The organism is Fibrobacter sp. UWB12, assembly GCF_900142485.1.
Classification (GTDB): domain Bacteria; phylum Fibrobacterota; class Fibrobacteria; order Fibrobacterales; family Fibrobacteraceae; genus Fibrobacter.
Window position 1 is genome coordinate 1 of sequence record NZ_FRAZ01000010.1, and the last position, 53,914, is coordinate 53,914.

Below are 53,914 nucleotides of genomic sequence, written 5' to 3' on the forward strand. Positions count from 1 at the left end.
GTCGTTCGCTTGAACGACAAGGTCGAACGTATCGGTCTCGGTGAAACCACCGAATACGTCATCACCGGTGTTGAAATGTTCCGTAAGCTCCTCGACGACGCTCAGGCCGGCGACAACGTTGGTCTCTTGCTCCGTGGCGCTGAAAAGAAGGACATCGTCCGTGGCATGGTTCTCGCCGCTCCGAAGTCCGTTACTCCGCACACCGAATTCAAGGCTGAAATCTACGTTCTCACGAAGGACGAAGGTGGCCGCCACACGCCGTTCATGAACGGCTACCGTCCTCAGTTCTACTTCCGCACCACCGACGTTACCGGCACGATTCAGCTCCCGGAAGGCGTCGAAATGGTTACTCCGGGTGATACCGTCACGATTCACGTGAACCTCATCGCTCCGATCGCCATGGAAAAGCAGCTCCGCTTCGCTATCCGCGAAGGTGGACGTACTGTTGGTGCTGGCTCTGTTACCGAAATCATCAAGTAAGGAATAATCATGGCTGGTGAACGCATCCGTATTCGCTTGAAGAGCTTCGATCATCGTATGATCGACCGCTCTGCTCAAGATATCGTGAATACAGCTAAGAACACTGGGGCTCGTATTGCAGGCCCCATCCCTCTCCCGACGAAGATCCAGAAGTATACGGTGCTCCGCTCTCCGCATATTGACAAGACTTCTCGTGAACAGTTCGAATCCCGTACGCACAAGCGTCTTATCGACATCCTTGATGCTACGCCGCAAACTGTAGATTCCCTCATGAAACTTGACTTGCCGGCAGGCGTTGAAGTCGAAATTAAGGTCTAATAACAATGAACGGTATTCTCGCAAAGAAATTGGGAATGACCCAAGTGTTCACGGAACAGGGCGAATGCGTCCCTGTCACGGTTCTCGAAGCCGGTCCGTGCGTGGTCGTTTGCCATAAGACAGAAGAGAAGGACGGCTACACTGCTGTCCAGATCGGCTTTGGTCTCAAGAAGGAACAGCGCGCCAATAAGGCAGAAGTCGGCCATTTCAAGAAGGCTGACGTGGCTGTTCGTGAACACCTCGCTGAATTTGATGTCGCTGATCTCGAATCCTGGCCGGTTGGCAAGGAATTCGGCGCTGCCGACTTCGCTGATGCAAAGACTGTGAACGTCTCTGGCATCTCCAAGGGTCATGGTTTCTCTGGCACTATCAAGCGCCACGGTTTCCATAGCGGTCCTCGTTCCCATGGTACGCACAATATGCGCGAACCGGGTGGTACGTCCGCTCACTCCTATCCGGGTCGTGTTTTCCCGGGTAAGCGTATGGCTGGTCAATACGGCAACAAGAAAGTGACCGTGAAGCACCTCCAGGTCGTCAAAGTTGATGGCGACCGCAACCTGATCTTCGTCCGTGGCGCTGTCCCGGGCCCGAAGAACAGCATTATCGTGGTGAGGAAAGACTAATGGCTAGTGCAAAGCTTTTCGCCGCTACTGGCGATTTTAAGAATGATATCCAGCTCCCGGCTCTCTTCGACCAGGAAGTCAACAAGGTCTGCATGTACCTCCACATCAAGGCTATCCTGAACAACAATCGTCAGGGTACTGCTCAGACTAAGTCCAAGGGCGAAGTCAGCGGCGGTGGCCAGAAGCCGTGGAAGCAGAAGGGTACGGGTCGCGCTCGTTCCGGCCAGAACACCTCTGCAGTTTGGGTTCGTGGTGCCAAGGCTCACGGTCCGAAGTCTCATGACTACTTCGAAAAGGTTAACAAGAAGGTCAAGAAGATCGCATTCCACTCCGCTCTCGCCTCCAAGGCAAGCGAAGGTAAGGTCTCCGTGTTCGAAGCTCTCAGCTTCGCCGCTCCGAAGACTAAGGATCTCCTCGCAGTTCTTTCCAAGTCTGGTATCGAACAGCGTAACGTCCTCTTCATCGTTAGCGAAAAGGATCAGAACCTTTATCTTTCTTCCAACAACATTCCTTGGTGCCGCTGCGCTCGCGTAGCTGACGTCAACACTTACGATGTTGTTCGCGCAAATAACGTTGTCATCTCTCAGGCTGCTCTTGCAGAACTTGAAGGAGGCCGCTAATGAAAGAAATTCGTGAAATCCTCGTTGCTCCGCACGTTACCGAAGAAACCATGAAGAACATGGTCAATCCGCGTAACGACGTGCACAAGTACGTATTCAAGGTTGCCTTGGACGCTAGCAAGGAAGACATCAAGTACGCTATCGAAAAGCGCTTTGACGTCAAGGTCGCTAAGGTCAATACTTTGATCAACCGCGGCAAGATCAAGCGCGTCCGTATGGTCGCTGGCAAGAAACCGAACTGGAAGAAGGCCTACATCACGTTGAAGGCCGGGCAAAAGATTGCCGAGTTTGAAGGAGTATAACCATGGGTCTGAAATCTTATCGCCCGATTACCCCGACACTGCGTTACAAGCAGCTTGGTGACCGCAAGGAAATCACCGCTGCCAAGCCGTACAAGCCGCTTACCGAAGGTATCAAGCGCAGCTCCGGCCGTAACAATGCTGGTGAAATTACCTCCCGTCGTCGTGGTGGTGGTCACAAGAAACTGTATCGTATCATCGACTTCAAGCGTCAGTTTGCCGGTCTCTCCTGCACTGTCGAAACAATCGAATACGATCCGAACCGTACAGCTCGCATCGCTCTCGTCAAGTACGAAAACGGCAAGCGTGCATACATCATCGCTCCGGCCGAAATCAAGGTTGGCGATGTGCTGAAAGCTGGTGAAGGTGCTGAATTCCGCGTAGGTAACGCAATTCCTCTCCGCGACATTCCGCTCAACACCATTATCCACAACATCGAAATGAAGCCGGGCAAGGGTGCTCAGATTGCTCGTTCCGCTGGTGCCGGTGCAGAACTGGTTGCCAAGGACGGCAAGCTCTGCCAGGTCAAGCTTCCGAGTGGCGAAGTTCGCTACATCCCGGAAGAATGCCTCGCTACCGTTGGTCAGGTTTCCAATATCGATCACATGAATGAATCCTCGGGTTCTGCAGGCCGCTCTCGCTGGCTCGGCAAGCGCCCGGCCGTCCGTGGTGTCGTTATGAACCCGGTCGACCACCCCCTTGGTGGTGGTGAAGGTCGTACCTCTGGTGGTCGTCATCCGTGCTCTCCTTGGGGTAAGAACTCTAAGGGTGCTAAAACTCGTAACAACAAGCGTACTGATAAGTTCATCGTACGTCATCGTCAGAAGAGGGCCTAATTCATGTCTAGATCCCTTAAGAAAGGTGCGTTCGTGGATTCCCACGTTCTCAGCAAGGCCCAGGCGATGGCCGGTTCCGACAAGAAACAGGCTATCAAGACCTGGTCCCGTCGTTCCACAATCGTCCCGGATATGGTCGGACTCACTTTCTCCGTCTATAACGGCAAGCAGTTCCTTCCGGTTTATGTCACCGAAAACATGGTTGGCCATAAGCTCGGCGAATTCGCTCTGACCCGTACTTTCCGCGGTCACCGCAAGACTGAAACTGCTGGAGGCAAGAAATAATGCAAGCTGTTGCTAAAGTTAAAAACGTCCGTTACGGCGTTCGCAAGCTCCGTCGCGTAGTTGACCTCGTTCGTGGCAAGTCCGTCAGCGAAGCCTTCGCGATGCTCTCCATCCTCCGTACGCAGACCAAGGGTGCTCCGCTGGTTGAAAATGCTCTCAAGTCCGCTGTTGCTAACTTGAAGCAGAAGTCCGCCGCTCCGGTTTCCGCCGAAGAAATCGTGATCAAGACCATCACCGCTGATGGTGGTACGATCATGAAGCGTATTCACCCGCGTTCCCAGGGCCGTGCTTTCCGTATCGAAAAGCCGCTCTCCCACATCACCGTCGTTGTCGCAGACAAGGAGAATTAATAATGGGTCACAAAACTCATCCTAATGGTCTTCGTCTTGGCGTTATCCGCGGTTGGGAATCCAAGTGGTATGCCGAAGACAAGTTTGCCGATCTTCTCTATGAAGATATCGTGCTCCGTCGCTACTTGATGAAGCGTTTCGAACATGCCTCCCTTTCCAAGGTCGGCATCGAACGTACCGTCAAGAAGGTGAACGTTAACCTCTATACCGCTCGCCCGGGTATCGTTATCGGTAAAAAGGGCGAAGAATTGGAACGTTTGAAGGGCGAACTCCAGTTCCTCACCGGTAAAGAAATCTATATTGCAGTCCACGAAATCAAGCGTCCGGAAACTGATGCCAAGCTCGTGGCTGAAAACATTGCTCGCCAGCTCGAAAAGCGTATTTCTTTCCGCCGTGCCATGAAGCGCGCTATCCAGTCCGCTATGCGCATGGGCGTTGAAGGAATCAAGGTGCAGTGCGGTGGCCGTCTCGGCGGTGCTGAAATTGCACGCGTTGAAAAGTATGCTGAAGGCCGCGTGCCTCTGCACACTCTTCGTGCTGACATCGACTACGCAACTGCCATCGCTAAGACCGTTTATGGTGCCATCGGTATCAAGGTGTGGATCATGCACGGTGAAAAGATTGGTAAGGACGTCATGAACGACAACAAGAGAGAGAAGTAATTATGCTGAGTCCGAAAAGAACATTGCATCGTAAGCAAATGAAAGGGCGCATGAAGGGCGTCGCCTCTCGTGGCAACTATATCGCCTTTGGCGAATTCGGTATCCAGGCTCTTGAAAAGTGCTGGCTCACCGCTCGTCAGATCGAAGCTGCTCGTATCGCCATGACTCGTAAGATCAAGCGTGGTGGCCGCGTTTGGATCCGCGTCTTCCCCGATAAGCCGATTACCCGTCACCCTGCAGAAGCCCGTATGGGTAAGGGTAAGGGCGCAGTCGAATTCTGGGCAGCCGTAATCCTCCCGGGTCGCATCCTTTTTGAAATGGGTGGTGTTGAACGTGAACTTGCCATGGAAGCTCTCCATGTCGCAATTCAGAAGCTCCCCCTTAAGTGCAAAATCATCGAAGAATCGGAGATCTAATGAAAGCACGTGAATTGAAAGAACTGGGCGTTGACCAGCTCAAGGAAAAACTGGCTCAGTTGAATCTCGATTTGTTCAATTACCGCATGACTGCGAAGCTCGGTAATTTGGAAAAACCCTCTGTGATTCAAGCTGCCCGCAAGGACATCGCCAGAATCAAGACCATCCTCAGCGAAAAGGCCAAGGCATAAGCCGGCAGGAGCAGGAAATGGAAAGAAACCTTCGTAAAGTCAAGCAGGGTATCGTCTCTTCCGACAAGATGGACAAGACGATTACGGTTGTGGTCGAAAACCGCAAGCGTCACCCGATGTACAACAAGATCATGACTACGACCAGCAAGCTCAAGGCTCACGATGAAAAGAATGAAGCCGAAGAAGGCGACTTGGTTGAAATCATGGAAACTCGTCCCCTCTCTGCAACGAAGCGCTGGCGCCTCGTCCGCATTGTGGAAAAGAAGAAGTAAACTCCTGGAGTAAGGCGAATATGATTCAAGAAGAAACCAGACTCGTCGTGGCCGATAACAGTGGTGCCAAGGAAGTCGCCTGCATCCGTGTTTTGGGTGGCACAAACCGTCGCTATGCTAGCATCGGTGATGTCATCAAGGTAGCCGTTAAGGACGCTATCCCCCAGAGCAAGGTGAAGAAGGGTTCCGTGGCCGACGCCGTTGTCGTCCGCACAGCAAAAGAAATCGCACGTCCGGACGGAACGTTCATTCGTTTCTCCGACAACGCAGTGGTTCTCATCAACAAGGATGGCGAACCGCGTGGAACCCGTATTTTTGGACCGGTGGCTCGTGAGCTCCGTGACAAGAAGTACATGAAGATCATCTCCCTCGCACCTGAGGTTCTCTAATGGCTAACATCAAGAAGAATGATATCGTCAAGGTGATTTCCGGTGCTAATAAAAAGACCGGCACCGTGATCAGTGTCAAGGGCGACAAGGTGACCGTTTCGGGTGTTAACGTCCGCAAGCGTCACGAAAAGCCGTCCCAGACCAATCAGACTGGTGGCATCGTTGAAAAGGAAATGCCGATTCACATTTCCAACGTGATGCTTCTCGAAGGCAACACTCCCGTTCGTACCCGCATCGTTCGCGAAAAGGGTAAGAAGGGCGTTCGTACCAGTGTTAAAACTGGAAAGGCTGTGTAAGGTAACGTAATGAACCAGATGAAGCAATTCTATCTCGAAAAGGTCGTTCCGGCCTTGCAGCAAAAGTTTGCCTACAAGAACGTGATGCAGATTCCGCGTCTCGAAAAGATCGTGCTCAACATGGGCGTGGGCGCCGCTTCCCAGAACCGCAAGATTCTCGACGAAGCTGCTGACACTCTCACTGCTATCACCGGTCAGAAGGCTATTGTCACTAACGCTAAGAAGGCTGTCGCTAACTTCCACCTCCGTGAAGGTATCGGCATCGGTGCTAAGGTCACCCTTCATGGCGACAACATGTGGGACTTCCTCTATCGTTTCATCAACATCGACCTTCCGCGTGTCCGTGACTTCCGTGGTCTCGCACGCCGTGGCTTTGATGGCATGGGTAACTTCACCCTCGGCATCAAGGAACAGACGATCTTCGTTGAAATCGATATTGACAAGATTTCCCGTACTTTCGGTATGGACATCTCCTTCGTCACCTCCGCTAAGACGGACGATGAAGGTCGCGCCCTTCTCGAAGAACTTGGACTCCCCTTCAGGAAGTAAGGTAATACCATGGCAAGCAGAAGAATGATTGAAAAATGCAAGCGTACTCCGAAGTATACCGTTCGTGGGTACAACCGTTGCAAGCGTTGCGGTAGGCCGCACGCCTTTATGCGCCGCTTTGGCCTTTGCCGTATTTGCTTCCGCGAAATGGCACTCGCCGGCGAAATCCCCGGTATCACAAAGTCGTCTTGGTAAGGAGAGTATACTCATGGCAATGACAGATCCTATCGCCGATATGCTCACCCGTATCCGCAATGCCTCTACGGCAAAGCTCCCCGTGGTGGACATTCCTGCCAGCAATCTGAAGCGTGATATTGCACGTGTGTTGCAGGAAAAAGGTTTCATTAAAAAGTTCGTCGTCGTTGATGACGGTAAGCAGGGCATCCTCAAGGTCCTCCTCCGTTACACGAAGGGCGAATCCGCAATCCAGGGCCTTCAGCGCGTTTCTACGCCGGGTCTTCGTCACTACGTTGACGTGGCCAAGCTTCCGCGCGTTCGCAATGGCCTCGGCTATGCAATCATCTCCACATCTAAAGGTGTCATGACTGACCACGAAGCCCGCGAACAGAAGGTGGGTGGCGAAGTCATCGCAAAGGTATGGTAAAGATGTCCCGTATCGGTAAAGCTATTATCACTATCCCGGCTGGCGTTAAAGTCGCCGTCAATGGTCAGAACATCAAGGTTGAAGGCCCGAAGGGTAAGCTCGAAACTAACGTTCACGAACTCATTTCCATCAATCTCGATGGCGATAAGCTCTCCTTCACCCGCCCGAACGATGAAAAGTTCACCCGCGCTATGCACGGCACCACTCGCGCTCTCGTCAATAACATGGTCGAAGGCGTCACCAAGGGTTTCCAGAAGACTCTCGAAATCGTTGGCGTGGGCTACCGCGTAGAACAGAAGGGTAAGGATTTGAACCTCGTCCTCGGTTTCTCTCATCCGGTGATCTTCAAGGCTCCGGAAGGCGTTGAACTGAAGGCTGTTGATCCGCTGAAGATTACGATCTCCGGCATCGACAAGCAGAAGGTCGGCCAAGCTGCAGCAGAAATTCGCAAGTACCGCAAGCCTGAACCGTATAAGGGCAAGGGCATCAAGTACGCTGGCGAAATTGTCCGTCGCAAGCAAGGTAAGAAGACAGGTAAATAAGGGTAAACTATGACTGCAATTGCTAAAAAAAGAATCCAGTCCAGAATCGCACGCCACGAACGCGTACGTAAGTCTGTTGTCGGAACTGCAGAATGCCCTCGTTTGGCTGTTCGCCGTTCCTTGTCTCACATGGTCGCCCAGATTTTTGATGACGAAAACAACAAGTCTGTCGCTCAGGTCACCACAGCTTCCAAGGAATTCCAGGGCAAGTTTGGTGAAATGACGAAGACCGAACAGGCTAAGCAGCTCGGTCTCCAGATTGCTGAAGTCGCCAAGTCCAAGGGCGTTGAATCCGTGGTCTTTGACCGCGGCGGTTACATCTATCACGGTCGCGTTCAGGCTCTCGCTGAGGGAGCTCGTGAAGGCGGACTCAAATTCTAGTGAGGTACACTTTGGAACGCGAAGCTCAAGTTTCTGAATTTGAAGACAAGGTTGTACACATCAACCGTTGCGCTAAGACCGTTAAGGGCGGCCGTCGCATGTCCTTCTCCGCTCTCGTTGTCGTTGGCAACAAGAACGGCAAGGTCGGTGTCGGTCTCGGCAAGGCTAAGGAAGTTTCCGAAGCTATCCGTAAGGGTACCGAAGCCGCTCAGAGAAACATCGTGGAAGTCCAGCTCCTCGATGGCACCATCCCGCACGACATCGAAGTGAAGAGCGGTTCTACCCGCATCCTCCTCATGCCGGCTGCTCCGGGTACTGGTGTTATCGCCGGTGCTGCTGCCCGTGCTGTTCTCGAACTCGCCGGTGTCCGCAACATCCTCACGAAGATTCACGGTTCTTCTAATCCGAGCACTGTCGTAAGTGCTTGCTTGGAAGGCCTGCTTTCTCAGAAGAACAAACAGGACTGCGCCAAGTTGCGTGGTTTTGAAGCCTAAGGAGTAATACCTAATGAAGAAAGTTCGTATTACTTTGATCAAGGGTATCGTCCGTCGCCTTCCGGTGCACCGCGCTAACGTGGCTGCACTCGGCCTCCGCAAGATCGGACAAACTGTTGAACACAATTTGACCCCGTCCATCCAGGGCATGATCAATGCCGTGAAGGACATGGTCAAGGTCGAGGAGATCTAAGATGGAACTCAATACTCTCAATCCTGGCAAGGCTGCCAAGGGCAAGAGCCGCAAGCGCATTGGTCGTGGTCCGGGCTCTGGCTGGGGCACTACTGCCGGTCGTGGTCAGAAGGGTGCTGGTGCTCGTAAGAGCGCTAAGGCCGGTCGCGTCGCTTTCGAAGGCGGCCAGATGCCGATTCACCGTCGTATCCCGAAGCGCGGCTTCAAGCACGCTGGTGTTGAATTCCAGATCGTGAACCTGAAGAAGCTCGCCGCTGTCAGCGCTGTTGAATTTGACGCCAAGGTCCTTTTCGACCTCGGCTTCATCAAGAGCGTCGAACTGCCGGTCAAGGTCCTCGCTTTTGGTTCTATCGACAAGGCTATCAACGTAAAGGTTAACGCTATCAGCGAAAAGGCAAAGTCTGCTATTGAAGCTGCTGGCGGCAAAGTTGAGATCATCTAATGGAAGCACTCAAGAAAGCCATCGATGCGTTCGTCAATGCGTTTAAGATTCCGGATCTGCGCAAGAAGATTCTCTTCACGCTCGGTCTCCTGATCGTCTACCGTATTGGCGCTCACATCTCCATCCCCGGAGTAAACGCTGCGGTTCTCGCAGAATACTTCAAAAATTCGAATAACTTGTTTGGCCTGTACGACTCGTTTACCGGCGGTGCATTTGCGAAAGCAACTGTATTTGCCCTCGGTATCATGCCGTACATCAGCGCAAGCATCATCATCCAGTTAATGGGTTCGGTGATTCCTGCCATCCAGATGCTCCAGAAAGAGGGTCAGGAAGGTCGCGCAAAGCTGAATCAGTATACCCGATACTTCACGGTAGTTCTTTCTGCCTTGCAGGGATGGGGCATTTCTATGTGGCTTTCTAACCTCAAGGTGACGACAGCCGCTGGTACGGGAATCTCGGTTCTCTCCGATAACTTCTCGTCCGGACTCGGTAATTTCGGCTTTCGTCTCCTTGCTACGTTAACCTTCACCGTAGGTACCATCTTCTTGATGTACCTTGGCGAGCAGATTACCTCGCACGGTGTGGGTAACGGTATTTCTCTTATAATTTTCGCCGGTATCGTCGGTGGCCTTCCGAGAGCCATCTTAGCCGAATGGGAAATGTTTAGCGAAGGCATCCAGCCCCTTGCGATTGAGGTCTTTATCTTGGCCATCGTGGTTGTGATTGTCGGGTTTATCGTTTTCGTCGAGCAGGCGACCCGTCGCATTCCACTCCAAAGTCCTCGCAGGACCGTCGGAAACAAGGTCTTGGGTGGTCAGGCTAGCTATTTGCCTTTCAAGGTGAACACCGCTAACGTGATTCCCGTGATCTTCGCAAGCTGCATCATGTTCATTCCAGCAATGGTTGCATCTTGGTTCCCGAACGTATCTGCGATGCAGGCTTTTGCTTCTGCATTTATTCCGGGTCACATCTCCTACAGCGTAGTAGATGCACTCCTCATCATATTCTTCACCTACTTCTACACGGCAATCCAGTACAACCCGAACGACATTGCCGAAAATCTCAAGAGGTCTGGTGGGTTTATTCCGGGAGTCCGTCCGGGTAAGCAGACAGCAGAATACATTGACCATGTTTTGACCAGAATTTCATTGCCAGGGTCCCTCTACCTCGCTTTAATCAGCGTTGTTCCCCTGCACTTGAAAGACGCTCTCAATATGAGTTTCTATATTGGGGGTACCTCGGTCCTAATCGTGGTAGGTGTTGCTCTGGATACTCTTCGTCAGCTCGAAGCCCAGTTGCATACCAAAAACTATGAAGGTTTCTTGAAACGTGGCCGCATTCGCGGCAGGATGGCATCCTAGTGGCTAAAGAAGAAGGTATACAAGTAGAAGGCGTTGTGTTGGAAGCTCTTCCCAACGCTTTCTTCCGTGTTCAACTTGGAAATGGTCACGAAATCCTGGCCCATGTTTCAGGAAAAATGCGCCGGCATTTTATTAGAATTTTGCCGGACGACAAAGTGTTGGTCGAGATTTCCCCGTACGATTTAAATCGCGGGCGAATTACTTACCGTTACAAGTAATAGGTATTACAAAAGAAGGTCAAACCTATGAAAATCAAAGCCTCCATCAAACCCAGATGTGAAAACTGCAAGATCATCCGTCGCAAGGGTGTATTGCGCATCATCTGTTCGAAGAACCCCCGTCACAAGCAGAAGCAGGGATAAGGAGATCGTATGGCACGTATCGCTGGTGTCGATTTACCGAAAAACAAGACTGTTGAATACGGTCTGACGGCAATCTATGGTGTCGGTCTGTTCACCGCTAACAAGGTCTGTGCTCAGCTGGGCATTGACAAGAACAAGAAGTGTGACGACCTGACTGAAGAAGAACAAGGTAAGATTCGTCATCTTTTGGAAGATGAATACTCTGTGGAAGGTCAGCTCCGCGCAGAAGTTACCTTGAACATCAAGCGTTTGCAGGATATTGGCTGCTATCGCGGCATCCGCCACCGCAAGGGCCTCCCGGTCCGCGGTCAGCGTTCCCGCACCAACGCCCGCACACGTAAGGGCCCCAAGAAGACTGTGGCTAACAAGAAGAAGTAAGGAGTATCATCGTGGCTGAAGAAGAAATCAAGGAAACTGCTGCTGCCGCTGCTGAAGCTCCGGCTGCTGCTGAAGAAGTCAAGGTTAAGAAGGGCAAGAAGCGTATTGACATCCAGGGTATCGCCTGCGTGTTCGCTTCCTTCAACAATACAATCGTTTCTATCACCGACGCTCGCGGCAACGTGGTCGCTTGGGGTTCTCCGGGTAACTCCGGTTTCAAGGGCTCCCGCAAGAGCACGCCGTTTGCAGCCCAGCTTGCCGCTGAAACCGCTGCCCACAAGGCATTCGATCTCGGCATGCGCAAGGTGGACGTTCGCGTTAAGGGTGCTGGTGGCGGCCGTGAATCTGCCGTCCGCGCTCTCAAGAATGCGGGCCTCGAAGTTCTCTCTATTCGAGACGTGACGGGCATCCCGCACAATGGTTGCCGTCCTAAAAAGAAGAGAAGAATTTAATCCAAAGAGGTATCGCCAATGATGTGGAAATCACTTCAGATGCCGCGCAGCTTCCAGAAAGTGGAAACCGGCGAAGATGGCCGCTACGCCAAGTTTGTCGTAGAAGCCTTGGAACGTGGCTGGGGTATCACCCTCGGTAACGCTCTCCGTCGCGTTCTCCTCTCCTCTCTGCAGGGTGCGGCTATTGTCTCCGTGAAAATCGAAGGCGTTGACAAGGAATTTTCGACGATTCCGGGTGTGAAGGAAGATGTCACTGACATTATCCTCAACCTCAAGAGCATCCGTGTAAAGCTCCTGTCTGATCACGACGAAACCCTTCACCTGGACATGTCCGGTGATGGCGAAGTCACGGCCAAGGACTTTATGGACAATCCAAATGTCACTATCCTGACTCCGGATGTTCACATTGCGACATTGAACGGTAACGCTTCGTTGTCGATGGACGTGAAGATCTCCTGCGGTCGTGGTTATGTTGTTGCCGACGAACTCAAGGACAAGGACGCTCCGATTGGCGTTATCGCCATGGATGCGAACTTCAACCCGGTTCAGAAAGTCGCAATGCACATCAGCGATACCCGCGTTGGTCAGAAGACGGACTACAACCGTCTGGAACTTGAAATTACAACAGACGGTTCCATTGACCCGGAAGACGCTCTTGCATATGCTGCAAAGCTTCTTGTGGATCACTTGGAAATCTTCATCAACTTCGAAGGCGATCTCGAATCTCCTGAAGAACTCGAAATGGATGAAGAACGTCAGCGTATCGCTAACCTCCTCCGTATGCGCGTGGACGATCTGGAACTTTCCGTTCGCTCCAGCAACTGCCTCCGTATGGCAAATATCCATACTATTGGCGAGCTTGTTCGCAACAAGGAAAACGATATGCTCAAATACAAGAACTTCGGTAGGAAGTCCTTGGTTGAACTTAACGAGGTGTTGACGTCGATGGGCCTTTCGTTTGGCATGGACGTCGATGATTACTTGAAGGATTAAACATGAGACACGGTGTAAAAAACAAGAAACTGGGTGTTAACGCCCAACACAAGCGTGCCATCCTCCGCGCCCTCACTACTTCCATCATCGGTAAGGGCATGGAATCGGATCAGAACAAGCGCTATGTGCGTACCACTCTCCACAAGGCAAAGCTTGTCCGTGGTGCTGTCGAACGCATGATTACCTACGCAAAGAAGGGTGACCTTTCTGCACGTCGTGAAGCTGCTCGCTTCATTATGGACCCGAAGGTTCTCCAGGATTTGTTCAACACGATCGGTCCGCGTTATGCTAACCGCAACGGTGGTTACACTCGCGTGCTGAAGCTCGGCCCGAACCGCGCTGGTGACGCTGCTGAAATGGCTTTGATCGGTCTCGTCGAAGACGAAATCGTTGCAAAGGCCAAGAAGGCTGCTCCGGCTGCTAAGGCTGATGCTGCTGTTGACATGGTCGAAGGCGAAGGCAAGTCCGCTAACTAAGATCAAAAACGGTCAACCGCTTTTAAAAAGGGACTCGGTTAATGCTGAGTGCCCTTTTTTTTTGTATTATTATACTACCTATGCGTTCTTTTTTTGTCTATCTGTTTTTGGCGTGTGTGTGTGCATTCGCTTCTGATTCCATGTTCGGAAATTCTGCGTCTGCAAGAAGTCTCGTTCTTGGTGAAGGTTCATCTACACGTGGTGCAGCATCCCTGACTCCGATGTACGCCGAAATGGCGGTGGACTCTAGCTATGTGCTTGGTCCTGGCGACTTTCTGGACCTGATGCTCGAGGACAAGTATCTTTCTATCCAGATATACCCGGATGGAAGCGTGGCTATCGAAGAATGTGGTGCCGTCAATGTGGGCGGAAAGACATTCGGCGAAGCGCAGAAGCTTATTTTGGATCTTGTTGCCAAGCGTTACAAGCGTGAATATTGCTTTGTTCAGCTTGCTGCCCTCAAGAAGTTCCGCGTGAACGCTATGGGCGCTGTAGGGCTTGTTGGCCAGCATATTGTGGAACCCCAGACAAGGCTTAGTTTGTTCATCCGCTCTATCGGAAATCCGCTTCCGAATGCAAATACCCAGGATGTCCAGGTGATTCGCGGCAAGGATACGATTCATGTGGATTATACCGCGATGACCACGAATGGCGACTTTAACAATGACATTATGCTGGAACAGGGCGACAAGGTGTTTATTCCTTTTGTTCCGATGGGCGATAACGTGAGCTTGATGTTCCCTGGGTACAGGACTAGTGTTGCTTATAGCCCGGAAAGGACCCTTGCGGATTACTTTGACCTTGCCGGTGCAAACAGGATGCATAATTACGGCTACAAGGCAGTGTGCGTGCGTGAACCGGATAAGGAACCGCGCTGGATTACACTTGCCGACATGAAGACGACTACGGTCGCGCCTAATACGGAAGTCGAGTTTTTTGTGAAGGAACTTTTCGTGTATATCGGTGGTGCCGTGAACTATATCGGGCGTTACGCTTACAACCCGACATGGCATGCGATTGATTACATTGCTTCGGGCGGTGTCAATACAAATACAGGTTCGTGGGACCAGGTCAAGGTTTGGCGTGGTGAAAAGCCCAAGGCTATTTCGGTTAACGTAGCGACTGACCCGATTTTGCCGGGAGACTATATCGAAATTCCCAAGAGCCATTACGAATCGTTCAAGGACTTTACGTTGTTCATGGCATCTCTCTTGAGCGTGATTTCGTCTGCATTCATCATTTACGTCACCTACAACAAGTAATTTATGGAAAAGCAAGATTCTATCGGTTTTGTTGAAATCTGCTTGCGGATTCTGAATAACGACTTGAAGCATTTCAAGTTTGTTGCTGCGTTTGTACTTATCCCGACCATTGTCGCTTTTGTCATGGTCATGTGGGTCGTGAAACCTAAGTATGCGGCTTCGGCAATTGTGACGCCTCCTGCATCGACGCAGCCTATGGCGGGTGCGCTTAGCGGGCTTATGGGTGGTTCGGGTATGAGTTCGCTTCTCGGTTTATCTATGGATAACGAAGATGTGAACGCCGTGTGGACGATTCTCAATTCATGGGAATTGCATGACCAGGTGATTGCGAAGTATGACCTTGCGAAACACTACAAGTTCAAGAGTAAGTTCCATGCTGACTTGCTGAAGGAGTTCCGCAAGAACTTTGGCCTTGAGATGAACAAGGAAGACATGCTTTCCATCTATTTTAAGGACACGGATGCAAAGCTTGCGGTCGATGTCGTGAACTTTATGCTCGTAAAGGCTGATTCGGCATTCAATGCGTTCAAGACGAAGCAGGCCCGCCAGTCTAGGGAATATTTCCAGTCAAGGTTGGATTCTTGCGAACATGTGCTTGACTCCTTAATTGCCAATTTTGTCGATTTCCAGGTGAAGAACAATGTTTATGAACCGAGTGTGCAACTCGAGGCTACGATCAAGTACTTGAGCGAATTGCAGGCCATGCGCGAAGAAGTCGGCATTGAGATGAATTTTGAAAAGCTCGACCGCGGCGAAAACAGCAAGCGTTACCAGGAACTTTTGAAGCGTTCCAAGGGTGTGAATTCTGCTCTTGGCGGAGCGCTCAAGGGTAAGCACAGCAACATCGGTCTTTTGGAACTCAAGAGATCTCCGGAACTTTATTCGGAATACCTGAGACGCGAAGCGGAAATTCGCATTCAGGAAGCAATGTACAAGGTGCTGCGCCAGCAGAGCGAGCAGATGCGCTTGGAAGAAGCAAAGATGCTCACGAACTTGCATGTACTTGAACCGCCTTGGGAAAACGACAAGAAGATTTCTCCGAAGCGCGGGCTTATCCTTGTGTTCACGGTGTTCTTCTCGTTTTTCTTGGCAACGCTTCTCTGTAACTTTGTCGAATACATGCGTTCGGAAAGTCGCACGAATGGCCGTACTGCAGCCGAGTGGGATTTTTTCGTCAAGAAAGTCTGCTTTTGGCATAAATAGTTTTTGGAGCGTCTGGGCATGATGGAGATGCTGTTTGCTTATCCAGAGTCGAGCGTGATGTTTGCGCTTGCCATCGTTGCCCTGGTGCTTATCTCCATTTTCAAGGAAGATTTTTTCCGTCCGTCGACTCTGTACTTCTTGGTGCAGATGGTGATGCTTGGCGTCTCGTATTTACAGTTCCTGCCGATGATGTCGGATTTCTATTATTCGACGTGGCTCGTGTGGGGCGGCGGCATGTTCTGCTTTTTGGTCGGTTGCTATGTGACGGATTTTGCGTGGAAATCGGCTGGTGGACCTCCGTTGCAGAAAAAGCTTGAAGTTCACGGCGAGTACAATTGGGTCTGTCATTTCTTCTTGAGTTTTTCAGCGTTCGCATATTTCTTTGTAGGTGTGCTTGGCGTGATTTCTGTGACCGGGAACCTTGTGCTATTGACGGATAATCCGTCGCAGTGGCTCACGGGTAAGGATAACGACGTGCTCAAGTACGCAGACTTCTTTACGTCGGGTGCGATGGTGGTCGGGCTTTTTGCAGTGGCGTCGTTCAAGTCCATGAACCCGGTGCGCTGGGTACGCTACGCGTCGCGCTTTATGGTGCTGTTCACAATTCTTCTTTCGTTTGCGACGTACCCGAGCCGCGGTATCAACATGCTCTGCCTTGGCATGTTCATGATTTTGTTCAACTACTTGCGCGGGCGGTTTTCGTGGCGCTCGCTTGCGGTGGTGACTGTATTTGTTGTCATCTTTTTTGTGGGGGTTGCATCGCTCAAGGGGCAATATGGGAACTCCGACATTACCGATAGCAAGATTGCAAAGGAAGTGGCGCTGCTCCCGTACAAGTATGTGGCGAACAACTACTGGAATCTGGATTACGCGTTCAACCGCATGAGCGATATCCCTGAACATGATTGGACGTACGGTATCGATGCGTTCTTTGGCGTGACACACTTGATGCACATTGGCGATGGTTTGCAGCAGAGCTTTGGATGGGATACTCCGTTTAACGAGAGTATCGTGAAATACCCGGGCCTCAACACGATTCCTTATTTGTGGGACGCCTACAAGGATTTTGGGCTGCCCGGAATATTCTTGTTGCCGTTCTTCTTTGGCGTGCTCTTTACGTTCTGTTACCACAAGATGGCTGTGGCGAAAAATCCGTTTATGCTGTTGCTCTCGGCAACGTTCATGATGTGGATTATCCTGTGGAACTTTACGACCGGTTATAAACAAAGTATGTATTGGGTGTGGATGTCGTTCTTTTTCTTTGTCTGTACTGTCAGCAGCGGCCGCACTATTTTGCCGGCAGACCCTGAAGTCGTGGGTAACGAGGTAGACACAAAATCGACAAGCACTGAATGTGAAGTAGCGGTAAGCAGAACGTAGAGCTTATGAGCTTTTTTATAGATGTTTTGACAGACCTATTGTCTATGCTGCTCAATTGGCGGCATTTTGTGATATTGTTATTTATCGTTGCTTTAGGCTACTGTATTTATGAATTTTTGTTGCCGTTGTTTGGCTAGGCCTGATGCTTGCCTTACCAGCGGATTCTGCTGTTGCGGATAAAGTACCCAAATAAAATTGCAGTAATCACCAAATCGCCGGTGAGGGCGAAAAGCGGAATCATGGCGTTTTCGAGGTAAATCCCTGCAAGCCCGCAAGCGATGACGTTCGAAGCTCCGCCGATGCTCACCATGATGGCGTAGGCGCGTGTGGCGTGCTCTTTGAGGAGTGTCGAGATGAGCGTAGTGCGTGCAGCCTGGAAAATGAGCGAGAACGAAAGTATCTGTAAAATACTTGCGCTTGTTTGTAGCGTAGTTTCGGTCCACGGGGCGGCAAAGAAGAGAATCTTTAAAATCCACGATGGAAGTAGCCACAGGGGCGAAGAGCAAATTGCGATGAACAGCGTGAATACCGCGATGTCTTTGAGGTGAAGGTCTTTGTCGTGCGAGGCGTGGAGTGTGATGAGGTTTGACGAGATGAAGTGCACCATGATGCCCGAGCAGAGCACGAGAATCTTATGCCCGAAATTGTAGCAGCCGAGGAATTCGGCACTGGCGAACTTGTCGGCGACATAGAGGCCGATGGGCAAGTAGGCGAATGCGGCAAAGCTCGAAATGGCATACGGAATGCCGGCCTTGATCATGAGTGCGATAAAGCGGAACGTACGGCGCGTGATTTTCAGGAGATGCGCGTGGAATGCCTGCGTGACGCCGTAGAAGAATGCGGGGAGGGCGGCAAGGACCATTGCAAGCGCAATCAGTTCAATGCGTTCTGCTTTGAAGTAGAGCAGCGTGATGCCCATGACCGCGGAATACGAAATCGTGTGCAGGAGTTTCGAGACAAAGAGGCGTTTCCAGAATTTTCCGCAGATGAAGTACCAGTCGAAAAATGCATGCTGGAACACGAGCCCAAATGTGAAAATCAGTTCGCCGTAAAAAATCGGATGGTTGTAGCGGAACGTGAACGCGAATGCGATCATGAGGAGAGCTGCTGCCACGGCTGAAAAAAGCCGCAGTTGCAGGATGCTCCTGAAAAGCGTTCCTTTCGTGGCACGGCTCCCGAAAAAAGCGAGGATGAGGGTGGTCATGCCGAAGTCGGCGATGGCGCAAAAGACGGAATAGTCCGTTTGGAGGAGTCCAAAGTGTCCGTACGAAGCTGTACCAAGGTTCCGTGCAATGAAATTCTGTACAAAAAATGAAATTCCTTGAATAAGGAGGTTTACAAATGCGATAAATACGCCGATTTTGATATTGCGGAACGCCTGAAACATTGATGTAAAGATAAAAAAGAACTTAGTTACTATATTTCGAGCCATGGGTAAATTGCAAGGTCAAAGTTCTTTCTTCGTTCCGGGTCCGCCGGCTATGCCGGGGGAGGCTCACAAGCCGCTGGTCGAGTTTTTGCTCCGCGAGGTTCGCGGGGAAACGGTGCTCGATCTCGGTGGTGGCAGAGGCGCTTACTCGCTCGAATTGAAGAAGGCTGGCTTTGATACGACGGTTGCCGATATCAACGAGGAATCGCTTGCTGTTGCCGACAAGAATGGGCTCAAGACAAAATTGCTTGAACCGGGTGAGCCGCTTCAGGAAAATCTGGCCGATACGGTCATGATGATTGAGGTTCTGGAACATGTTCCGCATCCGGTGGAGTTCTTGAAGGCTGCAATCGGGGCTGCAAAAAAGCGTGTGCTTTTTTCGCTCCCGTGCACGAACGATTTTGACACTTTGTTTGAAAGCGGACTCACGTATGCGCATATCGCAGTATCGGACCACCTGTCGCATTTTTCGTACGATGAAATGAAGCTGCTTTTGGATGGCCTCGGTGTGGAGTATAGCCTTACGATGGGCGACTACTTGTTCCCGGGGGCGGGCATCAAGCTTTTACGCAACTGCTTTACGGGTCCGCTCGGATTCCTCCTGATGCTCCCGTTCCGCGTGCTCAACAAGCTGGGCCTTATTCCGAAGCGTTACCCGTCCCGTTTTTACGGTGTTATAGAAAAAAGGTGATTCTTGGCTGTTGCAAAAGGCTATTTACGGAAAAAAACAGAATAACTTTTTGCAATTTTTTGTATCTTTGGTCTTGAAATCGCGAGAGTGGCGGAATTGGCAGACGCGCCAGACTTAGGATCTGGTACTTCGGTGTGTGGGTTCGACTCCCACCCCTCGCAGTTCTTTTTTTATCACCTTTTTAACAACCGTATACCGGAGTCTATATGTCCGCTGAAATCAAAGAAACAAGCGCAACCGTGCGCACCCTTGAAATTACAATCCCGCAGGGTGATCTCAAGGTTCCGTTCGAAAAGAAGCTTTCTCAGTACAAGAAGCAGGTCGCCTTGAAGGGCTTCCGCCAGGGTCAAGTGCCGAAGTCCATGATCTTGAAGCAGTTCGGACCTTCCATCCGTCACGAAGCTGTCGATGATATCGTGAACTCTATCGTTCAGGAAACGCTCAAGGGCGCAAATATCATTCCGGTTGGCAAGATGGTCGTGAAGGAATTCAACGACGACGAAAAGAGCGACATCACACTGAAGGTCGAAGTCGAAGTTGATCCGGAAATCGATATCAAGGGTTACGCAGACACGGGTATCACCGTTCCGGCTACTGCCGTTCACGAAGAAGAAGTCCAGGCTGAATTCGACCGCCTCATGCAGATGTGGAGCAAGGACGAACACGTTGACCGCGAAGCCAAGAAGGGTGACGTTGTTGTTGGTGACTATATCGAAGTTGTTATCGACGGTGAAAAGCAGGAACTTCCGGAAAACAAGGAATTCCGCTCTCTCCTCGGTGAATCCGCTTCTCCGGGATTCGACGAAGGCCTCATGGGTTCTAAGGCCGGCGACAAGAAGGAAATCAACTTCAAGTATCCGGATGACCACAAGGACGAACGCTACCGCGGCAAGACCGCTCAGTTCAACGTCGAAATCAAGGACGTTCGCGAAATCGTTCCGCCGACTTTGGACGAAGAATTCTGCAAGCAGATTGGCGTGAAGGACGAAGCTGACTTGAGAAACAACCTCGCCGAAAGCCTCGCTGCCCAGAAGAAGGACGCTGCAAAGAACAAGTCCATCAACGAAGCTATCGACAAGCTCATCGAAGCTAACCCGTTCGAAGTGCCGAAGGCTCGTATTTACGACCTCATCAAGTGGACGCTCAACCGCAATGCCCAGAGCGAAAAGGACGTTGTGGAACCGACCGAAGAACAGATAAATGAACTCTCCGGCGAAGCTATCCGCGAAATCAAGAAGCACCGCATTCTCGAATTCGTTGCCACGAAGGAAAAGATCAAGCCGACGCAGGCTCTCGTTGACGAACGCCTCCAGCAGATGGCTAACGCTTACCACGTGGAATTCGAAAACTTGAAGAACCACTTCCGTCAGTCTGGCCGTATCAACCAGCTGCGCGACGAACTTCGCTTCCAGATGGCCGCTGACTTCATCGTCGGTATCCGTCCGGCTGCTGAAGAAACAAAGTAATAAGAGGAATAAATGCTCATCCCTACCGTCATTGAAACTACCGGGCGCGGCGAACGCGCTTACGATATCTATTCCAGACTTCTCAAGGAACGTATCATCTTTTTGGGCACTCCGATTAACGACGAAGTGGCAAATAATGTCATGGCCCAGTTGATTTTCCTAGAATACGAGAATCCGGAAAAGGATATCACGCTGTATATTAACAGCCCGGGCGGTTACGTGTCGGCAGGGCTTGCCATTTATGATACCATGCAGCATGTTCGTCCGAATATCGCGACCATCTGCATTGGTAGTTGTGCTTCGATGGCCGCCGTGCTCCTTGCTGCAGGTACGAAGGGCAAGCGTTATGCGCTCCCGCATTCCCGCATCATGTTGCACCAGCCGTCGGGTGCTGCTACCGGTCAATCTACAGATATTCAGATTACCGCAAAGGAAATTATCCGTACAAAGGATACCCTTACCGAAATTGTCGCTAAGCACACCGGCAGGGCTGTCGACGAAGTCCGCGAAAAGACGGACCGCGACTTTTACATGGGCCCCGAAGAAGCAAAGGCTTTTGGTGTTATCGACGAAATTTTTGTGCCGCGTAAAGAGGGTATTTAATGTATCGTAGTGGGAAAAACCACCCGGCGGTGAGTTGCAGTTTTTGCGGAAAGCCGGCAGAACAGGTCGAAAAGATGATTACCGGTGCCGGTGCGTATATTTGCAGCGATTGCATACGCATGTGCAGCCGTATCTTGGAAGAAGACCTTGCACGTACGAAACAGGAACAGGAAGCTAAGGAAATTTCCTCGAAGCCGCTTCCGCTCCCGACCGAAATTAAGGCGCACCTGGACGATTTTGTCATTGGACAGGACCGTGCAAAGATGGCGCTTTCTGTTGCCGTTTACAACCATTACAAGCGTCTTCGCTACAAGCAGACTCATAAGTCCAAGGACGATGTCGATGTTGAAAAGTCGAACTTGCTCTTGGTTGGCCCGACCGGTTCGGGAAAGACCTTGTTGGCTCAGACGATGGCCCGTTTTTTGGACGTGCCGTTCACGATTGCCGATGCTACCGTTTTGACTGAAGCAGGCTATGTGGGCGAAGACGTCGACAGCATCATCGTGCGCTTGTTGCAGGCTGCCGATTACGATGTGGCAAAGGCTGAACGCGGCATTATCTTTATCGATGAAATCGACAAGATTGCGCGTAAGACTGCTAACCCTTCCATTACCCGCGACGTGAGCGGTGAAGGTGTGCAGCAGGGCCTCTTGAAGCTTTTGGAAGGTACGGTTGCGTCGGTTCCGCCGAAGGGTGGCCGTAAGCATCCGGAACAGCCGCTTGTGCAGGTGAACACGAGAAACATCTTGTTCATTTGCGGTGGCGCCTTTGAAACCTTGGACAAGATTATTTCCCAGCGCGTGAACCAGGGTGGTATGGGCTTTGGTGCCGAAATCCACACGGCTAGCGAAAACAGCTTGAGCGAACTCTTTAAGCAGCTCGAACCGGAAGACTTGATCAAGTTCGGTCTTATCCCAGAAATTGTCGGTCGTTTGCCGATTGCTGTTGCGCTCGAAGAACTCGACGAAAATGCTCTCATGAACATTTTGACTCAGCCGAAGAATGCGCTTGTCAAGCAGTACAAGAGCTTGTTCGCTATGGACAACATCAAGCTCGAATTCGAAGACGAAGCCCTCAAGGAAATTGTCCGCGAGACGATGACCCGCAAGACGGGTGCCCGTGGGCTGCGTTCCGTGATGGAGCGTGTATTGCAGCAGGCTATGTTCAAGATGCCGGGTTCTGGTGAAAAAACGTTTACCGTAACAGTTGAGATGGTAAAGGAAAGCCTTTATTCTAAACCTACCTCGGGTGGCGGGGCTTCCAAGAAATCAAAGACTAGCGTCGCCTAGACAACCTCATTACCTCGCAACTTTGCGAGGTTTACTAATTTTATAATATGGCTTTTGACTTTAATAAAACGTATCCGTTGCTCCCGCTGAGGGATGCTGTTGTTTTTCCGCTGACGACGAGACGCATTTTGGTAGGTCGCGAGATGTCTCTTCGCGCCTTGGAATTTGCTGAGAACCATAACAATGAAATTATCTTGGTTGCACAGAAAAACGTGGAACAGGAATCGCTCGACAATCCGATGCTCGACCTTTATACGGTGGGCGTGATTGCTCGCGTGGCGAATGTGACCCCGTTCCCGAACGGCTGTGTAAAGGTCGTCTTGGAAGGCGATGCGGTGGTGGATCTCCGTTCGATTATTTTGCGCGATGGATTTTTGCAGGTGACTGTTTCTGCCAGGGAACGTTTTGTTAAGGCCGAAGATAAGTGCGAAAAGTTTGAAGATGTGCTGAACATGTTCCGCGAATACGCGATGCATAGGAACATCGCCGAGGGCATGGTCGAAGCGCTCTTTACGATGGATAGTCACATTAACGCTTTTTACGGGATGATCCCGTTCCTCTCGATTTCGCTTTCTGAGAAGCAGGCGCTTTTGGAGATGGAAACGATTGATGCGCTTGCAGAGCGTTTGATTAGCTTGATGCAGGTGGCTCAAGAAAATGAGAATGTACTGATTCGCGTGCAGCAGAATGTTCGCCAGAAGATGGCGCAACAGCAGAAGGAATGGTTTATTTCGGAACAGATCCGCCAGCTGCAAGATGAACTGGACGGTGAAAACGGAGGTTCTTCGGAACCCGACCAGCTGCTCAAGAAAATCAAGGCCAAGAAGTTTAGCCAGGCGATTGAAGAAAAGCTCGAAGACGAAATCAGCCGCATGCGCATGATGCAGCCGACATCACCGGAATATGCGGTGAGCCGCAATTATGTGGACTGGTTCCTTTCCATGCCTTATGGCGTTTACACCGATACCGTTCTCAATATGAAGAAGGTAAAGGCGGAACTCGACTCCAAGCATTTTGGTTTGGACAAGGTCAAGGAACGCATTATGGAATACGTGGCCGTGCTGAAGCTTACCGGTACGGAACGCCGCGCTCCGATTCTTTGCCTTGTGGGCCCTCCGGGCGTGGGTAAGACAACGCTCGTGGAATCTATTGCTGCGGCCATGCAGCGTAACTTTGTCCGCATTACGCTTGGTGGCGTGCGTGATGAAGCCGAAATTCGTGGACATCGCCGTACCTATATCGGTGCCATGCCGGGTCGATTCATTCATGCGTTGCGCCGTGCAAAGTGCATGAACCCTGTCATTTTGCTTGACGAAATCGACAAGATGGCAAGTGACTTTAGAGGTGACCCCGCAAGCGCCATGCTTGAAGTTTTGGACCCCGAACAGAATCACGATTTTACGGACCACTTTATGGAAGTGGGGCTTGACTTGAGTCGTGTTTTGTTCATTGCGACTGCAAACAGCGAAAGCGAAATTCCCGAAGCCTTGCGCGACCGTTTGGAAATTGTGCGCTTGCCGGGCTACTATCCGCATGAAAAGTTGCAGATTGCAGGCAAGTATTTGCTCCCGCGCATTTGCGAACGCACCGGCGTGAAGCTTGATGAACAAATTAGCTTTAGCGACGAAATGATTAGCTCCGTGATGCGCGGCTGGACGCGCGAAGCCGGCGTTCGCGAGCTTGAACGTGTGCTTGAAAATGCGGTGCGTCATCGTGCAAAAGACATTGTGATGGGCAAGAAATTCAAGCCGGAAATGACGGAAAAGGTTCTCCACGATTACCTTGGAGCTCCGCGTTTCCTTGACAACCAGTTGCCGGAACCGGGCCGCCCGGGTGTTGTGACTGGCCTTGCCTGGACAAGTGTCGGTGGCGAAATTTTGCCTATTGAATGTATGCTCTTGAGCGGCAAGGGTCAATTGATTTTGACCGGTAAGCTTGGCGACGTGATGAAGGAATCGGCACAGATTGCCGTTTCACTTGTCCGTGAACGCTTGCAGCGCTTTGGCATTGATCCCGCGATCGTGAAAAAGACCGACATCCACATTCACGTGCCGGAAGGTGCCGTGCCGAAGGATGGGCCCTCTGCTGGTATCGCGCTTACGCTCTGCTTGCTCAGTGCGTTTACAAAGCAGCCGATTGCACCGGACATTGCGTTTACGGGTGAAGTGAGCCTCACGGGCGCCTGTCTCCCGATTGGCGGCCTTAACGAGAAGGCGCTTGCTGCACTTGCCGCTGGCGTAAAGACACTCCGCTTGCCCGAAGGCAACAAGAAGGATGTGGCTGAACTCCCGGAACCGGCAAAGAAAGGCCTCAAGATTTATCCGCACAAGCACATCGACGAAATCGTGAAGATTTTGTTCAAAGTGCCGAAGGCTGCGAAGAAAGCATAATTAAGTGAAAAATGAGCCCGCCACAGAGATGTGAGCGGGCCTTTTTGCTATTTGCGAATAAATTTAAAACCAATCCAGATGGAATAACCTTTTTCGTCTTTTATATGAGTATCTAAGTCAGTTGTAGTGAGAATGTCGGCGCCTATCGCGATACCTGAATAGAACCGTTCGGATGATTGCCACAAATAGCCCGTTTCAAATCTATAGTTGCCACCTAGAAGACCGATGTCGCCGCCAGATCCGATTTCGATATTCATTGAGGTTGATATATAAAAGTTTTGAATACTTTCAGTTGATTTGAAAAATGGATAAACGGTTACTCCTGGACCCATTCCGAAGAAAGCAGAACCAGGACGCTTGCCAGACACGGAAAGGCTGCGTTCTTTCTTGTTCCAGCCGTTGACATCACCTTTTGTTATTTCAAGTTCGATATTCCCGTAAATGGCGACAACACCCTTGATTAAACCGCCGAAACGCGTTGAAACAAGACCGCCTATGCCATTGTATCCAAGGTATTCATCGTTGTAATTTGGGTACTGTGATTGTGAAGTTGTGTGGATTGCATCTAAATGCCGAATAACTGGCGATAATGTGAAGTCAAAATAAAATCCGGCCGAAGCAAACGAGGCGAAAAAGAGTAGGAGCAAAAAAATTTTTCGCATGTTTGAGATCCTCCTTAAAACGCAATTATAATTTATACAAGTAATATAATCAAATTAGATGAAATGGGGGTTGTAATTTTTGTATTTTGGAAAATATGCAGAATTGTAAGCCTTTATACATTTTTGAAAAAAAGAAAGTTATTCACATTATGATTGTGGAGGCTATTCTTTTACTTTTGCCTGCAATTGTATTTGCAGTTGCTTTTGCGTATAGTTATATAAGATTTATGGGTTTAGAAGATCCAAGTCAATCTGATATTGGACCTGATTTTATGATGGCGATTGTATTGTGTCCTTTTTTACCGATATCGTTTGGGGCGCCATTGGTGCTTTTCTATCGCAGACTTTGGAAACGTCCAATAAGCAAAATGAAATATCTTATGGTGGCGATGATTCCTTCTATTCCTTTATTGTTAAGTGCTGTATTGTGGATTTTTAATATTTTCGTAGTTATTTTTGGGCCGTTGGCGTTGGTGATTCTGCTAGGAAGCGTGAATGCGGTATCTGAATGCGCGATTGAAGTTAAGGATGATTTAACGATGAATGAGGAATGAAATGATTGATACGGAAACTCCTGAAATTGAACAAAAATTTGTGGTAAAGAAATGGCCGGTCATCATTTGTATGTTGATGAATATGGTTTTATTTAGTTTGCCGTGGTTTTGGTATCAAAAAGAAGTTGCCATTAATGATGCCTATGGCAGAGAGAACATGGATAGCTTTAATTATATAGGCGAGTTTGCTGCGAGCTTATATCTTCCTTTCCTTGCTGGAATTCCACTGTCATTGTTGTATTTGTTTTGTTTGAAGCGTCAGAAAAGTAAATCTATGATATGTTTTTTGGCGACAACACCTTTTTGGCCATTAGTAGTTACAGCCGTATTGGGAAATATAGTGTGGATTATACTGATTCCTTTGATTATATTGAATATGGCAATTGTGGCGTACGCATTTTTAAATATGGAACTTTTGACTTATTGTTGCGGTGATGGACTTAAGAAAAGATCGCCTAAATTTTTACTAGTCGGTTATACAGTCGTATTTGCGATTGGTACGTTGATTGCATTGCCTTTGTTTTTATGATGGGTTGAAAAATTTCTAATTTCTGCTTGATAATTAACCTCAAAGCGCTGCAGGCGCGATTTATACCTAACCACTAATTACTAACCACTGTTTACTGCTACTATGGAATTTACTCTTGATGAAATGCGCGAGCACCTTGCAGCTCTCGAAGCAAGGATTGGCGAGGCTTGCAAGATTGCGGGTCGCAGCCGTGATTCGGTTAAGCTTGTGTGGGTGAGCAAGTTCCACCCGGCAGAAGCTGTGGAAAATGCGATTGCTTTGGGCGCTACGGATTTTGGCGAAAACCGCGTGCAAGAAGCGGAACTCAAATTTTCCGAACCGCACACGGCAAAGGACGGAAGCCGCGTGCGTTGCCATGTGATTGGTCCTGTGCAAAGTAACAAGCTCAAGAAGGCGGCGCTCGTGGCCGACTGCATCCATTCCATTGCAAGTATCGAAGCGGTGGAAAAGCTCGAAAAGGTCTGTGCTGCAGCTGCAAATGGTCAGGGCAAAGTTCTTGATATTTTATTCCAGGTGAACGCTGGCGAAGAAGAGACGAAGAGCGGCTTGGATGTTCACGAAGCCGAAGCTTTCCTTGAAGATTTAGAAAAGCGCGCGGGCGCAGCTGCCGATGGCAAGAGCGAAAACTTCCCGCATTTGCGTTTCCGCGGTCTCATGACGATTGGCAAGAATACGGGTGTTCCTGAAGACAGCCGCGAATGCTTTGCGTTCTTGCGTGGATTGCGCGACAAGTTCCTTGCGAAAGGTGGCGCCTTTGCAAAGTTCGATCAACTTTCGATGGGCATGACGCTTGATTTGGAAGTTGCAATTGAAGAGGGCTCTACGATGATTCGCGTGGGAACGGCACTCTTCGGCGAACGCGATTACAGCAAGCCGGTGAATGATCCAGTGTAATTTATTTGCTTTAATACAAATTTAAAACCCTATCGTTGTTGCGATAGGGCTTGTCATTTTGCATCAAAATTTTTTGCGCAATTATTTTAATTGTTATTTTATTTAGAAATTGAATGCGAGAGCAATGCCGCCCTGTTCGGTTGGAACGAGGCTCCAGTTGGTAGAGCCGTTACCTGCGTTTTTGCCGATTTCTTTGTTGTAAATGTCAACAGCAGTATCTTTTTTGCAGTTGCCGATGTGTTCGACAATTAATGCTGCAACAATGATTACTCCACCCGCAAGTACTTTCATTTTATAGCTTTCTGGAGCTTGGTAGCCGGAACCTTCTGCAATTCCGTAGCCTAGTAGAAATCCACCACCAAATGCGGCACCCCATGAAATATATCTCATCGTGTTACCTGTGTTCCACTTGCTGATAGCTTCTGGAACATTGGTGAGTTCTCTTTCGAAAGCATCGCTATCGACTTCTTGACCATCAATGGTGTAGTCTGTTGTAAAGAATCCTCTGTCCATGGTAAGTTTGTGTACTTGACCCTGTGCAAAGGAAAGTGTTGCGGCGAACAGGACGAGTAAAACTGCAAATAGTTTTTTCATAGGTAATACCTTGTTAATAGAAATCTGTTTTAAATGATAAATTAGAATAAATAAAAGATGGTATGTGTAATTTATTGCGTTTTACACTTCGATTTCCATGCCGGTGTGCATTTGTTCGACTTTATCGCCGAGTACATCGTGCAAAATGTCGTAGGCGCGCTGGCCAGTACAATGTCCTGTATAAATTTTTTGGACGTTTAGTTCGCGGAGACGTTCAGCGAATGCTTTTACGCGGTCATCAGGTGTGCGGAATAGATGGAATCCGCCGAGAATGGCATAAATTTGTTTGCCGGGGAATGTCGCTTCGATTTCTTTGACGATATTGTCTGCACCGCCATGACTGCAACTATTCATGATGAATAGTCCCTTGGGCGTGTCAAAGACTAGACTTTGTTCGTGGTCGAAACTGTCGGGGCGGTATTTGCCGTTTTCCTTGACGCTCATGTGCGCACGTATGCCAATTTCGTCGAGGTGTGGAGTCTTGTGACCGACGAGCGTGACTCCCGGAAAAATTTCGCAATCCCCTTTTGCGAATATGATTCGGTCAGCGTTCTTTTTGATCGTGCCTTTGCGGATGCCGATGTATTCTTGATACGTGAAAAACTTTAAGAATTTGTGCGTGTGATAGCAGTTTTCGCGAGCGGCATCGCGTAAGTAGAATTTGGCGTGGTTATTCTTGTTGAAAAATTCTTGCATGCCGTTTGCATGGTCATAATGTGCGTGGCTCAAGACGCCTACATCGATTTTGGAAATGTCAATCCCCATGATGGTTGCGTTCTTCGCGAACTGCGTGGACGCTCCCGTATCGAGCAAGATGCGTTTGCCGTTGAATTCGGTGTAGACGCAAAGGCCCCATTCACCCTTTAATTGTTTTTGTGGAGCTTCGGCTGTGCAGGAATCGCAAGTGCAACTGCTATTTGCAAAACCGCTGATGTTGTCTATAATAATCTTAATAATCATTTTTTTTGTAGGGAGATTCCCGCTCGGTGGCGGGAATGACAGTTTTTTAGCTGGGAATGACAGAGCCTTTTGTGGGAATGGTGACCCCGGAATAAATCCGGGGTGACATTAAAAGGAATGTGTTGTTACGGTTCGCCTTTAAACGCCTTATAGAAATTCAGGAATTGCTCAGGGCTGAGTTCTTCGGCGCGGATGGTCGTGGGCCAGTCCAAAAGTTCAATTGTCGCCTGGATTTTCTTCTTGTCATAATTACGTCCGAAGGAATTGGCGAGCGTTTTGCGTTTTTGCGTGAATGCAGTACGGACAAAGTTAAAGAATCCGTCGGGTGCCTGGAGCGCATCTTCGCGCGGTGTCAAAAGCATCGTGGCGCTATCGACATTCGGCTTTGGCGTAAAATGTTCTGGACCGATCTTGCGCAAAATTTGCGTGTTTGCAAATGCAGAAACGAGTACGGAAAGACTCCCGTAATTGCTGGAGCAGGGCTCAGCGCAAATGCGTTCGGCAACTTCGAGTTGGACCATTCCCATAAAGCCTTTGGTCAAATGCAATCGCGGCATAAGTCCTGCGATAATTGCTGTACTTACGTTGTACGGCAAGTTGCCGGTAACCCACGGTTTTTCGTGAGCATCCAAGAATGCTTGCAAGTCGAATTTCAAAAAGTCAATGTTGACAATGTTGAAGTTCTTGTAATCCTTGAATTTTTCTTTCAAGACTTCGACGCACTGCTCGTCAATTTCGACAGCGGTAAGTTCTAGCCCGCGATTGAGCAGGTGTTCTGTGAGAGCGCCGTGACCTGGCCCGATTTCAAGAACGAATTCACCAGCATCGGCGGGCAAATCGCCTGCGATAGCGGTAGCGGTTTCGACATCTAAAAAGTTTTGTCCGAATTTACGGCGGCGTGCTCTATCCATGGGGTAAAAAATAGTTTTTTTACACTTTTTGACATTTACATGTCGATAAAGATTTTATTTTAAATAGCGGTTGGTATTTTTTTTGGAGAACTCCCATGCGGAAATTCTTGTTTTTGACTATGCTTGCGTCTTCGATTTGCTTTGCGCAAGACCCTAATTTGCACATCTATCTGGCTTACGGGCAATCCAATATGTCAGGACAGGCTACGGTCACTAGCAAGGATAAGGAGACGAATCCTAGATTCCTTGTGTTGCGAGCGGCAAACCATTCAAATCAAAAAGTGGGCGAGTTTTATCCGGCGGCACCTCCGATGGGCCATAGCGAATCCAAGGTCGGTATCGTCGATATTTTTGGACGCACCATGATTGAAAACCTCCCTGATAGCATCACGGTGGCGGTTGCAAATGTTGCCATTGGCGGACAAAGTATTGACCTTTTTGATAAAGATCGCAATAAGGCTTATGTACAAAGTGCAAAAAATAAAGGTGATACTTGGTGGTTAAAGTATTACGATGAATATGGCGGTGATTTGTACAAACGAATTGTAGAGATGGGAAAAATTGCAAAGCAGAAGGGCGTTATCAAGGGGTTCCTATTCCATCAGGGCGAAGCGGACTACCAGATGAATGATTGGCCCAAGCGTGTGAAAAAAGTTTATGAGGACTTGATTGCGGCTTTGGAACTTGACCCAGAAAAAACTCCGATTTTAATCGGCGAACTTGCGACAACAGCTGCTGGCGGCGATCTCGGCTGGAGAAATACCGCCGTGAAGGAAGCCGCGGACTTGATTCCGAATGGCCACTTGATTTCTGCAGCAGGATGCCCCGCACTCAAGGAGCCGAACTACACGTTGCATTTTACGCGTGATGGTTATGAAACGTTTGGCAAACGCTATGCCGAAAAAATGCTTGAACTTTTGAAGGCTATGGAGCCTGCTCCGGATACATCGAAAAAAGATTCCGTGGTGGTGAGCGATTCTACCGTGAAAGATTCGGTGCCAAGCGATTCGACGAACGCGATTAGATCGCTGCCGACTGTGCGGGCTATACATTCCCACGAACCGCAATTGTATTTTGATGCGAAAGAACAGTCTCTGTTTATCCGCACGGAACGCAAAGGAAAAGTTGTTCGCTACCGCGTGACGGGTAAAGCCGCCAGGTAATGCAATTATCGGTAGAACGCCTCTAGGCATCTCCTTGCTTTTTCTATCTTGTGTTTTGTAAAATCATTTGGCGGTTTTAGTGGATTTTTACTGTCTACTTTTTGCCGTCTATTAAACAGAGGTTTTCTATGTCCGTTGCTATGCAAGATGTTATGAAACAGTCCGGGGTGGCGTTTGGTACGAGCGGTGCCCGCGGTCTCGTGAGCGCTATGACCGACCGTGTGTGCTATGTGTATGCACGTTCTTTTATCAAGTATTGCGAAGCGTCTTACAAGTGCGAACATACGATTGCGATTGCGGGTGATTTGCGTCCGAGCACGGAACGTATCTTGAAGTCGCTCGTGCAGGCTGGCGTCGATGCAAATTGGAAGGTCATTTACTGCGGCAGCATTCCGAGCCCGGCTATTGCGATGTACGGCATCGACAAGCATTTGCCGACTATCATGGTGACGGGTAGCCATATTCCGGCAGACCGTAACGGTATCAAGTTCAACCACCCGAATGGCGAAATCACGAAGGCCGACGAACAGGGAATTGTTTCGCAGTCGGTGGATTTCGACGAAGCGCTTTTTGACGACAAGGGCATGCTGAAGGCTGCGCCGGAACTCCCGGCGGTCGAGGCGGAAGCCGAAGCAAATTACTGCAAGCGCTATCCGGACTTTTTCGGTAGCGATGCTTTGCACGGACTCACGATTGGTGTTTACCAGCATTCCGCTGTGGGCCGCGACATCGTGGTGAAGGTTCTCGAAAGCCTCGGAGCAACGGTCAAGCCGTTTGGCCGTAGCGATGTGTTTGTTCCGGTCGATACCGAAGCAATCCGCAAGGAAGACGAAGAACTCGCTCGTGAATTTACGCACAAGGATTACGTGGATGCCGTATTCAGCACGGATGGCGATTCGGACCGCCCGCTTTTGGCTGATGACGTGGGCATGTGGCTTCGTGGCGACGTGCTGGGCATCCTCGCTGCCCAGGCGCTTGGTATCAAGCGCATTGCAACTCCGGTGAGTTGCAATACGTCGCTCGAAAAATCTGGCAGTTTCGAAAAGATTTGCCGCACCCGCATTGGTAGCCCTTATGTAATTGCGGGCATGGAAAGCTTGGTCGATGCAAACGACAAGAACATAAGCGTTGCCGGTTACGAAGCAAACGGCGGCTTTTTGCTCGAGACGGATTTAACTCGTGAATTTGTGAAGGGCGACAAGCGTGAATCTCGTACGCTCAAGGCTCTCCCGACACGTGACGCGCTCCTCCCGATGATTGCCGTGATGGTGATGGTTCGCGAAGAACGCATGTGCGTTGTAGACATTCTCCGCAAGCTGCCCAAGCGCTTTACCGTGAGTGACCGTCTCAAGGAATTCCCGACTGAAAAGTCCAAGACTAAGCTTGCCGAAATTCGCGAAAAGAATCTTGGCGAAAAGTTGTTCGGCGCTCTTGCTGCAAAGCCCTCCAAGTTTGCAAAGGACAAGACATTCCAGGGCAAGATTGTTTCCCTGAACGAAGTCGATGGCTATCGCATGGAATTTGATTCTGGCGATATCATTCACTTGCGCCCGAGCGGAAACGCACCGGAATTCCGCTGCTACGTGGAAACCGAAGGCAAGGACCGCAGTGCAGAACTCCTCGCGGACTGCCTCAAGATTATGGAAGGCTGGCGCGTTTAGACGAACTCTGGCTTCCTACTTTTTTGTATCTTATTAATCGTATGTTCAAAAAGTTACTTTCGTTTGCGCTTACCGTAGGTTCCCTCGCGTTTGCCGGGGAGTATTGGCATTTGGATCCAGGTGGCGTGACGATGAAGTTCCTTTCGATGCAGGTCTCGCCGCGTGCAGCCGCACTTTCGGGTGCCGGTGTCGCTGACCCTGGCCGTGTTTCGGAAGTTTCGCGCAATCCGCTCGCGATGAGTGTCGCAAACGAAGCGGAATTTGGCTTGAGTCAGGTGATTTTTGGCAAGGGCGGTGCGGATAATTTCGTTTCTGCTTATTACGGACTTCCTATTGCGGACAAGTTTACTCTTGCATTCGCGGTGGACTTTTTAGGTTACGATGACATCGAAGGTCGTGACGAGAACGGTCTCAAGACTTCGGAATATGGCTCTTATGCCTGGTCGCTTTTGGCCGGTTTCGGTAGCCGTTCCAAGATTTTCAATTGGGCAGCTTCGGCACGTTTTGCAACGCAGACCATCGATGACGAAACAGGTTTCTTGTTCTCGGTCGATGCTGGCGGTTCTTTCCGCGTGAACCAGTATTTTGCCTTTGGCGCGAACTTTACGAATCTTGGTTTTGCAAGTAAGTACGAGTCCGAAAAAGAAGCGGCTCCGCTTGCGCTCCAGGCAGGCATATCGGGATTTATCCCGGTTCTGGATCGCTGGATGATTCATTTGTCTGTAGATGGATATCGCCGTGCCGATACGAAGGCGCAACTTTTGATTGGCGGTGAAGTCGTTTACTTTGACATGCTTTCGTTCCGCATGGGCTATGCGTTCCGCCCGGATACCGAAGATGCTGTCAGTGGCGGTCTCGGTGTTAAGTTTGGCATGATCGTGTTCGATTACGCTTATAGCCCGCGCCCTGCTTTCGAAGGCGGCAACCATTACATTGCGGTCGGTGTGAAGTTCTAGGCTGACGCACATTCCGCTAGATTTTTGCACGAGCTCCATTGTTGGAGCTTGTGTTTTTTTATTTGGTAGCAGAGACATCCGCGGCTGATTTTTAGGGACTTGGCGGCCCTGCTTTTGTTTCCGTCGTTTTCGTAGAGCGCTTTTTGAATAAATGACCATTGCGGTGCCGATGCCCGCGCTGTTTGGTATGCGAAACGGTCGTCAATATCGTTTATTGTCTTGCGCGAAAATTCTTCAGCGAGGATTTCTTCGAGCGAAATGTTGTGCTGCATCAGAAGCGCGTAGCGCTGGAGTACGTTTTTCAGCTGGCGGATATTGCCCGGCCACTTGTATTTGGATAGAGCCTTGATTTCTCGGTTGCGGAGTGGGAATTGTTCTGCGAAAGTTTTGGCTGTGATTTCGTTCCATAGTGTTGCTGCAATTTCGGGAAAGTCCTCCCTGTTGCGGAGTGGCGGAATTACGATGGGGAAGGCGCTTAGCCTAAAGTACAGGTCCTTGCGGAAATTTCCGTCCCGTATTTCGTTTTGCAGGTCCCTGTTTGTTGCGCATACCAGTCTGAAGTCGACAGGCTCGTTTTGCGTTGCTCCCAGTGGAAGTACGGAATGTTCTTGAAGAATACGCAAAAGTTTGCTTTGCATGTCGAATGGCATTTCCCCGATTTCGTCGAGAAAAAGTGTGCCTCCGTTGGCCGCCTGCACAATACCTTGGTGGTCGCTTGCGGCTCCGGTGTAAGACCCTTTCTTGGCTCCTTCCAATAGGCTTTCGGCGAGGTTCCTGGCGATGGCGCCGCAGTTGAGCGCGATGAAAGGCCCCGCGTTTCGTGGGCTGTGTTCGTGAATAAATCGTGCGGCGATTTCTTTACCGACCCCGGATTCCCCTTGCAGCAGTACGGGTATGTTTGATTTTGCTGCGATGATCATCAATTGTTCGTGTTTTTTCATAGTCCTTCAAAATTTTATTTGAGGTGGCTCTACTATATAAACATGCTTTTTTCGCCCGTTTGTCCTGTAAATTTTTGTTAATTATTTGAGTGTGCACCATTGCAGCTGTGTCCTCCTTTAGCTATATTGGCGCTCCTTCGGAGCGAATATAGTCGGCTCGGTCATGTCAATTGGTGCAAGCCCCATTGCCACGACTCTCGCCTTTAGCTATATTTGCCCGCGCGGCGGTAAAGTGCCGCTGCTACATTGCACAAAAACCAAGTGGCTGGCCAGATGGGTAGGCTTGGGCACGACAATCGCGAGGAAAGCGGTCAAGCTTGAAGCTGAGAGGTCAGCGGCCCAAAGGAATAACATGTCTAGAATCGTATGTAAGTTCGGTGGCTCCTCTGTCGCCGACGCAGGTCAGTTCAAAAAAATCAAGGCCATTGTCGAAAGCGACAAGAACCGCAAAGTCATCGTCGTTTCTGCTCCGGGCAAGCGTAACCCGAAAGAAACCAAACTGACCGACCTCCTCTACAGCACCTATGATCTCGCCTCCAAGGGCCTCGATTTCTCCACGCCGTGGAACCTGATCCGTCAGCGTTATGATGAAATTTGCAAGGACCTGGGTCTTGAAGACAAGCTTACCGAAGACCTCGACAGTCTCGAAGACAAGCTCAAGAACCATCCGGAATCCGTAAGCACGGACTTCCTCGTGAGCCGTGGCGAATTCCTCTGCGCTCGTCTCATGGCCAAGTACCTCGGTGCAAACTTTGTCGATAGCTACCCGCTCATCACTTTCGATGACAAGTATCGCATTGCTCCGAAGACCTACGAAGAAATTGCAAAGGCTCTCGGCGATGAAAATCAGTTGTACGTCTTGCCGGGCTTCTATGGCTCTAACCTCCGTGGCGAAGTGAAGACCTTCAGCCGTGGCGGTTCCGACATCACGGGCGCTATCCTTGCAAACGGCATTGACGCTGCCAAGTACGAAAACTGGACCGACGTTTCGGGCATGCTCATGGCTGACCCGCGCATCGTCGAAAATCCGCTCCCGATCGAATACGTGAGCTACCGCGAAATCCGCGAACTCGCTTACTCCGGTGCAAGCGTACTCCACGACGAATCCATCGCTCCGTGCCGCGCCAAGAAGATTCCTATCAACATCCGCAACACGAACCGCCCGGAAGACGCCGGCACCATCATTGGCCCGACTCCGGAAAGCGCAAAGCTCCCGATTACGGGTGTTGCAGGCCGCAAGGGCTTCTCGATGATCTACATCGAAAAGTCCATGATGAACAAGGAAGTTGGCTTTGGCCGCCGCGTGCTCGCCGTTCTCGAAAGCGAAGGACTCTCCTACGAACTTTGCCCGAGTGCAATTGACTCCATGAGCATCGTCGTGGATTCCAAGGCTCTCGACGCCGTGCAGGACGTTGTTCTTGAAGACATCACTCAGCAGATGCGTCCGGACCGTATCAAGATTTTCCCGGGCATCGCTCTTATCGCTACCGTGGGTCATGGCATGACGAACAAGATCGGTGTTGCTGCAAAGCTCTTTACGGCTCTCGCAGAAAGCAAGGTGAACGTCCGCATTATCGACCAGGGTTCTTCCCAGATTAACATCATCACCGGTGTTGACGAAGCCGATACCGAAAAGGCTATCAAGGCCATCTACGCCGCCTTCGTGAAGTGACGTCGCAGACGTCATCCTGAGCGGCGAAAGTCGCGAAGGATCTAGTCAATTTCAAAACGACTCGGAATGAAATCTGGGTCGTTTTTTGTCTATTAAATTGTATAATTTGATTATATGATTTCTTTTATCCTGAGCCTTGCAGCCCTAATCCTGGGTTACTTTTTCTATGGCCGCTTTGTGGAACGCGTGTTCGGTCCCGATGACCGTGAGACTCCCGCAGTTTCTAAAAAAGACGGGCTGGACTATATCGCACTTCCCGGTTGGAAAGTTTATACGATCCAGTTTCTGAATATTGCTGGCACGGGCCCCATCTTCGGTGGAATCATGGGGGCAAAATTCGGTCCAGTCGCTTATCTCTGGATTGTGCTTGGCTGTATTTTTGCGGGGGCAGTTCACGACTACCTGAACGGAATGTTGTCTATGCGTAACGGCGGTGCGGGAATGCCCGAACTGATTGGCAAGTATCTGGGCGACAAGACGAGGAAGGTCATGTTGTTGCTGACCGTGTTTCCTTTGGTCATTGCGGGAACGGTGTTTGTCTATTCTCCAGCGGTAATTTTGCATACGCTGGGCGGTGACGTGATGATGTGGGTGGCTATCATCTTTGTCTATTACGTGATCGCCGCGATGACACCCATCGACAAAATTATTGGGAAGGTTTATCCTTTGTTTGCTATTTCGCTCCTGCTTACGGCTGGGGCGTTGATGGTGATGCTCTTTGTCAAGATGCCGCAACTGCCAGAAATTTGGTCGAACCTGCACAATATGGGGGCTAGTGCAAATCCAGGAAAATTTACGGACCATATTTTCCCTGCACTTTTCATTACTATTGCCTGTGGTGCTATTTCTGGTTTTCATGGTACGCAGACCCCGATGATGGCGCGTTGCCTCGCAAGTGAGCGCATGGGCCGTCGCGTGTTCTACGGAGCGATGATTACCGAAGGCGTTGTTGCTCTTGTTTGCGCTACCGTTTCCATGTGGTTTTTCTATGCAGGCCCACCGGGCTACGAACAGATTTCAGGTGCAAAGGATGGTTTCTTCACCTCGGCCCCGATGGTGGTGCATTTGGTGTGTAATGAATGGTTGGGCGTTGTAGGGGCAGTCCTTGCCGTATTAGGTGTGGTCGCGGCTCCCATTAGCAGTGGTGATACGGCATTTCGCTCCGGCCGCCTTATCGTGGCGGATTGGCTGAAAATCGATCAGCGTCCCATCCGCAATCGTCTCTACATTTGCGTACCCATGTTTGCGACGTCTATCGCCATATTGGTGTGGCAAATCAAGGTTCCCGATGGATTCAATACTATTTGGCAATACTTTGGATTTTTTAACCAAACGCTTTCTGTATTTACTCTATGGGCGATTACAGTCTATCTGGTGCAGGAACGGAAGAATTTTTGGGTGTCCCTTATTCCAGCCCTGTTTATGACCACCGTTTGTACGACATACTTCTTCGTTTCGCGCCAGACGCTTCATTTGCCCGACTGCATTGGCTATCTTTTGGGCCTTGTTTGCCTTGCCGTGGCTTGCGTGTGGTTTACCGTGTGGTATAGGAAAGTGCGCAGGGATAAATAGCTGAAAAATCTGGGCCGTTTTTTATTTTTAGAACGAGGTAATAGAATGGAAGAAAATAAAGTATATGTTTCTAAAAGCAAAAGCATGACTTGGGGATCGGTGGCGTTGTTCTTTTTCGGTGCTTTTTGGCTTGTGAAATCCATTGTTGTTATGGTAAATACCGGAGCGTATGATACTATAAATTTTATGTGGGTTTTCAAGGAATTGTTCTTGCTTTATTATTGCTTTGTTGCCCTACATATAGCTCCGCAGAAAGTCGAATTCCTTGAAAATGAACTTGTGCGGATTACCTTTTTGCTTGGTAATAGCATTACGATAAAACAGGATGTTTTTAAATTAACCCAACAGAGAAATCCTAAAAATGGATGGGCTGGCTGGTTGATGGCTAAGGGACGCTGGATGTTCTTTACTTCCGATGCGTTCCCGGAACTGGAAAAGTATTTAATCCAATAATAGAGGGGTTATGAATCTGGCTTTACTCAGGGTTTGCGCTATTGTGTTCATTGTGAACTTGTTGAACCTAGTTGCCAATTTGTCTGTTATGGCTAGGCATGGTGGATTTTTCAGTTCGCTGTGGAGCGCGCTTACGAATTCGTCATTTGAAGATTTGCTTGGAACGGTCGGACTGTTGATTGCGTCAGGGGTTTTCTTCCCATTTGTATTAGGTGTTTTGACCGTCGTCGTTTTTTTAACGCTGGGGATAATTACGCTTGTCAAAAATAATGTAACGGCCTTAAAAATATCGGCTGTGCTGTTCCTCATCTGGATTGTGTTGGGAGCATTTGCTGTTAATTTTATAAGCGCCTTGTTAGGGAATGAAATGGTAAAAGAGCATCTTGGCCAGAAATTCGTTAGCTTGATTTTTAACGTGAACGTAGTCGTTGCTGTGGCCGCGTTCTTTGTTGCATCCAAAAAGCGTGTCGAAGAAAACGAGATTGCTATTGTGAATGAAAACTTTAATTTAGGTCTCTTCCGACTTTGTGCCATTTGTTTTGTTGTAAGTGGATTAAATGGCTTGATACATTTTGTTTTTACGCAACCTCCCGTTTTTCAACTTGCTTTCTTTGGTGTTGTTTGTTTGGCGGTCGGTATATTTGCCCTTGTTAAAAAAAATGTGCCTGTTTTGGTAGTAGGGTCTTTAATGACATTTGTTCAAATTTTGTTGAATTTACTCAGTTCTATTCGTACCTCTGGATTTGACCCTTATATTGTGACCTCGCTTGTTTCCTATGCCATTTTTAATACATCTACTGTGATTGCTATTGCGGTATTCTTCATTAAGCCCGAGTGGGTGAAAACTTGCTTACAGAAAATTAAAGGATAATTTATGAATTTGCAATTGTTTAGAATTTGTGCGGCTATCATGATTATGAACTCGCTATATAACATTGCGAGTCTGCTTTTCAATAAGTTTACCGCAGAAATGACGGGGGATGTCAACCCTATAGGATTTTATATTGTAACAGTTCTTTTGTATGTGGTTGTTTTTGCGTTAGGAATAGTTGCGCTTGTTAAAAAGAATGTGTTGATTCTGAAAATCTACGCCGTGTTTATAATTATTTCCATTTTGAGCGGAATAATAGTAGATATTGTGAATTTTAACCGCATTTATTTGCCACTTGGTGTTGATAATGCTTATCTCTTTAATCGTCTGCTTGAACGCATTGTGACCCCCCTGACAGTTTTTGTTGCTGCTGTATTTTTCATTAAACCTAAAACGGCTACGCAATTTGGTTTGCTTCAATTTTGCGCGGCATTTTTCATGGTCGATGGGGCAAATGACGTCATTAAATCTGTTATGAGTTTGTTTAGTAAAGGTCCGGAAAATTTTGTAGAATCATTTTCCATTATGAATGCGGCGTTGATTTTATTACCTATTGCAGTAGGCGTGTTCGCCATCGTAAAAAGAAATTCTTTGGTATTGAAAATTTATGCCGTGATAGCGTTTGTCCAAATGTTATGGGGCTCGCTAGGGTATATGCGCGAAAACATGTATGGCGGCTATTATGTGGCTGGCGTTTTTATTGGACTGATATTCAGCACATTCCTTGTTGTTTGTGTAGCGACATTCTTTATCGAACCCGAGAAGACCCGCGCCTATTTCCAGAAAGCGAAAAGCTTGTTTATCAAGTGGAAAGAGATGACGTAGGGAGTACGAAAAAATGCCACCGATTTTGTCGGCGGCCGCATTTCTTAGCTTTATTCCTTAGCTTTCGAAGGGCCTTACTCTCAGCGTGACGCCGAGTTCGTTGCAGATTTTGCGGCATTGTTCGATTTTTTCTTCGGGCATGACCTTTTCGACAACGGTCATGATTACGTTTGGCACATGGAATTTTGCAAGTGCTGCAAATTCTTTCAGCGCGTCAAACGACTTGATGCCAAATCTTGATCGTGTGAGCTCCAAGAATTCTTCGGCAGTCGGCGCATTCATCGAAATCGAAACGGTATCGAAACGTCCTTCAAGTTGCGGTGTGATGTCTTCGCCGTGAATCAAGTTGGCGAGCCCGTTTGTGTTGAGGCGAATTTTTAATTTTGGATACTTTGTTTTTAATTCATCGATGACTTTGCAGACATCGTGCAAGCGTTCGAGCGGTTCACCGTAGCCGCAAAACACGAGTTCGTTAATGACGGAAAGATCGTACTTTGCAAAAATACCAAGAACGTTTTCGACACTTGGCTCGCCACCTTTGAGCCAAAGGGAATTGCCTTCCATCATTTTCTTTGTCTGGCGCAAGCAAAAAACGCAGCTGCAAGGGCAGCGGTTAGTCATGTTCACGTAAATGTTCTTGCCTGTGATATCGCCGCTGTTTGCAATGTCCAAATAGCCGGCTTCCCCGACGTTTCCTGTCACTGTATATACAACCATTTTAATCCTCCATCAAGTCGCGAAGGTACATTTCAAAGCAGAGCCCCCAATGCGTGGGAACATTGTTGTCTTCGCAATAGCGTAGGCATTTAGAGACAAAGTCAGCGGCCTTTTTGACTGACTCGTAAAAGTCGTGGCCGTTCATGTACATGCCTGCGATAATTGAACTGATGACATCGCCGGTTCCGCTGCGGTCACCACCGATGCGGTCGACCATGACAATACGCGGTTCTTCGCCTTTGCTGTAAACAAAGTTCATGATTTGCTTGGAATTGTAGGGAATTCCGGTGACTACGATGTGTTCGGGGCCCTGTTCTGCAAGCTTGCGGCACATGTCGGCAAGTTCTACGTCGCTGAATCCTTCGGTGCGGTACTTGACATCCGTCAAGGTGCAAAGTTCGGTGAGGTTAGGCGTCAAGATATCGGCATAATGAACAAGTGCTTTCATCTTTTCGCACAAACTAGGCGTATAAGTTTCGTAAAGTCGCCCGTAATCACCCATCACCGGGTCTACCAATGTGAATGTGCCGTTTTTCTTGAATGTCTTGAAAAAGTCAATCACGATATCCACTTGCTCTTCGGAACCGAGGAATCCGGAAGCAATGGCGTCGAATGATAAATTCAAATCCTTGTAGGTTTGAATGTAATCGCGCATTTTTGAAGTGTAATCGTCGAAGTAATATTCAGGGAACTGCGTGTGTGCCGAAAGAACTGCAGTTGGCACGGTAACCGCTTGGATTTTCATGGCGGAAACAATCGGTGCCATGACAGCGATGGAGCACCGACCAAATCCTGTAACATCATTAATTAACGCGATTTTCTTCTGTGACATGGCGATTGAAAAAATAGAAAAAGACAAACGTTAGCGCGTTATTTTCTTTCGGAGAGTACGCGCACGGATGCAAATGCTGCCGAAACGATAACTGCAAGGAGCGTGGGGCCAAGGAAAACGGAATCGAAATGTTCTGCTACTTGGTAGGCGATAAAGCCTGCGAGCCAGGCGAAAATGTTCCAGAGCCAAACGCCGAGCGATTCTGTGCGATCCTTGGAGAAGTAGAACGAAACCAAAAGAACAGCGGCCATCGGGGCGAATACGGAGGCGATCAGGTAAAGGAAGCTGATGTAGTGTTCCATGATTCCCGAAATAGCGAGCGCTGCGCTCAAGAAACTCACGACGACACCTGCAATTTTTGGATTTATTTTACTGTAAATCGCCTTGGAAGATTCGCCTGCGGAGTTTGCTGCAAGGAAGTTTGTTGTTACTGTCGAGAGTACTACGATGATGATTCCCGGGATGCCAAGACCTGCAAGGAGAATGGCTTGCGCGATGTTGTTGCTTGCGCCAATGCCCGAAATTTCGATACCGATGATGTACATCCAGAGGCTTGCAAATGTGTAAGCGATTGCAGAAATTGATGTTGCCTTTACAGGTTTTTCGGCATCCTTCGTGTAGTCCGAAATCACGGGCAACCAAGAAATCGGCATGGCGATGGAAATTTCAAAGATGTTCCAGAACTTGAGCGCGGTGGCGGTTGCTGCGTTTCCGGCTACGGCACCTGCGGCACTTGTAACTGCGCCGGAGCTATTGAGTCCGAACAACTTCACAGAAAGAATAGCGAGCAAAACCGTGAGAGCGGCCATCACGACGGTCGTCACGTTGGCGGAACGGCGGATGCCAACGTAAACCCAGGCGGCAATGAGAGCGGCGAGAATCACGCATGTGAGCGGAAATGAAATCGGCAAGTTGAGCCCAGCCAAAGCCGAAGCGCCCTGCGCGTTCAAAACGGCAACCCAAGCGAGCAACTGAAATGTGTTCAGAGCGGCGAAGAACTTGGAACCGTATTTGCCGAACGTAGATTTTGTCGTTTCCATGGCGTTCAAGCGAATACGCGCACCGATGAGGCCCACGAAAAAGAGCAAGATGCCGCCCAGAATGTGGCCGAGCACGAGCGGGAGCCAAAGTGAATCCGCTGCGGATGCGGCACCAATTTCTATACCCGCTTCAATTTCGGAAACGGAGATGGCAACGCCAAACCAAATAATTCCATTTGCAAAAAGACCCGTACGTTTTTCCATGTTGCACCTCCTGTTGTCTCTTTCGCTTGTCGCTTCGCTTTCGTCATCCTGAAGCCGAAGGCGATAGGATCCATTATTTCTTGCATTTGTTTTTTGATGCTTCTTTCAAATGCGGCACAAAGATAGCAATGGGGTGGGGTGGTCGCAAGCCCTATTATATATACTACTTTTTTATGCTTTGTTATAGATTTTTGCTATAGAAACGCTGCGGTGATAGAATTTAGTTAGAGATTGTTTTTGATGAAATTTGTGTATAAATGGAAATCCCCGCGGCATTACGCACACGGGGATTAGTTCGTTTACCGCCATCGCAAGGGGAAGGAAGGATAGACGAGAGCGAACTTGGAATCTGTCTATCAGTAAAGAGAGGTGTTCCTTGCAACGACAGTAGAGGTGTAACTTTTTACTTTTCTTCGCGCAGCTTCTTGGCGGCGGCAACGAGGTTCTTGAGGCTTGCCGTCGTTTCGGTTTCGCCACGAGTCTTGAGACCGCAATCCGGGTTCACCCACACATTAGCCTGCGGAACCTTTGCGATAATCTTGTGGAGCGCGTCAACGATTTCTTGTTCAGACGGTACACGCGGAGAGTGGATGTCGTAAACACCCGGGCCCACCTGCGTTTCGAACTTGGCGTCGTTCAAGGCGTCGAGCAGCTTGAGGTCAGAACGGCTGGCTTCGAACGTGATCACGTCAGCGTCCATGTTGTCGATATCGCGGACGATGTCGTTAAATTCGCTATAGCACATGTGCGTGTGGATCTGCGTTTCGGGCTTGACCTTGGCGTGAACCAGGCGGAATGCCGGAATGGCCCAGTCGAGGTATTCCTTGTGCCAGTCGCTCTTGCGGAGCGGCAACTTTTCGCGGAGGGCGGCTTCGTCAATCTGGATGATTCTGATGCCGTTCTTTTCGAGGTCCAAAACTTCATCACGGATGGCAAGGCCGATTTCCTGAGCCTGAGTTTTGAGCGAAACATCTTCACGCGGGAAGGACCAGTTGAGAATCGTGACAGGACCCGTAAGCATGCCCTTCACCGGCTTCTTGGTGCAACTTTGTGCGAAAACGGACCATTCAACCGTAATCGGAGCGCTGCGGCTCACGTCACCCCACACGACAGGCGGCTTCACGCAACGGGTACCGTAGCTCTGCACCCAGGCGTTCTGCGTGAACACAAAGCCGTCAATCTTCGAACCGAAATATTCCACCATGTCATTGCGTTCAAATTCACCGTGGACAATCACGTCGAGGCCAATTTCTTCCTGCAACTTGATGCATTCGGCAATCTTCTTCTTGTTGAATTCCACATACTGTTCCTTGGAAATTTCGCCCTTGCGGAATGCGGCACGGTTGGCGCGAACTTCGGCAGTCTGCGGGAAGGAACCGATTGTCGTTGTCGGGAAGGCTGGCAACTTGAATTCTGCCTTTTGCACTTCGCGGCGTTCGAGACGGCTCGGCTTGCGTTCAAAATCAGCAGCAGTGAGGGCGGCGAGCTGCTTTTGAACATTGCTGTTTTCGTTGATGCGTGCGCTTGCAAAGAGTGCGCGATTCTTTTCGAGAGCGGCTGCGTCAGCGCTTGCGAGTTCTGCAAGTTCTACGAGCTTTTCTTCGGCGAATGCGAAGTGCTTGAGAATGTCAGCCGAGAGCTTCTGTTCTGCAGCGACCGTGTAAGGTACATGCAGGAGAGAGCAAGAAGTGCCAACAACAACGTTTTCTGCAGCGACGACCTTTTTGATTTCGTCGAGGATGGCATTCTTCTGTGCGTAATCGGCGCGCCAGATGTTCTTACCGTTCACGACACCTGCCAAGAGGAGCGTGTCCTTCGGGAAACCAGTCTTCAAAAGTTCGAGAGACTTAAGACCTTCAACGAAATCCAAACCGATAGCGTCAAAGCCGAGGGCGGTCACATCCTGATAAACATCGCGGATGTCACCGAAGTAAGTCTGCAATGCAATCTTGAGGTTCTTCTTTTCGCCGATCTTTCTCAAGAGTTCTGCGTAAATCGTCTTGAAGAGTTCGCGTTCTTCTGCAGTCACATCGAAAACGAGAGCCGGTTCTGCGAACGAAATCCACTTGGCGCCTGCGGTGGCGAGCTTTTCGGCGAGTTCTGCGTAAGCGTTGACAGCTGCTGCGGCGAAGTCCTTGGCCTTCTTGTTGCCGTTGTAGCGGGCGAGGCGGAGGAATGTGTATGCGCCGATAAGCGTAGGAACGGATTCAATTCCGGCCGATTTGGCTTCATTGAATTCTTCAACCGGTTTCTTGCCGACGAGCTTGATTTCGGTGGCATCGTCAATTTCCGGAACAATGTAATGATAGTTCGTATTGAACCACTTCTTCATCGGGAGGGCCTTCACGTCGCCTTTTGCACCCTGGTAACCGTGGGCGGCGGCGAAATACTTTTCGAGCGTGCTCAATTCGAGGCTGCTGTAGCGTTCCGGAATGACGTTCAGCAAAAATGCAGTGTCGAGAACATTATCGTAGAACGAGAAGTCGTTGGACGGGATGAAGTCGATACCTGCGGCCTTCTGCTTCTGCCAACCGTACTGGCGGATTTCTGCGGCGACCTTCTGGAGTTCTGCTTCAGAGATTTCGCCCTTGAAGAACTTTTCGCTTGCAAACTTAAGTTCACGATTCTTACCGATACGCGGGAAACCAATTACAGATGTTTTAATGCTCATAGTGTTTTACCTACCTTTTTACTTTGTTTTTTGAACGCTCCAAATATACCTCACTTTTTATCATCGGTAAAATACTATTTTTTATACGTTCACCATAGATTTTTCCTATGGTGATTTATAACTAGCGATAAGGAAAACTTATGACTCTACAACAACTTAAATACGCCATTGCTATTGCGGACACGCGAAATATTACCGAAGCTTCCAAGCGCGTTTTTATCTCGCAACCGAGCCTTACCGCTGCTATCCACGAACTTGAAGAAGAAATGGGTGTCACGATTTTCAACCGCTCCAACAAAGGCGTGACCATCACAAACGAAGGCGATGAATTCCTCTCGTATGCAAGGCAGGTTTTGGAACAGGCGACGCTCTTGGAAGACCGCTATAAAGGCGGCAAGGGCGGCAATATGATTTTCTCCGTCAGCTGCCAGCACTATTCTTTTGCCGTGAATGCATTTGTCGATGTTATCCGCAAGTTCGGTGGCCCGAGCTACGATTTTACGCTTCGCGAAACGCAGACCAACGAAATCATTGACGATGTCGCCAAAATGAAAAGCGAAATGGGCGTGCTTTACCTCAGCGATAAAAACGAAAAGGTCATCACCAAGCTCATTCAAAAGAACAATCTTGTGTTTGAACCGCTTTTTGCAACACCGCTTCACGTGTTCATGTCATCGAAAAATCCGCTTGCAAAAAAAGAAAAAATCACACTGTCCGATCTCAAGCCGTTCCCGTATTTGACTTATGAACAGGGCGATTTCAACTCGTTCTATTTTGCCGAAGAACCGCTCACCGCTATCGATTTTGATTGCCCGCGAAACATCAAGGTCCGCGACCGCGCAACACTTTTCAACTTGCTCATTGGCCTTGACGGCTACACGATTTGCTCTGGCGTCATTAGTCACAAACTCAACGGCAAGAACATCATCGCAAAACGCCTTGATGTCCACGACAAAATGACCGTCGGTTATGTTATGCGCAAAGGCATCACCAAATCCCGCTACGCCGAGGCGTACATCGCAGCGCTAAAGAAACATTGCAAGTAGGGGGGGGCTGTCTTCCTGGAGGGCAAAGCCCGATATTACACGAACTCAATTACAAGTTGTTTGCCGAGGGCATGTGCCAGCTTGTAGAGCGTCTCGATGGAAGGTGATCCTTTCGGAGTTTCGAAACGTTGGTATGCTTGCGGGGTGATGTTTGCGCGTCGTGCCACATCACTTTTCTTTTGACCCCTGCGCGCTTCAAAAAGTTTGTATGCGATTTCGATTCGCGGGGAGAGTTCGACCGGGTAGAGCCCCTTGTCGGAATCAGGCATCGTCTTAGGAAGAATCATTGTGTTGCCGAGATCCAAGTCGCATTCCATCGCACCGTCGAGCGCGTCCTTCGCCTGCTTGAGTGCTTCCTCCTGCGTGTCGCCGAACGCGTTCACGTTGGGCAGGTCAGGGAACGAAACCACGAAGCCCATGTCCTTGTCTTTCTCTATTTTCGCTGCGTAATTCATGGATGCCTCTATTGGTCAAATTGTTTCAAGATGCGCTTGAGATAGACGCCTTCTATCTCGTGCTTGTTTCGTTGTATGGGAACGGGTCGCTTGCCTTGCTTCACGAATATGTGGTGGTCACCGTTGATTCGCCCTAGCTCCCAGCCTTTTTTACGTGCATAGTCGCAGATATCTTTAAACTTCATTGTTTAAAATACAATATATTTGTTTATTTGTCAATGTATAGGTTTATAGTAATAGAGCGCACAGCCCTATTTTAGCCCTTTTTCACCAATATTTGTATATCGAGCAGCTTTTCCCAGTCTGCTTTGGTGCGTTTTTCGCGGGGGACGCTCCAGAAGTTTTTCCAGATTTCGTTGTTGAGGGAATCGATTTCGGCGGCTTGGGCGTCGGTGACGGTGCCATTGGCGGTGCTGTACATTTTGTGCTCCTTTCTGCGTACAAGCTTTATAAACGCAGATGTTTTAAACGACTATCTAAAACTACACTTTTGTGCACTATTCGTCAAGAGGTAAGATTGACTTTTTTTTCAAATGCGTCGAAAGTCAATATTTTTTTTGCGATGACACTTTACTGACAGCATAAAAACTTATATTCTCGAAGAGCGTTTTATACACACAAGCGATACTGTTTTTATGCCTAATCTTTTTACGGAAGCGACGCGCGTTCAACTGACTGCGATTCAGCATTTGGCTCGCATCGGCTACACGTATTTAGGGAAAATTTCAGAGTCCGGCGCAGTTCCTGTATCGGCAACTTCGAAGGGTGCATCTGGCGCAACGCCGGCAATTCCATACGACCCGGAAACGAACATCCTTGTGGACATTTTTGCGGAGCAGTTCAAGAAGTTGAATCCGACTGCGACTGTCTCTGCGCAGAGCGTACTTTCGGACATCCAGAAGGAACTAGATGACGACGATTTGGGCCAGCAGTTCTACAAGCGCCTTACCAGCTACTCTCCGCTTCGCTTGATTGATTTTGAACATCCCGAAAATAACACTTACCATTGTACTGCGGAATTCACTTGCAAGAATGGCGATGAAAGTTTTCGCCCCGACATTACGTTGTTCATCAACGGACTTCCGCTCGTGTTCGTTGAGGTCAAGAAGCCGAACAATGTGGGTGGCATGGTGGCCGAAAGCAAGCGGATGAATGATGAACGGTTCCCGAAGAAAAAGTTCCGCCGTTTTATCAACATCACGCAGTTGATGATTTTCTCCAACAACATGGAGTACGATGCCAAGGGCGGCGTTGTTCCGATTGAAGGCGTGTTCTATTGCACGGCTGCGAAAAACGAAGCGCGTTTCAACTGCTTCAGGGAAGAGAACCCCAAGCGTGCGGCAATCGCGCCGTTCCACGCCAATTATCCTTATTTGCCGATACCTGCGGATCTCGAAAAGAGAGTCCTGATGGATTTCAATGTTCCGGTCTTGAAAGAGAATCCGGAATACAAGACGAATCTCGATATCAACACGCCCACGAACCGCGTGCTTACTTCTATGGTGAGCCCGGAGCGTTTGCTCTTTTTGCTTAAGTATGGCATTGCTTACTTGCATGTCGAAAAGGAGAAGGATGGCCAAATCGAGAGCCGCCACGAAAAGCACATTATGCGTTACCAGCAATTTTTTGCGGCCATGATTATCCGTGAAAAACTGGCAGCGGGTGCAACGTCCGGCATTGTATGGCATACGCAGGGTTCGGGCAAGACGGCGCTTTCTTTCCACTTGAGCAAAGTCCTCAAGGACTATTATGCCAAGCAGAACAAGGTCGCGAAATTCTACTTTATTGTAGACCGCCTGGATTTGCTGGAGCAGGCAACCGAAGAATTGAGCAATCGTGGACTCAAGGTGACAACGGCAAATTCCCGCACGGAACTCATGGAGCAGTTCCGCACGCAGCAGGCCTTGCAGGGCAACGCCGGTGTCGATGAAATTACCGTGGTGAACATTCAGAAGTTTGAAAATGACACCGAGAAAGTGGAACTCCCGAATTACGCCACGAATTTGCAACGCGTGTTCATTATGGACGAAGCGCATCGCGGCTACAAACCGGGCGGATGTTTCCTTTCGAACCTTTTCAATGCCGACAAGAACGCCATCAAGATTGCACTTACCGGCACACCGCTCATCGGGAGCGAAAAGGCGAGCTGCAAGGTCTTTGGCGATTACTTTCACACGTATTATTACGACCGTTCCATTCAAGACGGCTATACGTTAAAGATTATCCGCGAAGATATCGAAACAAGTTACCGCAAAAAACTGAATGACGCTTACGAAAGCGTACAGAAACTGGTGGAGAAGGGTTCTGTCTCGAAGGACATGATTATTCGGCACCCCACATACGTTAAGGCGCTGCTTCGCTACATCATCAATGATTTGGTGAAGTTCCGTGCCATGCAGGGCGACAACGACCTTGGCGGCATGATTATTGCTGAATCTTCGGAACAGGCACGAAACTTGTACAAGTTCTTCAATGAGATTCAGGACGAACTCAATGAAAACCGCATCCAAAAAATCAATTTGAAAGCGGGCCTGATTCTTTTCGATAGCGATGACAAGGAAACCCGCAAGCAGATTATCAACGATTTCAAGAAGAATTACACGATTGATATTCTGATTGTTTACAACATGTTGCTGACGGGCTTTGATGCACCGCGTCTTAAGCGATTGTATTTCGGTCGCAAAATCGAAGATCATAATTTGTTGCAGGCAATTACACGTGTGAATCGCCCGTACAAGAACATGAAACGCGGGTTCTTGATTGACTTTGCCGACATCAAGAAGAATTTTGACGAGACCAATGCCGCATATTTGCAGGAACTAAACCGCTACAACGATGCCGATACTGACCCGGACGATAACTTGCCCGACATGTACAATCAAGTCATGGAAGATAAGGACGCCCTTATCAACCACATGAAGGTGGCGCGTCAGGCTCTGTTCAGTTATACCACCGACAACGCGGAAGTTTTCTCGACCGAGATTTCTAGCCTTGAAGACAAGAAGGTTTTGATTGAACTGCGCAAGGCGTTGGAACTCGCGAAAGATGCCATGAACCTTGTGCGCACCTTCGGTGACGATGCCCTTAAAAAGGACTTTGAAAAGCTGAACATCGAAAAGTTGCCGCTCATGCTTTCGGAAGTGAACCACCGCATTGCGATGATTAACCAGAAAGAGGCATGGACCAATAGCGAAGCGACTCAGTTTGCCGTGAACGAAGCCATGATGAACATCGAGTTCAACTTTAGCTGCATTGGCACGGAAGAACTGAAAATCATCGACAACGGCACGGAACTGCGTGAAAAATACAGGCGCGCACTCCGCGGATTCCTGGATAACTTCGACCACGAAGACCCCGTATTTGTTGAATTGGAACAGGAGTTCAAACGCATCTTTGACAAGCACGGCTTTACCCCGGAAAACCTTGCCGTTTATAACGAGCAGAACCAGGCGATGAACGATATCCTGAAACGCCTCGAAGATCTTCGCAAATCAAACGAAGCCCTTTTGCGCAAGTACAATGGCGACACGAAATTCGCCTACGTTCACAAACGCATCCGCGAAGAGAACAAGGCCCGCGAACCCAAGCACCAGGCTCCGATTATCTCGAAGTTCGACGAAGAAATCGTGCAGGCTCTCTTGACTATCAAGGGAACGATTGACGCGAAAGTTTTTGACCGCAACGACATCCTCAAGCAGGACGCCTACTTCGGCAAGACCGTGATGAAAGAAATCGCAGACGGGCTCGCGCATTTTCCGCAAATCAAGCCCGAAATGCCCGATTACCTGTTTATCCAGCAGCGCATCGCCAAGCAGTATATAAACCAGTATAACGCCTACTACGGAAATTAAATGAACATCAAAGACAAGACCATTGCCCTTATCGACTCTCTCAAGGCTACTTGCCAAACGTACGGCATGGGCAATGACGGCAACGAATATAAGATTATCACTCAGGTGTTTTTGTACAAGTTTATGGCCGACAAGTTCGGCTTTGAACTCAAGAAAATTAATGCCCCTTGCCTGAAGGCCCTCAAAAAATCCGACAAGTGGGAAGAGGAATACGCGAAACTCTCCAAGGCCGACCGCGAAAAGGTGTGCCTCTTCTTGCCGCCCGAAGTCCCGGTGTTCAAGCCCGACTACCTGATTGCAAACCTCTGGAACAAGCAGGCCAAGGGCGATTTCGACGTGATTTTTGACGAAACCATGGTCGCCATCGCAAAGGACAACCTGGACGTATTCTACACCAAGACCGCGCAAGAGACAAAAATTCCCATCTTCGAAAAGCTCACCATCTTTGTGACCGACGACGCCCAACGTGCAAACTTCGCCCGCGCCCTTGTCGATAAACTCGTGAACTTCAGCTTCGAAGACGCCTTCGCCGAACACTACGACTTTTTCTCGGACATCTTTGAATACCTGCTCAAGGACTACAACACCGCAGGCGGCGGCAAGTACGCCGAATATTACACCCCCAAGGCCATCGCGAAAATCATGGCCCGCCTCTTGGTGGGCGACAACGCCGACCTGCACAACGTAGAATGCTACGACCCCAGCGCAGGCACCGGTACCTTGCTCATGGCGCTTAGCCACCAGATTGGCGAAGACCGCTGCACCATCTTTGCGCAAGACATCTCGCAGCGCAGTAACAAGATGCTCAAGCTGAACCTGCTCTTGAACGGACTCGTATCTAGCCTTGATCACGCCGTGCAGGGCGACACCCTCCTGGAACCCTACCACAAGAGCGACGACGGCAAGAGCCTCAAGCAGTTCGATTACGTGGTGAGCAATCCGCCCTTCAAGATGGATTTCAGCGACACCCGCGACGACATCGAAAAGAAATGGAATGCCCGCTTCTGGGCAGGCGTGCCGAAAGTCCCGAACAAGAAAAAGGAAAGCATGGCCATCTACACCTGCTTTATCCAGCACGTGGTGAACAGCATCAAGGCAGGCGGCAAGGGCGCCATCGTTATCCCCACCGGGTTCATCACCGCGAAATCCGGCATCGAGCACAAAATCCTCGAACGCATCGTTGACGAACACATCGTCTATGGCGTGGTGAGCATGCCGAGCAACGTATTCGCGAACACCGGCACCAACGTGAGCGTGCTCTTCTTCGACAAGACCCGCAAAAAGACCGACAACGACAAAGTCACCCTCGTTGACGCAAGCAAACTCGGCAAGGAATACAAGGACGCGAACGGTCTCAAGAAAGTCCGCCTCGAAGATGACGAAATCGAGAAAATCGTGACCACCTTCCGCAAGGCCAAAGCCGTCGAAGACTTCAGCGTAGTCGTGACCTACAGCGAAGTCAAGGAAAAAGGCTACAGCCTGAGCGCCGGCCAGTATTTCGACATCAAGATTGACTACGTGGATATCACCGCCGACGAATTCAACGTCCAGATGAAAGCCGACACCGAAGAACTCGCCGCCATGTTCGCCGAAAGCCACAAACTTGAGAAGGAAATCCAGAAACAACTGAGCAACTTGAAATTCAATTAGGTCTGAATCATTCTGGAGCGCAGCGATAGGATCCACAGAGCATGTGTCATCCTGAGCGGAGTGCCGTAAGGCACGAAGTCGAAGGATCTAGTAAAGGAATATTATGGAAATAATCGCAATTGTCATTAGTTTAGCGTCTCTTATTGTGTCAATAAGGGCTATTAGAGTTTCTAAAGATATTGCTAAAATGCAATTGGAATATGAGGAAAAAGCAGAAAAAAGAAGAGAAGAAAAAGAACGTTTGGCTGAACAGAAAAGGAATCAGGATAAGCGTCAGGAAGAGTTGGATTGGAAAGAAGCCGAAAGAAGAGCTCACGCGTCTCCGTTCCCTATCTTTGAGGGAACAATGAAGGATCGTATTGAAGAAGAATATAGAACTATTCGATCTGAAAGAATATTGCGTAGAAAGGTTTAATTTTGGAAGGTGTGCTGCGAGGGTCGAATAATTGTGTCATCCTGAGCGGAGTGCAACGGAGTCGAAGAATCTAGGAATGGTTTGAATATGGAAATGACGAAATACAAATTGGGTGATGTTTGTGAGATTTTTGGTAGAATAGGTTTTCGCGGATACACTGCACAAGATCTAGTTGAATCGCCAAAAGATGGAGCTATTACATTAAGTCCGACAAATATCGTGAATGGAGAACTTGATTTCACAAATTCAACATATTTAAGTTGGGATAAATATGAAGAATCTCCTGAAATAAAAATAAATGAAAACGATATTGTGGTTGTTAAAACGGCTTCTGTAGGAAAATGTGCTCTTGTTAGAAAGCTGCCTCATCCTACAACGTTAAACCCTCAATTTGTAGTTCTAAAAAAAATACAAGCGGATCCTGTTTATTTGTCATATATTATTAAAGGCAAGTGCTTCCAATCGTCTCTTAAAGCTATTACGGCAGGAAGTGTTGTTCCTACTTTATCTCAAAAACATATGGCAGATATTGAAATTTATTTGCCAGATTTAAAAATTCAAAAGAAAATCGCATCCGTTCTTTCCGCATTAGACGACAAAATCGCTCTGAACAAAAAGATGAACCAGAAACTCGAAGCAATGGCAAAACGCCTATACGACTACTGGTTCGTCCAATACGACTTCCCCGACAAAAACGGCCACCCCTACAAAACCACCGGCGGCCCCATGACCTACAACACAATCCTCAAAAGGGAAATCCCCGCCGGTTGGGAAGTAAAGCAAATTTGCGATATTACCAAGATATTCAATGGTTCAACGCCGTCTACGACTGAAGAAG

The 53,914-nt window shown here is 49.2% G+C and carries 66 protein-coding genes and 1 tRNA gene (1 of these 67 cut by a window edge); 54 read left to right on the plus strand and 13 right to left on the minus strand.

The window, feature by feature from the left end:
* The 32 genes from BUA34_RS13660 to BUA34_RS13815 all read left to right on the plus strand — a co-directional run.
* A partial coding sequence (locus tag BUA34_RS13660; protein WP_254794461.1) for an EF-Tu C-terminal domain-related protein occupies positions 1-480 on the plus strand: 480 nt, incomplete at its 5' end.
* Positions 481-489: 9 nt separating this feature from the next.
* Positions 490-798, plus strand: a complete 309-nt coding sequence (gene rpsJ / locus BUA34_RS13665) for a 30S ribosomal protein S10 (protein ID WP_014546117.1) — start codon at positions 490-492, stop codon at positions 796-798.
* 5 nt (positions 799-803) lie between these two features.
* Positions 804-1,421 (plus strand): 50S ribosomal protein L3, encoded by a 618-nt coding sequence (gene rplC / locus BUA34_RS13670; RefSeq protein ID WP_014546116.1) that lies wholly within the window; start codon positions 804-806, stop codon positions 1,419-1,421.
* Positions 1,421-2,041: a 50S ribosomal protein L4 gene (rplD, locus tag BUA34_RS13675; protein WP_072830543.1), complete on the plus strand. Its 621-nt coding sequence runs from the start codon at positions 1,421-1,423 to the stop codon at positions 2,039-2,041. The genes rplC and rplD overlap by 1 nt, the downstream gene beginning before the upstream one ends.
* Positions 2,041-2,343, plus strand: coding sequence for a 50S ribosomal protein L23 (gene rplW / locus BUA34_RS13680; protein WP_072830545.1), 303 nt, complete (start codon positions 2,041-2,043; stop codon positions 2,341-2,343). Before rplD ends, rplW begins: the two co-directional genes overlap by 1 nt.
* Before the next feature lie 2 nt (positions 2,344-2,345).
* On the plus strand, positions 2,346-3,176 hold the full coding sequence (gene rplB / locus BUA34_RS13685; protein ID WP_072830547.1) for a 50S ribosomal protein L2: 831 nt from the start codon (positions 2,346-2,348) through the stop codon (positions 3,174-3,176).
* 3 nt (positions 3,177-3,179) lie between these two features.
* A complete protein-coding gene (gene rpsS, locus BUA34_RS13690) occupies positions 3,180-3,461 on the plus strand; it encodes a 30S ribosomal protein S19 (protein WP_072830549.1) in 282 nt (93 codons plus the stop codon).
* Complete coding sequence (gene rplV, locus BUA34_RS13695; protein WP_014546112.1) at positions 3,461-3,811, plus strand: 50S ribosomal protein L22; 351 nt, start codon at positions 3,461-3,463, stop codon at positions 3,809-3,811. The genes rpsS and rplV overlap by 1 nt, the downstream gene beginning before the upstream one ends.
* A gap of 2 nt (positions 3,812-3,813) precedes the next feature.
* The gene (gene rpsC, locus BUA34_RS13700; RefSeq protein ID WP_014546111.1) at positions 3,814-4,473 is read left to right on the plus strand and encodes a 30S ribosomal protein S3; all 660 of its coding nucleotides are present in this window, start codon (positions 3,814-3,816) and stop codon (positions 4,471-4,473) included.
* 2 nt (positions 4,474-4,475) lie between these two features.
* Positions 4,476-4,889 (plus strand): 50S ribosomal protein L16, encoded by a 414-nt coding sequence (gene rplP / locus BUA34_RS13705; protein ID WP_014546110.1) that lies wholly within the window; start codon positions 4,476-4,478, stop codon positions 4,887-4,889.
* Positions 4,889-5,080, plus strand: coding sequence for a 50S ribosomal protein L29 (gene rpmC, locus BUA34_RS13710; RefSeq protein WP_014546109.1), 192 nt, complete (start codon positions 4,889-4,891; stop codon positions 5,078-5,080). Before rplP ends, rpmC begins: the two co-directional genes overlap by 1 nt.
* A 17-nt stretch (positions 5,081-5,097) precedes the next feature.
* A complete protein-coding gene (gene rpsQ / locus BUA34_RS13715; RefSeq protein ID WP_015732012.1) occupies positions 5,098-5,352 on the plus strand; it encodes a 30S ribosomal protein S17 in 255 nt (84 codons plus the stop codon).
* A 20-nt stretch (positions 5,353-5,372) separates the two neighbouring features.
* Positions 5,373-5,741, plus strand: coding sequence for a 50S ribosomal protein L14 (gene rplN / locus BUA34_RS13720; RefSeq protein ID WP_015732011.1), 369 nt, complete (start codon positions 5,373-5,375; stop codon positions 5,739-5,741).
* Positions 5,741-6,037, plus strand: a complete 297-nt coding sequence (rplX, locus tag BUA34_RS13725; RefSeq protein WP_072830551.1) for a 50S ribosomal protein L24 — start codon at positions 5,741-5,743, stop codon at positions 6,035-6,037. The genes rplN and rplX overlap by 1 nt, the downstream gene beginning before the upstream one ends.
* Before the next feature lie 9 nt (positions 6,038-6,046).
* Entirely contained in the window at positions 6,047-6,586 is a 540-nt protein-coding gene (gene rplE, locus BUA34_RS13730) for a 50S ribosomal protein L5 (protein ID WP_014546107.1), read from the plus strand.
* Positions 6,587-6,595: 9 nt separating this feature from the next.
* Entirely contained in the window at positions 6,596-6,781 is a 186-nt protein-coding gene (locus BUA34_RS13735; RefSeq protein WP_014546106.1) for a type Z 30S ribosomal protein S14, read from the plus strand.
* Positions 6,782-6,794: 13 nt separating this feature from the next.
* The gene (rpsH, locus tag BUA34_RS13740; protein ID WP_072830553.1) at positions 6,795-7,190 is read left to right on the plus strand and encodes a 30S ribosomal protein S8; all 396 of its coding nucleotides are present in this window, start codon (positions 6,795-6,797) and stop codon (positions 7,188-7,190) included.
* A 2-nt stretch (positions 7,191-7,192) separates the two neighbouring features.
* Positions 7,193-7,732, plus strand: a complete 540-nt coding sequence (gene rplF / locus BUA34_RS13745; protein WP_072830691.1) for a 50S ribosomal protein L6 — start codon at positions 7,193-7,195, stop codon at positions 7,730-7,732.
* A gap of 9 nt (positions 7,733-7,741) precedes the next feature.
* On the plus strand, positions 7,742-8,113 hold the full coding sequence (rplR, locus tag BUA34_RS13750) for a 50S ribosomal protein L18 (RefSeq protein ID WP_072830555.1): 372 nt from the start codon (positions 7,742-7,744) through the stop codon (positions 8,111-8,113).
* An 11-nt stretch (positions 8,114-8,124) separates the two neighbouring features.
* Positions 8,125-8,607: a 30S ribosomal protein S5 gene (gene rpsE / locus BUA34_RS13755; protein ID WP_015732010.1), complete on the plus strand. Its 483-nt coding sequence runs from the start codon at positions 8,125-8,127 to the stop codon at positions 8,605-8,607.
* 13 nt (positions 8,608-8,620) lie between these two features.
* Complete coding sequence (gene rpmD / locus BUA34_RS13760; RefSeq protein ID WP_014546101.1) at positions 8,621-8,800, plus strand: 50S ribosomal protein L30; 180 nt, start codon at positions 8,621-8,623, stop codon at positions 8,798-8,800.
* 1 nt (position 8,801) lies between these two features.
* Positions 8,802-9,242 carry a 50S ribosomal protein L15 gene (rplO, locus tag BUA34_RS13765; protein ID WP_072830557.1) on the plus strand — a complete coding sequence of 147 codons (441 nt, stop codon included), beginning with the start codon at positions 8,802-8,804 and terminating at the stop codon, positions 9,240-9,242.
* Complete coding sequence (gene secY, locus BUA34_RS13770; RefSeq protein WP_072830559.1) at positions 9,242-10,603, plus strand: preprotein translocase subunit SecY; 1,362 nt, start codon at positions 9,242-9,244, stop codon at positions 10,601-10,603. Before rplO ends, secY begins: the two co-directional genes overlap by 1 nt.
* Positions 10,603-10,821 (plus strand): translation initiation factor IF-1, encoded by a 219-nt coding sequence (infA, locus tag BUA34_RS13775; RefSeq protein ID WP_014546098.1) that lies wholly within the window; start codon positions 10,603-10,605, stop codon positions 10,819-10,821. The genes secY and infA overlap by 1 nt, the downstream gene beginning before the upstream one ends.
* A 27-nt stretch (positions 10,822-10,848) precedes the next feature.
* Complete coding sequence (rpmJ, locus tag BUA34_RS13780) at positions 10,849-10,965, plus strand: 50S ribosomal protein L36 (protein ID WP_014546097.1); 117 nt, start codon at positions 10,849-10,851, stop codon at positions 10,963-10,965.
* A gap of 9 nt (positions 10,966-10,974) precedes the next feature.
* Positions 10,975-11,343, plus strand: a complete 369-nt coding sequence (rpsM, locus tag BUA34_RS13785) for a 30S ribosomal protein S13 (RefSeq protein ID WP_014546096.1) — start codon at positions 10,975-10,977, stop codon at positions 11,341-11,343.
* Positions 11,344-11,369: 26 nt separating this feature from the next.
* Positions 11,370-11,795, plus strand: a complete 426-nt coding sequence (rpsK, locus tag BUA34_RS13790) for a 30S ribosomal protein S11 (protein ID WP_072830693.1) — start codon at positions 11,370-11,372, stop codon at positions 11,793-11,795.
* An 18-nt stretch (positions 11,796-11,813) separates the two neighbouring features.
* Complete coding sequence (locus BUA34_RS13795; RefSeq protein ID WP_015732009.1) at positions 11,814-12,788, plus strand: DNA-directed RNA polymerase subunit alpha; 975 nt, start codon at positions 11,814-11,816, stop codon at positions 12,786-12,788.
* A gap of 2 nt (positions 12,789-12,790) precedes the next feature.
* Positions 12,791-13,264, plus strand: a complete 474-nt coding sequence (rplQ, locus tag BUA34_RS13800; RefSeq protein ID WP_072830561.1) for a 50S ribosomal protein L17 — start codon at positions 12,791-12,793, stop codon at positions 13,262-13,264.
* A gap of 80 nt (positions 13,265-13,344) precedes the next feature.
* A complete protein-coding gene (locus BUA34_RS13805) occupies positions 13,345-14,526 on the plus strand; it encodes a polysaccharide biosynthesis/export family protein (RefSeq protein ID WP_072830563.1) in 1,182 nt (393 codons plus the stop codon).
* 3 nt (positions 14,527-14,529) lie between these two features.
* Entirely contained in the window at positions 14,530-15,729 is a 1,200-nt protein-coding gene (locus BUA34_RS13810; RefSeq protein ID WP_072830565.1) for a GumC family protein, read from the plus strand.
* Positions 15,730-15,747: 18 nt separating this feature from the next.
* On the plus strand, positions 15,748-17,109 hold the full coding sequence (locus BUA34_RS13815) for an O-antigen polymerase (protein ID WP_072830567.1): 1,362 nt from the start codon (positions 15,748-15,750) through the stop codon (positions 17,107-17,109).
* A 151-nt stretch (positions 17,110-17,260) separates the two neighbouring features.
* Here the strand turns inward: BUA34_RS13815 and BUA34_RS13820 are convergent, their stop codons facing one another.
* The gene (locus tag BUA34_RS13820; protein WP_083579804.1) at positions 17,261-18,541 is read right to left on the minus strand and encodes an oligosaccharide flippase family protein; all 1,281 of its coding nucleotides are present in this window, start codon (positions 18,539-18,541) and stop codon (positions 17,261-17,263) included.
* Between BUA34_RS13820 and BUA34_RS13825 the strand changes: the two genes are divergently transcribed.
* From BUA34_RS13825 to lon, 6 genes are all read left to right on the plus strand, one after another.
* On the plus strand, positions 18,540-19,229 hold the full coding sequence (locus BUA34_RS13825; RefSeq protein ID WP_072830571.1) for a class I SAM-dependent methyltransferase: 690 nt from the start codon (positions 18,540-18,542) through the stop codon (positions 19,227-19,229). The two genes, BUA34_RS13820 and BUA34_RS13825, sit on opposite strands and share 2 nt — an antisense overlap.
* Positions 19,230-19,310: 81 nt before the next feature.
* Positions 19,311-19,390: transfer RNA gene (locus BUA34_RS13830), tRNA-Leu, on the plus strand.
* A 45-nt stretch (positions 19,391-19,435) separates the two neighbouring features.
* Positions 19,436-20,695, plus strand: a complete 1,260-nt coding sequence (gene tig / locus BUA34_RS13835; RefSeq protein WP_072830573.1) for a trigger factor — start codon at positions 19,436-19,438, stop codon at positions 20,693-20,695.
* 12 nt (positions 20,696-20,707) lie between these two features.
* A complete protein-coding gene (locus tag BUA34_RS13840; RefSeq protein ID WP_072830575.1) occupies positions 20,708-21,298 on the plus strand; it encodes an ATP-dependent Clp protease proteolytic subunit in 591 nt (196 codons plus the stop codon).
* Complete coding sequence (gene clpX / locus BUA34_RS13845; RefSeq protein ID WP_072830577.1) at positions 21,298-22,587, plus strand: ATP-dependent Clp protease ATP-binding subunit ClpX; 1,290 nt, start codon at positions 21,298-21,300, stop codon at positions 22,585-22,587. Before BUA34_RS13840 ends, clpX begins: the two co-directional genes overlap by 1 nt.
* A 47-nt stretch (positions 22,588-22,634) precedes the next feature.
* On the plus strand, positions 22,635-24,977 hold the full coding sequence (lon, locus tag BUA34_RS13850) for an endopeptidase La (RefSeq protein WP_072830579.1): 2,343 nt from the start codon (positions 22,635-22,637) through the stop codon (positions 24,975-24,977).
* A gap of 47 nt (positions 24,978-25,024) precedes the next feature.
* On the opposite strand, the gene BUA34_RS13855 is transcribed toward lon, so the two are convergent.
* Complete coding sequence (locus BUA34_RS13855) at positions 25,025-25,639, minus strand: hypothetical protein (protein WP_072830581.1); 615 nt, start codon at positions 25,637-25,639, stop codon at positions 25,025-25,027.
* A 95-nt stretch (positions 25,640-25,734) separates the two neighbouring features.
* On the opposite strand from BUA34_RS13855, the gene BUA34_RS13860 reads away from it, so the two are divergent.
* The 3 genes from BUA34_RS13860 to BUA34_RS13870 all read left to right on the plus strand — a co-directional run bounded on the left by BUA34_RS13860 (position 25,735) and on the right by BUA34_RS13870 (position 27,616).
* Entirely contained in the window at positions 25,735-26,193 is a 459-nt protein-coding gene (locus tag BUA34_RS13860; protein ID WP_072830582.1) for a hypothetical protein, read from the plus strand.
* Position 26,194: 1 nt separating this feature from the next.
* Complete coding sequence (locus tag BUA34_RS13865) at positions 26,195-26,722, plus strand: hypothetical protein (protein ID WP_072830583.1); 528 nt, start codon at positions 26,195-26,197, stop codon at positions 26,720-26,722.
* 102 nt (positions 26,723-26,824) lie between these two features.
* Positions 26,825-27,616, plus strand: a complete 792-nt coding sequence (locus BUA34_RS13870; protein WP_072830584.1) for a YggS family pyridoxal phosphate-dependent enzyme — start codon at positions 26,825-26,827, stop codon at positions 27,614-27,616.
* 102 nt (positions 27,617-27,718) lie between these two features.
* Here the strand turns inward: BUA34_RS13870 and BUA34_RS13875 are convergent, their stop codons facing one another.
* From BUA34_RS13875 to rsmA, 3 genes are all read right to left on the minus strand, one after another.
* Positions 27,719-28,210 carry a hypothetical protein gene (locus tag BUA34_RS13875; RefSeq protein WP_072830585.1) on the minus strand — a complete coding sequence of 164 codons (492 nt, stop codon included), beginning with the start codon at positions 28,208-28,210 and terminating at the stop codon, positions 27,719-27,721.
* 81 nt (positions 28,211-28,291) lie between these two features.
* Positions 28,292-29,170 (minus strand): MBL fold metallo-hydrolase, encoded by an 879-nt coding sequence (locus BUA34_RS13880; protein ID WP_072830586.1) that lies wholly within the window; start codon positions 29,168-29,170, stop codon positions 28,292-28,294.
* 125 nt (positions 29,171-29,295) lie between these two features.
* Positions 29,296-30,081: a 16S rRNA (adenine(1518)-N(6)/adenine(1519)-N(6))-dimethyltransferase RsmA gene (rsmA, locus tag BUA34_RS13885; protein ID WP_072830587.1), complete on the minus strand. Its 786-nt coding sequence runs from the start codon at positions 30,079-30,081 to the stop codon at positions 29,296-29,298.
* Positions 30,082-30,176: 95 nt separating this feature from the next.
* Between rsmA and BUA34_RS13890 the strand changes: the two genes are divergently transcribed.
* The 3 genes from BUA34_RS13890 to BUA34_RS13900 all read left to right on the plus strand — a co-directional run bounded on the left by BUA34_RS13890 (position 30,177) and on the right by BUA34_RS13900 (position 33,861).
* Entirely contained in the window at positions 30,177-31,244 is a 1,068-nt protein-coding gene (locus tag BUA34_RS13890; RefSeq protein ID WP_072830588.1) for a sialate O-acetylesterase, read from the plus strand.
* Positions 31,245-31,372: 128 nt separating this feature from the next.
* On the plus strand, positions 31,373-32,905 hold the full coding sequence (locus tag BUA34_RS13895; RefSeq protein WP_072830590.1) for a phosphomannomutase: 1,533 nt from the start codon (positions 31,373-31,375) through the stop codon (positions 32,903-32,905).
* A gap of 41 nt (positions 32,906-32,946) precedes the next feature.
* Positions 32,947-33,861 carry a PorV/PorQ family protein gene (locus BUA34_RS13900; RefSeq protein WP_072830695.1) on the plus strand — a complete coding sequence of 305 codons (915 nt, stop codon included), beginning with the start codon at positions 32,947-32,949 and terminating at the stop codon, positions 33,859-33,861.
* On the opposite strand, the gene BUA34_RS13905 is transcribed toward BUA34_RS13900, so the two are convergent.
* Complete coding sequence (locus tag BUA34_RS13905; protein WP_072830592.1) at positions 33,858-34,802, minus strand: sigma 54-interacting transcriptional regulator; 945 nt, start codon at positions 34,800-34,802, stop codon at positions 33,858-33,860. The two genes, BUA34_RS13900 and BUA34_RS13905, sit on opposite strands and share 4 nt — an antisense overlap.
* A 352-nt stretch (positions 34,803-35,154) precedes the next feature.
* Between BUA34_RS13905 and BUA34_RS13910 the strand changes: the two genes are divergently transcribed.
* The 5 genes from BUA34_RS13910 to BUA34_RS13930 all read left to right on the plus strand — a co-directional run bounded on the left by BUA34_RS13910 (position 35,155) and on the right by BUA34_RS13930 (position 40,195).
* On the plus strand, positions 35,155-36,474 hold the full coding sequence (locus tag BUA34_RS13910) for an aspartate kinase (protein ID WP_072830594.1): 1,320 nt from the start codon (positions 35,155-35,157) through the stop codon (positions 36,472-36,474).
* A 114-nt stretch (positions 36,475-36,588) separates the two neighbouring features.
* Positions 36,589-38,046 carry a carbon starvation CstA family protein gene (locus BUA34_RS13915; RefSeq protein ID WP_072830596.1) on the plus strand — a complete coding sequence of 486 codons (1,458 nt, stop codon included), beginning with the start codon at positions 36,589-36,591 and terminating at the stop codon, positions 38,044-38,046.
* Between the two features lie 45 nt (positions 38,047-38,091).
* Positions 38,092-38,499, plus strand: coding sequence for a hypothetical protein (locus BUA34_RS13920; RefSeq protein ID WP_072830598.1), 408 nt, complete (start codon positions 38,092-38,094; stop codon positions 38,497-38,499).
* Positions 38,500-38,509: 10 nt separating this feature from the next.
* Positions 38,510-39,370, plus strand: a complete 861-nt coding sequence (locus BUA34_RS13925; protein WP_072830600.1) for a hypothetical protein — start codon at positions 38,510-38,512, stop codon at positions 39,368-39,370.
* A gap of 3 nt (positions 39,371-39,373) precedes the next feature.
* On the plus strand, positions 39,374-40,195 hold the full coding sequence (locus BUA34_RS13930) for a hypothetical protein (protein WP_072830602.1): 822 nt from the start codon (positions 39,374-39,376) through the stop codon (positions 40,193-40,195).
* 57 nt (positions 40,196-40,252) lie between these two features.
* Here BUA34_RS13930 and BUA34_RS13935 read toward each other — a convergent pair whose 3' ends face one another.
* The 4 genes from BUA34_RS13935 to metE form a co-directional block, all read right to left on the minus strand.
* A complete protein-coding gene (locus tag BUA34_RS13935) occupies positions 40,253-40,912 on the minus strand; it encodes a TatD family nuclease-associated radical SAM protein (protein ID WP_072830604.1) in 660 nt (219 codons plus the stop codon).
* Position 40,913: 1 nt separating this feature from the next.
* On the minus strand, positions 40,914-41,744 hold the full coding sequence (locus BUA34_RS13940; RefSeq protein WP_072830697.1) for a pyridoxamine kinase: 831 nt from the start codon (positions 41,742-41,744) through the stop codon (positions 40,914-40,916).
* A gap of 38 nt (positions 41,745-41,782) precedes the next feature.
* Positions 41,783-42,988 (minus strand): cytosine permease, encoded by a 1,206-nt coding sequence (locus tag BUA34_RS13945; RefSeq protein WP_072830606.1) that lies wholly within the window; start codon positions 42,986-42,988, stop codon positions 41,783-41,785.
* Between the two features lie 403 nt (positions 42,989-43,391).
* Positions 43,392-45,659 carry a 5-methyltetrahydropteroyltriglutamate--homocysteine S-methyltransferase gene (gene metE, locus BUA34_RS13950; protein WP_175545463.1) on the minus strand — a complete coding sequence of 756 codons (2,268 nt, stop codon included), beginning with the start codon at positions 45,657-45,659 and terminating at the stop codon, positions 43,392-43,394.
* A gap of 140 nt (positions 45,660-45,799) precedes the next feature.
* Between metE and BUA34_RS13955 the strand changes: the two genes are divergently transcribed.
* On the plus strand, positions 45,800-46,705 hold the full coding sequence (locus BUA34_RS13955) for a LysR family transcriptional regulator (RefSeq protein ID WP_072830608.1): 906 nt from the start codon (positions 45,800-45,802) through the stop codon (positions 46,703-46,705).
* 35 nt (positions 46,706-46,740) lie between these two features.
* Here the strand turns inward: BUA34_RS13955 and BUA34_RS13960 are convergent, their stop codons facing one another.
* The 3 genes from BUA34_RS13960 to BUA34_RS15955 all read right to left on the minus strand — a co-directional run bounded on the left by BUA34_RS13960 (position 46,741) and on the right by BUA34_RS15955 (position 47,581).
* On the minus strand, positions 46,741-47,160 hold the full coding sequence (locus BUA34_RS13960; RefSeq protein WP_072830610.1) for a type II toxin-antitoxin system HicB family antitoxin: 420 nt from the start codon (positions 47,158-47,160) through the stop codon (positions 46,741-46,743).
* Positions 47,161-47,168: 8 nt separating this feature from the next.
* Positions 47,169-47,345, minus strand: coding sequence for a type II toxin-antitoxin system HicA family toxin (locus BUA34_RS16300; protein WP_083579805.1), 177 nt, complete (start codon positions 47,343-47,345; stop codon positions 47,169-47,171).
* 71 nt (positions 47,346-47,416) lie between these two features.
* Positions 47,417-47,581 (minus strand): hypothetical protein, encoded by a 165-nt coding sequence (locus BUA34_RS15955; RefSeq protein ID WP_175545464.1) that lies wholly within the window; start codon positions 47,579-47,581, stop codon positions 47,417-47,419.
* Between the two features lie 214 nt (positions 47,582-47,795).
* Here BUA34_RS15955 and BUA34_RS13970 point away from each other — a divergent pair, with 214 nt between their 5' ends.
* The 4 genes from BUA34_RS13970 to BUA34_RS15630 all read left to right on the plus strand — a co-directional run.
* The gene (locus BUA34_RS13970) at positions 47,796-51,011 is read left to right on the plus strand and encodes a type I restriction endonuclease subunit R (RefSeq protein ID WP_072830612.1); all 3,216 of its coding nucleotides are present in this window, start codon (positions 47,796-47,798) and stop codon (positions 51,009-51,011) included.
* Positions 51,012-52,661 (plus strand): N-6 DNA methylase, encoded by a 1,650-nt coding sequence (locus BUA34_RS13975; protein ID WP_072830614.1) that lies wholly within the window; start codon positions 51,012-51,014, stop codon positions 52,659-52,661.
* A 103-nt stretch (positions 52,662-52,764) separates the two neighbouring features.
* Positions 52,765-53,076, plus strand: coding sequence for a hypothetical protein (locus tag BUA34_RS13980; RefSeq protein ID WP_072830616.1), 312 nt, complete (start codon positions 52,765-52,767; stop codon positions 53,074-53,076).
* 87 nt (positions 53,077-53,163) lie between these two features.
* Positions 53,164-53,914, plus strand: partial view of a restriction endonuclease subunit S gene (locus BUA34_RS15630; protein ID WP_083579806.1) — the 5' portion only. Its footprint extends 512 nt past the window's final position; the window shows 751 of its 1,263 coding nt (coding positions 1-751); the start codon lies at positions 53,164-53,166; its stop codon lies beyond the right edge, outside the window.

What these genes read in the sequence shown, in the direction of transcription:
- rpsJ (WP_014546117.1), top strand. Translation starts at nt 490, where the DNA reads ATGGCTGGTGAACGCATCCGTATTCGCTTGAAGAGCTTCGATCATCGT.
- rplC (WP_014546116.1), top strand. Translation starts at nt 804, where the DNA reads ATGAACGGTATTCTCGCAAAGAAATTGGGAATGACCCAAGTGTTCACG.
- rplD (WP_072830543.1), top strand. Translation starts at nt 1,421, where the DNA reads ATGGCTAGTGCAAAGCTTTTCGCCGCTACTGGCGATTTTAAGAATGAT.
- rplW (WP_072830545.1), top strand. Translation starts at nt 2,041, where the DNA reads ATGAAAGAAATTCGTGAAATCCTCGTTGCTCCGCACGTTACCGAAGAA.
- rplB (WP_072830547.1), top strand. Translation starts at nt 2,346, where the DNA reads ATGGGTCTGAAATCTTATCGCCCGATTACCCCGACACTGCGTTACAAG.
- rpsS (WP_072830549.1), top strand. Translation starts at nt 3,180, where the DNA reads ATGTCTAGATCCCTTAAGAAAGGTGCGTTCGTGGATTCCCACGTTCTC.
- rplV (WP_014546112.1), top strand. Translation starts at nt 3,461, where the DNA reads ATGCAAGCTGTTGCTAAAGTTAAAAACGTCCGTTACGGCGTTCGCAAG.
- rpsC (WP_014546111.1), top strand. Translation starts at nt 3,814, where the DNA reads ATGGGTCACAAAACTCATCCTAATGGTCTTCGTCTTGGCGTTATCCGC.
- rplP (WP_014546110.1), top strand. Translation starts at nt 4,476, where the DNA reads ATGCTGAGTCCGAAAAGAACATTGCATCGTAAGCAAATGAAAGGGCGC.
- rpmC (WP_014546109.1), top strand. Translation starts at nt 4,889, where the DNA reads ATGAAAGCACGTGAATTGAAAGAACTGGGCGTTGACCAGCTCAAGGAA.
- rpsQ (WP_015732012.1), top strand. Translation starts at nt 5,098, where the DNA reads ATGGAAAGAAACCTTCGTAAAGTCAAGCAGGGTATCGTCTCTTCCGAC.
- rplN (WP_015732011.1), top strand. Translation starts at nt 5,373, where the DNA reads ATGATTCAAGAAGAAACCAGACTCGTCGTGGCCGATAACAGTGGTGCC.
- rplX (WP_072830551.1), top strand. Translation starts at nt 5,741, where the DNA reads ATGGCTAACATCAAGAAGAATGATATCGTCAAGGTGATTTCCGGTGCT.
- rplE (WP_014546107.1), top strand. Translation starts at nt 6,047, where the DNA reads ATGAACCAGATGAAGCAATTCTATCTCGAAAAGGTCGTTCCGGCCTTG.
- BUA34_RS13735 (WP_014546106.1), top strand. Translation starts at nt 6,596, where the DNA reads ATGGCAAGCAGAAGAATGATTGAAAAATGCAAGCGTACTCCGAAGTAT.
- rpsH (WP_072830553.1), top strand. Translation starts at nt 6,795, where the DNA reads ATGGCAATGACAGATCCTATCGCCGATATGCTCACCCGTATCCGCAAT.
- rplF (WP_072830691.1), top strand. Translation starts at nt 7,193, where the DNA reads ATGTCCCGTATCGGTAAAGCTATTATCACTATCCCGGCTGGCGTTAAA.
- rplR (WP_072830555.1), top strand. Translation starts at nt 7,742, where the DNA reads ATGACTGCAATTGCTAAAAAAAGAATCCAGTCCAGAATCGCACGCCAC.
- rpmD (WP_014546101.1), top strand. Translation starts at nt 8,621, where the DNA reads ATGAAGAAAGTTCGTATTACTTTGATCAAGGGTATCGTCCGTCGCCTT.
- rplO (WP_072830557.1), top strand. Translation starts at nt 8,802, where the DNA reads ATGGAACTCAATACTCTCAATCCTGGCAAGGCTGCCAAGGGCAAGAGC.
- secY (WP_072830559.1), top strand. Translation starts at nt 9,242, where the DNA reads ATGGAAGCACTCAAGAAAGCCATCGATGCGTTCGTCAATGCGTTTAAG.
- rpmJ (WP_014546097.1), top strand. Translation starts at nt 10,849, where the DNA reads ATGAAAATCAAAGCCTCCATCAAACCCAGATGTGAAAACTGCAAGATC.
- rpsM (WP_014546096.1), top strand. Translation starts at nt 10,975, where the DNA reads ATGGCACGTATCGCTGGTGTCGATTTACCGAAAAACAAGACTGTTGAA.
- BUA34_RS13795 (WP_015732009.1), top strand. Translation starts at nt 11,814, where the DNA reads ATGATGTGGAAATCACTTCAGATGCCGCGCAGCTTCCAGAAAGTGGAA.
- rplQ (WP_072830561.1), top strand. Translation starts at nt 12,791, where the DNA reads ATGAGACACGGTGTAAAAAACAAGAAACTGGGTGTTAACGCCCAACAC.
- BUA34_RS13805 (WP_072830563.1), top strand. Translation starts at nt 13,345, where the DNA reads ATGCGTTCTTTTTTTGTCTATCTGTTTTTGGCGTGTGTGTGTGCATTC.
- BUA34_RS13810 (WP_072830565.1), top strand. Translation starts at nt 14,530, where the DNA reads ATGGAAAAGCAAGATTCTATCGGTTTTGTTGAAATCTGCTTGCGGATT.
- BUA34_RS13815 (WP_072830567.1), top strand. Translation starts at nt 15,748, where the DNA reads ATGATGGAGATGCTGTTTGCTTATCCAGAGTCGAGCGTGATGTTTGCG.
- BUA34_RS13825 (WP_072830571.1), top strand. Translation starts at nt 18,540, where the DNA reads ATGGGTAAATTGCAAGGTCAAAGTTCTTTCTTCGTTCCGGGTCCGCCG.
- BUA34_RS13820 (WP_083579804.1), bottom strand. Translation starts at nt 18,541, where the DNA reads ATGGCTCGAAATATAGTAACTAAGTTCTTTTTTATCTTTACATCAATG.
- tig (WP_072830573.1), top strand. Translation starts at nt 19,436, where the DNA reads ATGTCCGCTGAAATCAAAGAAACAAGCGCAACCGTGCGCACCCTTGAA.
- BUA34_RS13840 (WP_072830575.1), top strand. Translation starts at nt 20,708, where the DNA reads ATGCTCATCCCTACCGTCATTGAAACTACCGGGCGCGGCGAACGCGCT.
- clpX (WP_072830577.1), top strand. Translation starts at nt 21,298, where the DNA reads ATGTATCGTAGTGGGAAAAACCACCCGGCGGTGAGTTGCAGTTTTTGC.
- lon (WP_072830579.1), top strand. Translation starts at nt 22,635, where the DNA reads ATGGCTTTTGACTTTAATAAAACGTATCCGTTGCTCCCGCTGAGGGAT.
- BUA34_RS13855 (WP_072830581.1), bottom strand. Translation starts at nt 25,639, where the DNA reads ATGCGAAAAATTTTTTTGCTCCTACTCTTTTTCGCCTCGTTTGCTTCG.
- BUA34_RS13860 (WP_072830582.1), top strand. Translation starts at nt 25,735, where the DNA reads ATGCAGAATTGTAAGCCTTTATACATTTTTGAAAAAAAGAAAGTTATT.
- BUA34_RS13865 (WP_072830583.1), top strand. Translation starts at nt 26,195, where the DNA reads ATGATTGATACGGAAACTCCTGAAATTGAACAAAAATTTGTGGTAAAG.
- BUA34_RS13870 (WP_072830584.1), top strand. Translation starts at nt 26,825, where the DNA reads ATGGAATTTACTCTTGATGAAATGCGCGAGCACCTTGCAGCTCTCGAA.
- BUA34_RS13875 (WP_072830585.1), bottom strand. Translation starts at nt 28,210, where the DNA reads ATGAAAAAACTATTTGCAGTTTTACTCGTCCTGTTCGCCGCAACACTT.
- BUA34_RS13880 (WP_072830586.1), bottom strand. Translation starts at nt 29,170, where the DNA reads ATGATTATTAAGATTATTATAGACAACATCAGCGGTTTTGCAAATAGC.
- rsmA (WP_072830587.1), bottom strand. Translation starts at nt 30,081, where the DNA reads ATGGATAGAGCACGCCGCCGTAAATTCGGACAAAACTTTTTAGATGTC.
- BUA34_RS13890 (WP_072830588.1), top strand. Translation starts at nt 30,177, where the DNA reads ATGCGGAAATTCTTGTTTTTGACTATGCTTGCGTCTTCGATTTGCTTT.
- BUA34_RS13895 (WP_072830590.1), top strand. Translation starts at nt 31,373, where the DNA reads ATGTCCGTTGCTATGCAAGATGTTATGAAACAGTCCGGGGTGGCGTTT.
- BUA34_RS13900 (WP_072830695.1), top strand. Translation starts at nt 32,947, where the DNA reads ATGTTCAAAAAGTTACTTTCGTTTGCGCTTACCGTAGGTTCCCTCGCG.
- BUA34_RS13905 (WP_072830592.1), bottom strand. Translation starts at nt 34,802, where the DNA reads ATGAAAAAACACGAACAATTGATGATCATCGCAGCAAAATCAAACATA.
- BUA34_RS13910 (WP_072830594.1), top strand. Translation starts at nt 35,155, where the DNA reads ATGTCTAGAATCGTATGTAAGTTCGGTGGCTCCTCTGTCGCCGACGCA.
- BUA34_RS13915 (WP_072830596.1), top strand. Translation starts at nt 36,589, where the DNA reads ATGATTTCTTTTATCCTGAGCCTTGCAGCCCTAATCCTGGGTTACTTT.
- BUA34_RS13920 (WP_072830598.1), top strand. Translation starts at nt 38,092, where the DNA reads ATGGAAGAAAATAAAGTATATGTTTCTAAAAGCAAAAGCATGACTTGG.
- BUA34_RS13925 (WP_072830600.1), top strand. Translation starts at nt 38,510, where the DNA reads ATGAATCTGGCTTTACTCAGGGTTTGCGCTATTGTGTTCATTGTGAAC.
- BUA34_RS13930 (WP_072830602.1), top strand. Translation starts at nt 39,374, where the DNA reads ATGAATTTGCAATTGTTTAGAATTTGTGCGGCTATCATGATTATGAAC.
- BUA34_RS13935 (WP_072830604.1), bottom strand. Translation starts at nt 40,912, where the DNA reads ATGGTTGTATATACAGTGACAGGAAACGTCGGGGAAGCCGGCTATTTG.
- BUA34_RS13940 (WP_072830697.1), bottom strand. Translation starts at nt 41,744, where the DNA reads ATGTCACAGAAGAAAATCGCGTTAATTAATGATGTTACAGGATTTGGT.
- BUA34_RS13945 (WP_072830606.1), bottom strand. Translation starts at nt 42,988, where the DNA reads ATGGAAAAACGTACGGGTCTTTTTGCAAATGGAATTATTTGGTTTGGC.
- metE (WP_175545463.1), bottom strand. Translation starts at nt 45,659, where the DNA reads ATGAGCATTAAAACATCTGTAATTGGTTTCCCGCGTATCGGTAAGAAT.
- BUA34_RS13955 (WP_072830608.1), top strand. Translation starts at nt 45,800, where the DNA reads ATGACTCTACAACAACTTAAATACGCCATTGCTATTGCGGACACGCGA.
- BUA34_RS13960 (WP_072830610.1), bottom strand. Translation starts at nt 47,160, where the DNA reads ATGAATTACGCAGCGAAAATAGAGAAAGACAAGGACATGGGCTTCGTG.
- BUA34_RS16300 (WP_083579805.1), bottom strand. Translation starts at nt 47,345, where the DNA reads ATGAAGTTTAAAGATATCTGCGACTATGCACGTAAAAAAGGCTGGGAG.
- BUA34_RS15955 (WP_175545464.1), bottom strand. Translation starts at nt 47,581, where the DNA reads ATGTACAGCACCGCCAATGGCACCGTCACCGACGCCCAAGCCGCCGAA.
- BUA34_RS13970 (WP_072830612.1), top strand. Translation starts at nt 47,796, where the DNA reads ATGCCTAATCTTTTTACGGAAGCGACGCGCGTTCAACTGACTGCGATT.
- BUA34_RS13975 (WP_072830614.1), top strand. Translation starts at nt 51,012, where the DNA reads ATGAACATCAAAGACAAGACCATTGCCCTTATCGACTCTCTCAAGGCT.
- BUA34_RS13980 (WP_072830616.1), top strand. Translation starts at nt 52,765, where the DNA reads ATGGAAATAATCGCAATTGTCATTAGTTTAGCGTCTCTTATTGTGTCA.